We start from the raw sequence: 57,671 nt of genomic DNA on the forward strand, positions 1-57,671 counted from the left end.
AGTTAAAAGTAACCCTTTTGACATTTTACATTTTTTATCATTATCAAAAAATACGCAACGCAAAATGGTTCAAAATTTATGGTGGGGAGCTGGCTATAACATTCTAGCTATCCCACTAGCAGCAGGTGTCGCAGCTGGTATTGGCATTATTTTAAGTCCAGCAGTTGGAGCAATTTTGATGTCATTTAGTACGGTGATTGTGGCCATTAATGCCATGTTACTTAGAATTAAAGAATAATTTTAAGAAAAACCCCATTAATCCCTAAATCTAAACAAGAGGGTGGGTCAAAAGTCGTTTTGCTCTGAGCAACTGGAGGCAAAAACGAACAATCGATCTTTTTGATTGATCGTTTTTGGTGAAGTTGTCGTAAGAGTAGACTTTTTATCCCCTGACTATTAAAAAAAATTCATATAAATAAAAATGAGACTGACATTTAGGTCATTCTCATTTTTATTTATTTATATTATCGGTTGATCACTAATGCCTCTTCCAACCCAAGTTTTAAGAACGTCGATGGAAGGAAACATGACTTGACTGGCAAATGAATCACGTAATAACATTTCAATTGGTCCTTGTTTATTGTAAGCATGACCACCACCAACTCGCATTGCTAGACGAGCCGCTTCAATCGCATTTTCAGAAGCAATAATACGAGCGGTCATGATTTTAATCAGACCATCAGTTTCTTCATTCATTAAAGAGTCAACGGCATTATCCAAACTTGACTTGGCGCTCAACATACTAGCGTAAATATTAGCTAGATGGATTTGAACTGTCTCGATATTGGCTAAATTTTTGTCCGGATAATTACGAGAGAGAGCATGCTCAACTGTAGCCTCTAAAATCGTTTGAGTCATCCCAGAATAGACACCTGCTAACCCAGTCATAAAATAAATCACATCAATATTGACAGGATATTTTTGATTGGCCTTCTCACGGTCTATGTAAACGGCAAATTGATTATCAAGCCTCATATTCTCCATTACCATTGGACAAGAGATATTGCCTCGCATGCCAAGACCATTCCAATCATTCTCTTTAAAACTTAAACCTTCCGTTTCATAAGGAACTAACCAGTTAACAGCACGATTTTGATCATCATTTGGTACAGAAATCAGGTAATAATCAGCATAGTTAGCTGAAGTAATCATACTTTTAGTGCCATTAATAATGGAATGATCTTCAAAATTTTGAACACTAGTTTCCGATTTAAAGACATGAACGCCAGTACCAAATTCACTTCTAGCAAGGGAAAGCATTTTGTTATTTTCAACAACTTCTGTCGTGATAAAGTCTTTCAACTCGGGACTTCCAAAAGTTAAAATAAACTTAAGAGCAACATTGTGCATGGTATAGCATAAACCAACAGTGGCAGAACCTTCACCAAAAGCTTGACTAACATAAGCTTGGGCATCAATTCCAGCACCGTCTCCACCGTGTTCTTTTGGAATGATTAATTTTAAAAAGCCATTTTCAGCAATTAAATCCATAATTTCTCTTGGAAAAACACCTTCAGCATCAATTTTTTGAGCGAAAGGGGCAATGTGTTGATTAGAAAATTCTTTTGCTTTGATATAATATTGATTCATAAAAAAACTCCTTTATGTTTTAAATGGAAACAGATTTGTTATTCATTAAACTATCTTCATATTATCTTAGGTAAGATTAGTTTGCAATTGTTTTCACATGAATAATTAGTTAGGAATTAGTAAGTAATAAGAGGAGTTGCTTCATGGGTTTGTAAGAAAAAGAAAGGGAGAATAAACTGGTTTTTTAGTCTAAATGGTAGTAGTATATAACTTCAAGCAAAAATAGGAGCGTGTGTCCATGACAATTCAAGCATTAGAACAGGAACAATTAGCATTTACGTATAAAAAGTTACTACTAGCACAACAAGAATGTGATGTTTTACTTCAAAAAGAATTAGAGCAAGGTAAACGTGATCTTGACGTAAGTGGCGATGATATCAGAATGAGTAATGATAACTGGGGTGATCGTTTAGATTCTTTTGCAGTAATTGAAATGAAGAATAGAGAAATGGATCAGCGTCGTTTTTCAATTCAAATGGCAGAAAAAAAATTAAATCAGATTAATCGTTTATTGGTTTCACCTTATTTTGGAAAGATTGACATTCTCTTCGATGAGGATGAGGAAATTGAGCCTTTTTATATCGGTATTAATGGATTTACTGATGAAAATCATACAAATTTAATTTACGATTGGCGTTCACCCATCGCTGAATTATTTTATAATAATGAGCTAGGGGATTCTTCTTACGAAGTCAATAATAATGAAATTCCTGTGAGTATTGAAAATAGGAGACAATTGGTCACTGAAAGAGATGAGCTGAAATTTGTTTTTGATACAGCTGTTTCGATTGATGATGAAGTGCTGTTGTCGGTTTTAGAAAAAGATGCCACAAGTGCGATGCAAGATATCACCGCCTCTATCCAAAAAGAACAAAACTTAATTATTAGAGATGAAAAATATCCAATTATTTTAGTAAATGGTGTGGCAGGAAGTGGAAAAACTTCGGTTATTATGCAGCGAATTGCTTATTTATTATATCGAAATAGACAAGATATTAATGAAAATGATGTCTTGATTTTATCACCGAATGAAAGTTTTATTAAATATGTCTCAGAAGTTTTACCATCACTAGGTGAAAAAAACCCACTTAATTTAACCTTTAGAGGGTTACTATCTCAGTTCACATTAGAGGAAACGGAAACAGAAGAAGATTATTTCAACCGTGTGACTCAAGCAGAAGTGACAGAACAAACAGAAATTTTGCGTAGTCATGATTTTATTAAGTTCTTGAAAGAAAAAGGTAACGAGGTGTTGTTAACTTCGGAATTACCTGTCCACTCAATTAAACTACAGGATGAAGTTATTATTGATAAAGAAAAAATTCTGGATTACTTTAAAAATACACCTAAATCAGCTTCATTTTTAGAATGTGTTCAGGGCGTAAAAATGCATTTAGACAGTCTGTGGGAAGAAACAATCGCAAAAGAATCACTAGAATCAAAAAACCAAGATCAACTTCAATTACTCTCAGAACAAGAACAACGCCAATTGTTTGGCAAGTTAATTCCAGATACAGAAGAACAAATTATGCGCTACACGAAAAAAATGCTTAGAAAAAAATATCGTTCTATCCCAGAAAAAATTAAAGAATTAGACTGGTTAGATACTCAAAAATTAATGGAGATACTATACCAAGAATATACAGGTAAAACGTATCAAACCGAAGTGGAAAACGTGGATTCGGAAGTTATTTATCTCTTAACACAACATTTATTTGTTGAAAAATTATTTGTTCCTAGATTGAAATTTTTATTTATTGATGAAGTGCAAGACTATACACCAGCCCAAATCTGCTTTATCAAAGAACTATTTCCAAAAGCCAAAATAACCATGGTGGGAGATGAAGATCAAGGGATTTTTAACTCGGTGATTGATTTCTCACAAATCGAAACAATCATGGAGAGCTATCAAGGAGAGCCACAAACATATAATTTACAAAAAAGTTATCGTTCAAGTGGCTTGATTACTCAAACTTTCAATCAACTAAGAGGAAAAAGAGCGGAAGAAATTATTCCAATCCAACCACTAGGAGAAGCACCTATTTTTGTATCACTTCCTGAAATTGGAAGCTTTAAACAGTTGATTGAAACCAATGATTTAACCAGTGCAATGATTATTACTAAAACGATCGAACAAGAAAAGCAATTAGTTAACGAACTAGGTGATGATTATTTAAGAAGTCGAAAATTAACAGTGACACCAGTCAGTTTAGCTAAAGGTTTGGAGTTTGATCATGTGATACTTTATGATGTTTCTAAAGAAAATTATCAGACAGCACAAGACAAACGGTTACTTTATACGGCTGTTTCAAGAGCCATGAAAACCTTAATGATTACGTATCAAAATGATTTAGTAGATTGGTTGAAGTAAAAAATAGATTGAGGATGACTCAGAAAGTCATCTTCAATCTATTTTTTCTTTTTATTCTTTAAATATTTCTCGCGTAGAGCTTGTAATTCTTGTTTTTTATCTGCTTTTTCAGGTAGATTCTTTTCGTGATATTTTGTCACAGAAGCTTGTCCTTTTGTATCTAATTGATATTTTCCCATTGTGTTCACCTACTTATCTTACCAATATAATATACCTTATTTTGGCAAGATAAAACACTAAAAACCATAATCTTCTTCAGTTTCTTGCCAAATTTTTTGATAAGAAGTAGCTAAAACAACCGTATTTTCAATCAAATTATCCATTCTAAAAAGAACTTCATCATTCACAATTTTTTGTTGGATGACATCGGTATCTTTAACGAAAACATAGTTTGGTACAATATTTGCTTTCATATAGCCGAGAATAGGCTTTAACTGAATTTCAGCAACTAGGAAGTGCTTATCAGATCCAGCTGTCATGACAATTCCTACTGTTTTCTTTTCTAATGCTTTTTGAGGAAGTAAATCAAAAATATTCTTCAATGTAGCAGGAATAGAGGCTTGAAAAGTGGGGGATCCGATAAAAATAATATCAGCCATCATAATTTCTCTGACGACAAATCCTGTATCACCATCATAATCTAAGTAGTTACGACCATCACTAAAATCAATCGATAATTCTTTTAAATCAATAAAAGTCGTTTCATGATCAGGATATTTTTCATGATATTTACCTTGAATTTCTTTTAAACTGACTAACGTTTTACTACCTACTTTGGAACCTTGTAAAAAGACTGTTTTCATTAGTTATTCTCCTTTGGTGTAGTATATTTTCTAACGGCAGGGAGAACTTTGTTTCCAAGCACATCGATATTTTCCATGATTTTTTCAAAAGGTACACCTCCAAAGTCTAATTGTGCCATATAGCGTTGATGGCCGAACTCCTCATGTTGATAAATGATTTTCTCGATTACTTGATTCACTTCTCCGATATTCATGACACTTTTAGGATCTCTTGCATGGGCAAATGCTTGCTTTGGAAATCCTTGCCCATTGGATTTAAAAATACCGTGATTCACATGAGGGTAAAATTCTCTTAAAGCAGTATCCATATCTTTGGCAATATAAAATAGGCCACCAGCAGCAACAGGTAGTTCATTTTCATCGAATCCGGCCATTCGTGCAGATTCTCTGTAAACATCAATCGTTCGTTTAAAACTACTAACAGGTCCACCTAGCATCGCAATGTTCATAGGAACGCCAGCATGACCAGCTTTTACAGCGCTACTTTCACCACCACCAACGGCACGCCAAATAGGTAAATGATTATTGATAGGTCGGGGTAAAATCAATGCATCCTCTAAAGGCGCTCTAAAATTACCTTGCCAAGTAATTCGTTCTTGACGGTTTAATTGTAAAAGTAAATCAAATTTCTCCTCAAAAAGTTCTTCGTAATTATTCAAGTCAAATCCTAGTAATTTAAATAAACCTATTCTAGAAGCACGTCCGCCAACGATTTCAATTCGACCATTCGATAATAAGTCGAGTGTCGAAAAATTTTCAAAGACACGAACAGGATCAGAGGTACTCATAATCGTTGCCCCACTGGATATTTTTATTTTTTTAGTTGCCTCAGCTATCGCGCCTAAAATAACCGCATGGGCTTGAGAAACAAATCCTTCTTGGTGACTTTCACCTAACATAAAGACATCAAGTCCAGCTTGTTCAGATAAAACAGCCATTTCTTTAATTTGATTAATTCGCTCTTGAGCTGTCAAGATATCATTTGTATGAGGATTGAGTAAATGTTCACCAAGAGAATAAACACCAAATTCTAATCCTTTTTTTTGATCAAAAATGGGTAATGTATTAGGAATTTTTTTGTAAGTTTTAGTTGTCATAAAATAAGCCTTCTTTCAAAATTGTTTTAGTAAATGTATTATAAATGAATAACTTACAAAAAGTAAGTTATCTGCTTATTAAAAAATAATTTAGATAGAAATGTTATAATAGTAGGAATCAAGAGCTTTTTAAAAGGAGAAATAACATGGAATTTATCGCATTACTACGAGGAGTGACACCTGTGGGGAAAAATAGAATACCTAAAATGTCTTACTTAGCAGAAATTTTAGAAACAGCAGAAATGAAACAAGTGAGAACTTATATTCAAAGCGGCAATGTTTTGTTAACGACAGAGATGAGTAAACAAGAAACAAGAAAAAAAATACATGATATTATCAAAGAAAAAATTGGGGCTGATTTATCAGTTATCATTAAAACAAAGTCAGAGTTAGAAGTTGCAATTACTGAAAATCCTTTTGATGAAACTTATGATTACTCGAGAATTCATTTAGTTTTTACAAATGATGAAATGAACCAAGAAAAGATAGCTATCATAAAAAATATGACCTTTCAAATGGAAGAGTTTTATCAAGGAAGCCAGTGTTTATATATTTACTTGCCCCGTGAAGCACCTAAAAAGAAATTGAATACTAATTTTTTGGAGAAAAAATTAGGAATAGTTGCGACGATGAGGAAGATGAGTGTGGTGGAGAAGTTGAGTGGGATGGTGGGGGAGTGAGGATTAGATTGTTTTAGTAAACTTAATAAAATAGGGTGAGATTGTAGAAAATGGTCGAATACCCATTAAAGATTTAGTGCCATCATTGCTAGCTTTATCAGAAGCATTGCATAATTCAAAAGAAATAATCAATCCCACTGCTGATTCTATATCACTAGACATTAATACAACAGAAAAAGGTTCGTTTGTCATGGACTTGATTTTAGCTAACGGCACTGATTTATTGACGAAAATACTTGATTTACTTGCAGGAAAAGAATCAGATGATATCCAGTTTAGTTCGACCGATGTTTTAAAAGTAGAGCTAGAAATTTCTCAGTTTTTAAATAAAGAAGGCACTTTAAAGAGTGAATATATTGATGAACTACTATACTTGTAAATAGAATATCATGGTTATTTTTTAGGTGTAAATTTGGTGTTTTTAAGTTTAAAAATAAAACCTACTGAAATTCTAGGTATGAGATTATCTAATCTAAATATTGAATTGGAAATACTTTTCTATACAAAATTTATAAGGTATTTATTTTATTTCCAATCACTTCCAAACAAAAAAACGTAAGGTTTCTCTTACGTTTTTTAGATAGCTTATTAATTTTAAACTGCTTTAATTCTTCTAAATGATTGCTCGGCTTTTCCAGTATGTAATTGCCATGTATGCCAAAATACGAATGGTAATGCAATAACTGCATTGGCAATTCCCCAGTATTTCATTACATCTGGGTTAAACCAAGTACTTGAATTCATAATTTTAGGGAACAATTCTGGTACAATTGCACGAATTAAAAGGTGTGTTGCTAGTGTGTAAACTCGGGCAATCACATATAATTCTGGACGTCCTTTGATAATTGGATACACTTCTGCGGCTAGTAAAATGCAGATTGAACTTGCGAAGAATGTAGCACCTTCTGCGTAAACAAAAGCCATATTCCATGTTGTATACAAGAAGTTCCACATAATTGTTGTATAAACTAAAAGGTCACCATTGTTTTTATTTTCAATATTCCAATATTTTGGTGCATATGGAATAGTAATGCATAAGATAATCCCCGCCAAAGCATTATAAAAATTACCCATTTGTAAGTCTTTGATGGTTGCTTCAGTAATATTGAGGAATAAAATGCCATATAAAAACCACAACATCCAATTCTTTCTTAAGAAACTCCAAATGCCACCTATTTTATTATCAGCATTCGCAACTCTACCAAAACCAAGGACAATTGTTGGCAAGATAACGCTTAATATTTTTACCCATCTAAACCAACCCGATACGCCACCTGTCATAATCCATAATGGAAAAGTTAGCAACGTCGCTGCCCAAAACCAACTAGAAAAACGATACTTCTTTCTCATGATGTCTACAATTAACATTAAAATACTAATGTAAACAAGCATTGATACCCCATACTTCAAAACTAATCCCATTTTATCTCTCCTTAATAATCGATAATAAAAAAAATGTGTTTTAATACATCCTTGATTATAGCAGAAGTTTTCAAATATTAAATGAGACCCTCATCAAAAATTATGATAGTTTTATTAGAAAAATACTCTTATTTCTTATGTTTTAGCAACGCCGTCAATTGTTTTTTACTGATAGTTATTCAGTCAGTATCATCTAAATTTTCTAAGAATAAGAACGATCTCTCTATCTAGTTGTATTTGAATTTTCATTATTCTTCATTTCTAAAATAAATTGGTTGGGAACCAATTTTTATTTTGTCTTTTAGTATCTAGATATTAAAAAAGGAATGCTATAAAATCAGCATTCCCATTCCTTATCATATATATATTTTATTCCCACTCGATGTAATTAATTCTTTATAAAGGCTATCAAATCAACCATCTTTTTGGAAAAAACTCCATTTGGCAGGGAATTGGCAGGGCTATAATTTTACAGCTTGGTTCCCGTTAAATTTCATTTTTGACTCTGTTGAATAGTTAAATTTAATGTTTCCAGTCATTTGTTCAGCAATACCTTCATCGTTTCTTCCCCATAAATGAGCGTAGTGCTTTAAAGTTATTTCAGGACTAGAATGACCTAATCTCTTTGAAACAACTAGAATATCCGCGTTAAACTCGTTTATAAGGTAGCTTACATGTGAATGTCTAAGTCCTTTACCTTGAACGACAGGTACGTTAGATATCTTTGCGTATCGCTGTATAATTCTTTGTACTGTAGAGCGGTACAAGGGAAGGTCAGTGTAGCTAAAAATGAATGTATGAACACTATGCTCTTTTTGGATTTGTTGCCATCTCTTTAAAATAGTAACAGTGTCATCATCAAGAGAGATAATCCTCATACCACTTGCAGTCTTCGTATAAGGTTTTTGTTGAAAGTTACTCTGATTCTTCATCTCTAAAGTATGATGAATTCTCATTTTTTTCTTTTTAAAGTCAATATCAGACCAAGTTAATGCTAAACCTTCACTAACTCTGATACCTGTCATATAGTATACCCATAGCATAACGAACGACATGTGTTCATAAAAATCATCAATACAAATACTAGATAATACACATTGGAAATCTTCCTTTGTCCAATAAGCAGTGATGGATTTTCCTTTTGAAATAGCTTTGGTTCTTTTTGAAATATTAATATCGATGATTTGCAGAGTGACAGCGTAGTCTAACGTCTTACGAAACATTCCATATAAGAGAGAAGAGTAGCCTTGAGAATAGCCACTATCATTTAATAACCACATACGGTATTTTTCACAGTCAGTGACACTAATATCCCTTATTTTGGTATTGCCAAACCATTCTTTGATTTGATGGAGACCATGCTGTCTAGAATCCCATGTGCTATTTTCAACATGAGATTTATAATAAGGGATATAAGTGTTTGACATAAATAAATCATAAGTTAGGTCATAGTTAGCAAACCCATTTGACAAAAGGTAATCATTTTTAATTCTTGTAAGTTCTTTATATGCATCATGAGCAGAAGAGAAAGGTTTACCAAATTGATCTTTTCTTGATTTTGTTTGAATTCTTTTTCCTGTAGTTTTATCTAAACCTAGTTCCGCTTGATAAAAAAATTTACCATTTTTATCGGAATAAACTCCAACATACTTTGTTTTAGCCATTAATAATGTCTCCTTCAAGAGAAACACCTATTATTTCTTCTACAACATTTTTGGGAACATGACCAAGTCTTTTATTATTGTAAAACGGATAACCTCTTTGTACCATAACTTGCTTTGCTTGTCTAATGATAGTAGAAGCAGTGTGAGGAAGATATCCTAGTTGTTCAAGATTTCTTTTAGTAACAATGTTTGAATTTACCAAAATCTCACTTCCTTATTATTTATTGATATGAGATAATGGACATGTAAAATTTTTAAGAAATGATGTCAAAGCTTGCAGGCTCGTTGGCATCTTTTTTTTGTCCAAAATCAGATATATTGTCGTAGAATTCTGTTATATATGTAATTTCTCCAATAGGCATTTTATGAGTTGATTTAGTAGAAAAATCAGCTTCTTTGTTTTCAATTTGATATTTTTTTAGAACAATATCCTTTTTAGCTGTTATTGTCTCAGGATGTTTGATTTTACGACTTTTACGATAAATTCTTATTCCTTTTGGATAAAGATGTAATCTAGCACCTTTGATAATTGATTTATTTGTTTCATCTAAATCTGAGTCAATTTCGTTGAAATCTAAATTTGTTAAGTACGCAGTTAAATAATTCCCTAATTTATCAGAAGATTTGATTCTTTTAGTCCTAGTAAAGCCTTTCTTCCATATTTTTGCGATATACTCGTTTTCAATAAAGATGGGAGCATCATTTTTTAACAAAACATGATAGTGCCAACTACCTCTAGCTTGTGGCTCGATGACCGAAATGTATAAAATATTAGGATATTTTCTTCGTAAAGTTTTCATGAACGCTCCGAAATCTTCATAAGCAGTTTCAGGATTAGTCATATTTTCTCGATAAGTTAAAGTAACCCATAATTCCGTACTTCCACCAAAAAAATTATTTCCTACTAATCTACGAAGTTTTACAAAGGTTCTCTTAACTGCTTTTAAATTGTCACTTCGATTTACGGCTTGTTTATTATAAAGTCTAATTTCTCCAGTTCGCAAATCTAAAAATTCATCAGAATTAAGTTTTCTGATAGGATTACTATGCTTACCATTTGACGTGGTCATTTCTACTGTGTCTCCGTATCTATAGGCTTTAACCTGTGTATCTCTAAAAATAAATGGTTTGTCTTTCAATGTAATTTCTCCTTCCAAAATGGTTCTCTTGTGTGACGCTTATCAAGTAAAAGAAGCTTCTGAAAATTTAAAACAATAAAAGTGATAACTATGTTATCTTTTCAACGATCATCACAAAAAATTCTTTTTTGTTCTTCACTAATAGAAAAGACAACATAGATTTTCACTTAACTTTAATTAATTTTCAAAATCTTGCTCTAAATCCTCAACATTTTCAATTTTGTTGAGAATGCTCCAATAAAGCTGTCCTTGCTCTGAGATGTAAACAGGATTACCATACGTCTCTAGCAAAAAATGAAATGCATCGACAATAGCATCATTAGAAAAGTACATTTTCTTCTCTTTCGCTTCTTGCTTCATTTGACTCAGAATATCAAGAACTGTTACTAAATTAGGGTTATCATCGTATAAAGATCTAAGCATTTAGATTACCTCCTTTGTGTTAATCACAACTTTTTTTTGAGTATTATTTTCTTCTCTTTGAATAGAATCACAACTTAAAATAAGCTGATTTTTAAACTCACCAAACACCACACCTGAGGGATTTATTAATATTACAGGTTCAAACATTTCAAAATGTTCTTCTTTTTGACTTTTATCAACTTTTACATCAATAGATTCTCCTTGATTGATTGCGACTATTTCTTTTCTATTTGAGTCCAATCCATACTGAGTTCTATCTGATTTGATTAGAACTTTATATTTAATTCCCAAAAACTCTTTTGTGTCAAAATCTGTCCAATCCGTCTTACTAATAAATACCAGTTCTTTTTCTTTTAAAAAATTTGAAGTGTTGAATTCTAAAAATGATGATAATTTTTTCATTATTTTTTCTCCTGACTTTATTAAAAATATTTTTTTATTGATGGCCATCAATTAAGTTTATAATACATAATTTTTTTTTTTTAAAAGACTTTATCTAACATTGTTATGTATTAGTAATATTGATATAACAATGTTTTATTATAATTATAATTATAAATTATAATTTTTGTTATTTAATTTCAGTGATAGCAACAAAAAAACACTCAAAAATGATGAGTGTTTTCTATTTTTTATATTACAAAAAGATTACAGAGTATCTTATTTTTCTTTTAGAACTACTTTACAATCAATAAATCCTGTTGAACTTGACATAGCTATGAATGATCCCCACTCACCAGTTAAACTTTCATCATCATTTATTGTTAAATTATATAAATTTTTACCAATTCCATTCTTTCCAATTCCTCTACTTAGTAGTATAGTATCGTCGATAACAGTGTAGTTGAAACTATCATTAACTTGTTCTTCTCTTTGAGATAAACCACCTTTTTCATCTGTTAGGTCATCAAATTTTTCAGTAGCTTTTTTTATACCACTACTACTAGTGTTATAAAAATACTTTCCATTATCAGAAAAATGAATTATACCATATTCATTATTTGCAGTTTTTCCATTATTATCAATTAATTGAAAAGTAAATGTTTTATTTGAGATATACTCTGTAAGAGTTTTTGGCCGTTCTTTTAAGGAACACCCTCCAATCAGTAGTACATAAAACATTGAAAATAACATAACTATTTTTTTCTTAGCAATCATATTAACTCCTCCTAAAATATACTATAATATATTTATATCGCTGAAGTGAACCTTGTTCAAGTGTATATATCATTATTTGCAACTTACTATTTATACTTAACAAACCTACGATTGAGATAATACAATTATCGAGGTGAGTTTATGGTTGATCTAAACAGTGAAGTAATAAAAAAGATAAAAAAACTTAGAATTGAACAAGGATTAAGTCAAGAAAGGCTTTCAGAGTTGGCGGGATTAGACCCTAAATATATAAATAAATTAGAGAATGGAAGGTTTAATTTAACTGTTCCTACTTTAGAGAGAGTACTAAATGCATTAGAAATAAATGTAGGGTTCTTTTTTAGTGATTTTATTGAAAGTGAGATAAGTATAATAAATGAATTTTTACAATATCTTGATGAATATTCTCCAACAAAGAAAGAAGAAGTAGTAAGAAAATTATTATTGTTTTTGAGAGAAGTTAAAGAATAAGGACGGATTATAAGTGGATGATGCTGAAAAAATGACAAGACTGTTTTTATTTGATTTTATGAATAGAAGAAATGTTAATAATGAAACTTTAGCTAAATTGTATCAAATTAACTATCAACTACTTGTTGGAATCGAAGAAGTATTTAGTGATAATTTGTTTATTTATCCTAAGTACGAAGATAGTGAAATAATCTTTACATTTGAAAAAAGTTTAACAAAAGTGAAAGAAGAATATAAAGATTTTGATTTCTCGAATTTAGAAAAAAATTATTCGAAAATGAGAGGAGAAGAAATAAAAATTAGTAATAAGTATTTTTTTAATAAACTATTAAAAATAATAATTTCGTGGTCGAATATACAATTTAATAAATTACAGATAAATATTAATGATGGTCTTAGTGAGACAAATGAACCCAAAAGGGGGATGACTCAAATATTCTTATCATATAGCTATGATGATTATTTATATACATATGCGTTATTTCAATATTTTTATAGTAATAATTTGTACTTGTATATGGATTGGATGCATAATAATAAAATTAATGACGGAAGATATTTAAAGAGTCTGCTAAGAACTGAATTGGATAATAGTGAACAATTATTATTTTTACCAAGTTTAAATAGAGATTTAAGAACACAGGGGTATCAAGGGGTAAGACCGTGGTGTGCATGGGAGTTAGGATGTTTTTATAGTCATAGAGAAAAATATATTATTCAAGTGTATAATGAAGATAGAGTCAACAATAATAATTTATTGCTAAGTAGTTTGGAAAGAATGATTGGAATTGATGAAAGTAGCAATAGAATAATAGGAAGGTGGTAAAAAATGATAAATAAAAAAGAATATTCGCGTGACATACAGAAATTTATTGAAGATTATAGTAAATCGTTGAGAAATGGAAACGCTGCAATTTTTGCTGGTGCAGGGCTATCCATTCCTTCTGGTGCAATGGGATGGCCAGATTTACTTAAAGATGTAGCGGAAAATTTAGGTTTATCTAATGATAAATATGTTGATCTGATTACTTTAGCACAGTATTACGTTAACCAAGAAGATTCAAGGACAGAGTTATCAGAATTAATAATGGAGAGTTTTTCTCCTAGAGCAGGATTAGAAATTAATGAAACTCAAAAAATACTTAGTAAATTACCTATAGATACTATATGGACAACAAATTACGATAACTTAATAGAAAAGGCCTTTAAATTAGAATATAAGAATGTGTTAGTAAAAAAAAGCCCTGAAGATTTTTCGTTGAACTCATCTAGATATAAAACAGATGTAATATTATATAAAATGCATGGGGATAAAGATACGCCCGAGAAAGCTATTATAACTAAAGATGATTATGAAACTTATAATGATACTCATTTAGTTTATACAACGGCTTTGAAAGGTGATTTAGTAGAAAAAAAATTTTTATTTATTGGATTTAGTTTTGAGGATCCGAATTTAGAATATATACTTGCTAGAATAAGATCTTTAATTGGTCAAAATAAACCGAAGCATTATTTTTTTATTGAAAAAGTTATAAGAAAAGAAAATGAATCAGTTGAGTCATTTGAGTTAAGGAAGACGAAGCAGAAATTAAAGATTAAAGATTTAAAAAGGTATAGAATATATGCAGTTGAAATTAATTCATATAATAAAGATATACCTAATATTTTGCAAATAATAAAATCGAAAGTGAATATGAATAACATATTTATTTCAGGAGCAAGCATTGAAGAAAATGAAAAAAAATGTTCCGACCTAGTGAATACTATAGTTCCTAGGCTAATTGATGATAGTAAAAATAAGATTATTTCAGGATATGGTTTAGGAATTGGATCTCTAATAATTAATAACGTATTAGATAAAGTCACGGAAAATAGGTGGTTGAAATTTGATGATACTTTGAAGTTATACCCTTTTCCACAAGGAGAATATTCTGCTAAAAATTGGACAATTTATAGAAAGAAAATGATAGCTGATGCTGGAATCGCAATTTTTATTTTTGGAACAAAAAAAGATAAAAATGGTGTTGAGGTTGAGTCAAAAGGAATGCTTGAAGAATTTGAAATAGCCCATGAGTTAGGTTGTAAAATTGTACCAGTTGGTTGTTCGGGTGGAGTGAGTAAAAAAATATATGAAACGATGAAAAGTAATATCAATGAGTATCATGGTAATCAAAGAGTAATAGAAATGATTGATAAATTAGATCAATGTGAAATTTCAGACAATGAAATAATTGGGAATTTAATTGAATCGATTATATTAGAACTAAAAAAATAGAAAGTAGGTAAGAGGATGGCAAGAAGAACATTTATTTCTTATAAATATTCAGAATCAAGATGGACTAGAGATGAAATAATTAAAAGATTGGGAAAAGATGCTACTTATTACCACGGAGAAACAGCTGATAGTCCGGATATGGGAACTTTAAAAGTAGAGACGATAAAGGGGAATTTGGCCGATATGATCTTCCCTACGTCTGTTATGATTGTTATTATTAGTCCTAACGTTACATTAAGTTCTTGGGTAAAGTGGGAGATTAAGTATGCAACAAAAAGGCAAACAAGAAATGGAAAACAATCTCAACCGAATGGTATTGTAATGGCAATTGATGATTCATTGATTGTAGATAACAAGTATTCGCCTAATGAGGTCACAGAACTTATTATGAATAACTCAAATCCATATGTTACAAGTGTGAGTAATTTACTTTCTAATCCTAACCATGCAATAGAAGAAGCGTATAAGAAATTGAGGTAGACTTAGATATGGAGAAAACAGAACATCCAAAAGTATTTATTTCATATAGTCACCAAGGGGAAGAATATGAAAGGAGAATATTGCAATTTGCTAATAAATTGAGGAATCAAGGCATTGATGCTAATATTGATCTCTATGAAGAATCTCCCGTAGAAGGATGGCCAAGATGGATGGAGAATGAGATAAAAAAATCTGATTTTATTTTGGTTGTAAATGACCAATCGTATTATAAAAAAATTTATGATGAGAATGAATTAGGAAATGGGATAAATTGGGAAGTAAATATACTGTATCAGCATTTGTACGATCAAAACTCAAAAAATGATAAAATAATTCCAGTTTTTTTATCAGAGAGTGATAAAGAATTTGTTTTAACTCCATTAAAACCATTTACATTTTACAATGTCAGTGACGGATTAGATTTTGATAAATTGTATTGGCGATTACGAGGAGTTAAAAAAAATAAAAAACCATCTTTAGGTGAATTGAGACCTTTGGAAGAAAAAGAACAAAAATTCATGTTTTTTTCTAGTCCAATAGACATGGAAAAATGGGATAAGGCGGAATGGAAGGGAATAGTTTATTTATTTCCGAAAGACAGTAATGATGCTATAATGGGATTGTTTTTTAATGATTATAAAGAAGGACAAGAGATATTTAAGTCTTGGAAAGAAAACGTTATAGGACAGAGCTCTGATGATTATATAACTGTGGATTTCATTGAACCACCATTTCCTAAAGATAGCTGGATATATAAAGATTCAGATGTAAACAATGGGAATGGATACTTTGTTCATATAGGTCCTAATGTAGATAAAGCATTGGAGAGATCCGAAACCGCTAATTTAAATCTAGAGCAAGTTTTGCTAGCAACAATTTCAAGATATAGATGGATGCCAGAAATTAATAACTCAATTAATAGAAGAGAATTTATGAGAAGGTTTAAAATTTCGAAAGAATGTTGGATTATGCCAATGTCTGTAATTACGGGGAAAGAAATGAGTATGGAAAATATTATATTTGATCAAAATCTTTCTATCCGTATGAGTAATGTTAATTTTAAACAAGGAGATAAGTTGACTACTCAAGATTTAAGTAGGACAGTATTAAATAATCCAGTGAACTAAAAAAGTAAACCCTGCTAAGAATTTTCTTGGTAGGGTTTTGTTGAAAAATTATATTAAATTAATTCTTTATTACCACAAAACTTCACCGAAATAGATACTAAGAAATTGTTTGTTAACATATGTAAGGAATGAGAGAGAAATAATAGATTGATTTGTTATTAAAAAATGTTAGGAGAATAATAAATGCCTGGAAAAACACAAAGAAAATATGTCGGAGAGACAATGCGAATACAGAAAGAAATGACACAACAATTAAAACAAATAGCAAAGGTCTTGCCTTATGAATACAATAGAAACTTGTTGTTGGAATACTATAAAGAATTTTATCCTACAGAATGGAATAAAATTATTCAAAGAGATAGTCAACACAGAGCAAAGGATGATTTTTTAAAATCAAATGGCAAAAAGAAGAGATATAAATCAGTTGAACCTGAGCAATTTTTTTTTAGTCATGCTAAGGTTAAAAATATAATAAGTAAAGGAGCCAAAGAAAAGCATAAGTCTAATTTTAATCAAGAAGAGAGAGATAGAAATTATCAATCTTTAAAAAATAAAAGATTAAATAAAATAAAAAATCAAAAAGACAAACTTGATAAATATAATGAGTTAACTCAAGAAGTGACTCCTGATTTTATTGAAATATTAATAGCATCTTATCATCAAAAAGGTATTAGTACAGAAGAAAAGATTGAAATTGTAAATGAAATGAAAAAATACAATTGTCCGCGTTCATTGGAATTTTTTTATAAATTGAATGATTCTGAGAAAAATGATCAAGTGAGGAATATTGCATTCAAACATCTTCAAGATAGTGGTAATTATGTGAAACTAAGAAAAAAATTTAAAGGAAAACAAAAAGACTATATGACTGAAGTAAGTGAATTTAATATGAAGCCTGAAGACTTGGTTAAAAGGTTAGAAGATGGAACGGTTCAGAGTAAAAAAAAGTTTGATATCTTTATTTCTCATAGTTATAAAGATAAAGAGGTTGTGAAAAAAGTTGTAAGTATCTTAAATAGAAAAGGTTATTCTTGTTATTTTGATTGGTCAAGTGATAGCGATTTTTTAAAGAGAAAATACGTTAGTGATTTCACTAAAGAAGTATTAAAATATAGACTTAGACAATCAAAAGAATTATTGTTTATTAGAAGTGAAAACTCTATGAAAAAAGATAGAATCAAATCATCGTGGATTAAATTTGAATTGGATTACTGTGTAGAAAGTGCTAAAAAAATTATGTACATGGATTTATTGAATGACGATTTTGAGTTGCCTTATAACAAGGTAAATTGTGATATTATTAATGATGAAATAGACCTAATTAATAAAGATAAGCAAGTGTGATTTACGGAAGATAAGAAATGATACTAGGTATTATAAATTGTATGGCAAATAATTCTTTTTTGCTGAAAGATTGATCAGTTACATTAGTTATTGGGTTATTTGCTTTAGCATTTACAGATTCTAGTAATATTTTCTTTTTGATTGCGTAGATTCTAATAATTTTGTTTTGGTTTTTAGATTCGTATTTTTTAATGTCTGAATGAGGATTTAGACAATCTTATAAGATGAAACCAAATCTAAAAGATAAAATAGATTTTTATATAATTCGTTTATCATAAAAAAGAAGGAAAAACTAGATATCTACAATATTTATTTTCAATTATAGAGATCGCTTTTTTATTCCATTAGCTGTTTTAGTTACTAGTGTAATGGTTTTAAAAAGAATTTATGTAAAAGTAAAACCCTGCTAAGAATTTTCTTGGCAGGGTTTTTGGCAGGGAACCATATTAAACTAAGTCATTTTTGCCCGTTTTACATGCCCATAAATGCTGTTAAATAGGCATTCCCCATTCATATTATATTAGCTCTTTATTCCCACTCAACAGTAGCAGGTGGTTTACTCGTAATGTCATACACGATACGATTAACATGATCCACTTCATTTACAATACGAACTGAGATTTTTTGTAATAAGTCCCAATCAATACGAGCAAAGTCAGCAGTCATCCCATCAATTGATGTAATGGCACGTAGACCAACAGTGTAATCATACGTACGACTATCTCCCATAACACCAACAGAACGCATACCAGGAAGAACAGTGAAGTATTGCCAAATATCGCGGTCAAGACCAGCGTTAGCGATCTCTTCACGTAAGATAGCGTCACTTTCGCGAACAATTTCTAATTTTTCTTCAGTAATTTCACCAAGAACACGGATACCTAATCCAGGTCCTGGGAATGGTTGACGCCATACTAATGCTTCTGGCATACCAAGTTCAATCCCTAATTCACGCACTTCATCTTTGAATAACGTATTTAAAGGTTCGATTAACTTAAAGGCCATATCCTCAGGGAGTCCGCCTACGTTATGATGTGATTTGATCACTTCAGCAGTGTCAGTACCACTTTCGATAACATCAGTATAAAGAGTACCTTGAGCTAAGAATTTGATGCCGTCTAATTTAGCGGCTTCATCATCGAATAAATAGATAAATTCGTTACCGATAATTTTACGTTTTTGTTCAGGATCAGAAACACCCGCCAATTTATCTAAGAAACGTTTTTTAGCATTTACACGAATAATGTTTAAGCCAAATTTACCACTAAGGCTATCCATTACTTGATCGCCCTCATCTTTACGTAGTAAACCGTGATCAACGAAGATACATGTTAATTGATCACCAATTGCTTTTTGTAAAAGAACGCCAACAACACTAGAATCCACACCACCAGAAAGGGCAAGTAAGACTTTTTTATCCCCAACTTGTTCGCGGATTTTTTTGATTTCTACATCAATGAAGTTTTCCATTGACCAATTACCTGTAGCACCACAAATATCAAAAGCAAAGTGGCGTAACACATCGTTACCATGTTCAGAATGACGAACTTCTGGATGGAACTGAACAGCGTAAAGACCTTTTTCTTGATTTTCCATAGCAGAAATAGGGCAGCTTGCGCTTGTTGCGACAACTTCAAAACCTTTTGGAACTTCAGTAACTAAATCACCGTGGCTCATCCATACTTGATGATGCTCAGGTAAATCTTTGAATAATTTAGTAGATGAATTTGTAATATCTAACATGGCTTTTCCGTATTCAGGAGCGCCAGCACTTTTAACAACACCACCTAATTTGTGAGTCATTAGTTGCATACCATAACAGATACCTAAAATAGGAATACCTAAATCAAAGATAGCAGGGTCGATTGAAAAACTACTTTCATCATAAACGCTGTTTGGTCCACCTGAAAAGATGATTCCTTTAGGAGCGATTTCCTTAATTTCTTCAATTGTGATTTTATGGCTCATTAATTCAGAGAAAACTCCAAACTCTCTAATTCGGCGTGTAATTAACTGATTGTATTGACTACCAAAATCCAAAACAATGATTTTTTCCATGTCTTTAAAATCGGACGTGTTTGTCACTTGCTTCACCCTATCTTTCTTTTTATTTGTTTTTCTAATCTAGAATTTCCTCAAGGAGATTTTATCAATGGTATGATTGTCTGACTTATGCAAGACAACATCTGCTCGACTTCGTGTGGGTAAGATAAAGTCTTCCAAGTTTTTTTGGTTAACATCTTGCCACACTTGTTTAGCAAAATTAATAGCCTCTTCTCTAGGTCCATTCGCATATTCATAATAATAATTAGTTTTGTCATCTTTTGCAAGGTTTAATAATGCCTCAAAGCGTTCTAAGTACCAAGATTCGATTAATTTACTATCAGCATCTACATAAATTGAGAAATCGAAAAAGTCACTAATGTAGATTTGTTGATTGGCAGGAAGTTGTAACACGTTAATTCCTTCAACAATTAAGATATCTGGCTGTGTAATCGTTTCGAATTCATCAGGAATAATATCGTAAACTTCATGAGAATACATAGGTATTTGTAGATTATCCTCACCGTTTTTAACAGCATTTAAAAAGGTAAGTAAGCGTTCCATATCGTAACTTTCAGGGAACCCTTTTTTATCTAAAATCCCTCGTTTTTTTAATTCATCAGTAGGGTATAGAAAACCATCAGTCGTAATAAGTTGAACGTTACGTCGTTTAAACGTTCTTGAGAGCATCATTTGTAAAAGACGGGCAGTGGTACTTTTACCAACAGCTACACTTCCAGCCACGCCAATGATAAAAGGGGTGGAAGGGACAAATTCTTGCATAAACAAGCCTTTACTCAAATGAAGAGACTCATATTCTTTCATATAGATATGAATCAAATGTGTTAAAGGAATATAGATATCAAGAACATCTTGTAGTGATATTTGATCGTTAAAACTTTTGATTTGTTGTAATTCTTCATCAGTCAATGGGGCAATACCATTTCGATAAAAGCCTTGCCACTCTTGTCTGGTTAGTTGATAGTAGTTTGTTATGTCATCCATAGCTATTCTCCTATATTAACCTCGTCCATCCAAGGGTTAGTCAGAGAGATATGATTGGCTAAATCCTTACTATGCTCTAGTTCCTTCATACGTAGTTCTCTTCTTTTTTCATATCCTTGATGGATCATTTTTTCTTCATTTGTTTCGGGAATTACTGTCGGAACGCCTTGAAAATTGTATTCTGATTCTACAATGACAAAAGTCATAAAACAAGTAGCAGCTAAGTAACGCTCACCAGTTGCTAGGTCTTCACCTAAAACTTTGGTAAAGATTTCCATCGATTTTTTTCCTGTTCCTGAAACGTAAGCTTCAACACAGACTGAGTGGTTCTCATAGATTGGATGTAAAAAATCTAATTTATCTGTTGAAGCAGTCATCGTTGGTCGTCTACAGTGTCTAGAGGCAGCTATCGAGGTTGTGTCATCGATAAAAGACATCAGTTTTCCACCGTATAACGCACCAAAAGAATTCAAATCATTTGGAAAAACACGATGGGTTTGAATCACTCTAGATTCACGACATTTTTTTGTTTTTGGTAATTCAATAAACATATTTACAACTCCTTAATTCATGCTATGATGTTAAAGTCTTAATGATTATATCATAAATGCTTCCATAGATAGAAACGGTGAGGGTTGAAACATGAAAAAAATCATATTATTAGGTGATAGTATCACAGCAGGCTATGAAGATGGCGTAACGGATTTCAGGTTAAATGAGCGTATAGAAGCTGATTTTAAGGGATATGACGTAATAAATGCGGGTATTCCAGGAGATACGACAAGGGGCGCTTTAATTAGGTTAGAAGATCATGTATTAAAATATTCACCAGAAGTAGTGGTTGTATTTTTTGGTGCCAATGATGTGTCTAATGTGATAGGTGTCTCAATAGAAGAATATATAGCTAATTTAATTTTAATTATAGAAAGAATTGGTTCTGAAAAGATTATATTATTGGGTGCACCATTCTGTAACCAGACAATGTATCAGTCAGAACGAGCGCTAGATCAGTTGGAGTTGTACAATCGGGCAGCAAAAGAATTGGCGGCAAATTATAAGATACCATTCATTGAATTACTTTATACTATGCAAGAAGGGACAGCTGATTTTCTGCAAAAAGATGGCTTACATTTTTCAAAATCAGGGTATGACTTACTTGGTAGATTAATTAATCAAGAATTAAAAATAAAAGAAGAGGTGAAAAGGGATGAATAATCATTACTATACAAACCAACCAGAAGTTGCGCATAATCGCAAACAATGGACTTTTCCGCTGAAAGGTAAAACATATACTTTTATGACAGATAGTAATGTTTTCTCAAAAGGGACGGTTGATTTTGGTTCACGTGTCCTAATCGAGACGTTTACAGCAGATAACTTGCCCGAGGGAGCTATTCTTGACGTTGGTTGCGGTTATGGGCCAATCGGGTTGTCTTTAGCATCTGATACAGGCAGAGCAGTGGAGATGGTTGATGTCAATGAGCGAGCAGTTGAACTTGCTAAAGAAAATGCTGAGTTAAACAAAATTGATCATGTGACAATTTATACGTCGTTTATTTACGAGAGTGTTGAAAATAATCAATTTGCAGCTATCGTAAGTAATCCGCCTATTAGAGCTGGGAAAGAAGTAGTTCATACAATTATTTCGGGATCTCACGAAAAATTAGTTAAGGGTGGGACATTAACGATTGTTATCCAGAAAAAACAAGGGGCACCAAGTGCTAAAGCAAAAATGGAAGAAGTGTTTGGTAACGCAGAAATTGTTAAAAAAGAAAAAGGCTATTTCATTATAGTTAGTGAAAAAGAATAAAAGAATGAGATTATCTATTGTGAAGTATAAATTTACAATAGATGTCTTTTTTTACCTTTTAGAGAAAAGTTGTCCATAATGGCTTATTTTCGGTTACTTTGCACATAATAAAAGCTTTATTAAAAAATGATAAAATAAAAAATATTTGTGATACGTAATACAAAGGTTGATTTTGAATTAACATAATTTCACAAACGTGTTTTTTGTCTATAGATTAAAACATATTTTTTTGAAAACGCTAATAAATTAAAACAGTTTAATTAACATTTTGTAATAAATTAAAACAGAATTTGTCTATTAAAAAAGATGACCCAGATTGTGAACTTCGTTATTTAATTATTGTGAAAAATGTTTAATTAAAACGATGTATCCAAAAAATACTTATGGATAAGTAAAAAGTGGTAACAATTTGAGAGACTATACTATATAATAATAAGTGCAGTTCCGATTAAGTGTTTTATATTATGGAAATTTTTTGTCTTTTAAGATTTTGTTTAAAAGATTTTCTTTCAAAATGTGTTATTTGTAAAATATTTTTTAAAGAGTTTTAAACAATCGGTATGGGGATGTTAACGCATATAAGGGACGATGTTTTTAACGGTGTTCTTTAATTATTATATAAATATCATTTTCTAAGAAATTTCCTGAGATAAGAAGGTTTTCTTGTCTAGTTAGCAGGAAGTATTAATTACTTTAAGATAAAACTAGGAACTATAGTCCTGTCATTTAAAGAGTCGGGCTCTTTAAATGGATGTCACGTTGAAATGAGAGTTGATACGAAGGCAAGGATTAATGGGGAGGAAGCCAGATGGGGATCTGGCTTTTTTTTGTTGACAAAAGAAGTGTAAGGCGTTAAAATGATTAGTTGCAGAAGGTTTTATGTTTACAAATAAAAAGGGAAATGAAATATTGTCCATAACCCTTTATTAATAGGAAAACAAAGATAGAACGACCATATAACAATATGCTCAAGGTCTATTTTTGGTTTTTTTTTACTTAAAAACACTTTATTACGATAGATGTAATAAAACTTTAATATTTGTAACATAAAACTATTTTTGAAGCAAACTCAGAAGGGGTGACTTAATTTGGTTGGACACGTAGTGAAATACGGAAAACACCGAGAAAGACGCAGTTATTCAAGAATTAGTGAAGTATTGGAACTGCCAAACTTAATTGAAATTCAGACAGATTCTTACAAATGGTTCTTAGATGAAGGTTTAAGAGAAATGTTTGAAGATATTATGCCAATTACAGATTTTAGTGATAAATTGTCATTAGAATTTGTAGATTATGAAATGAAAACACCGAAATACACCGTTGAAGAAGCTCGTGCACATGACGCAAACTTTTCAGCACCAATTCATGTCACATTAAGATTAGATAACCAAGTAACAGGGGAAATCAAATCTCAAGAAGTATTCTTTGGCGATTTCCCGCTTATGACTGAAATGGGAACATTCATCATTAACGGAGCAGAAAGAGTAGTTGTTTCTCAATTAGTCCGTTCACCCGGAGTTTACTTTAATGGAAAAACAGAAAAAAATGGTCAACAAGGATTTGGCACAACAGTTATTCCTAACCGTGGCGCTTGGTTAGAATTAGAAACGGATGCTAAAAACCTATCATACGCTCGTATCGACCGTACAAGAAAAATTCCATTTACAATTGTTGTTCGTGCCTTAGGTTTTGGTTCTGATTCAACGATTATGGAAATTTTTGGTGAAAGCGAAAGTTTACAAGCTACTATAGAAAAAGATATTCATAAAAATTCAGGAGACTCTCGTACAGAGGAAGCACTGAAGGATGTTTATGAAAGACTACGTCCAGGTGAGCCTAAGACAGCAGAAAGTTCAAGAAACTTATTAAATGCTCGTTTCTTCGATCCAAAACGTTATGATTTAGCAGCTGTTGGTCGTTACAAAGTCAACAAAAAATTAAACTTAAAAACACGTTTATTAAACCAAACGTTAGCTGAAACGTTAGTTGATCCAGAAACTGGAGAAATTATTGTTGAAAAAGGAACAGTCGTTTCTCGCCAAGTGATGGACACGTTAGAAGAACATTTAGATGCTGGTATTAATAGTGTGACTTATTACCCAAGTGAAGATGGTGTTGTAACAGAACCGATGACGATTCAAGTTATTAAAGTTCTTTCACCTAAAGATCCTGAACGTGTTGTTAATGTGATTGGTAATGCTAACTTAGGCGATAAAGTAAAAACAGTTCGTCCAGCAGATATCATCTCAACAATGAGCTATTTCTTGAACTTACAAGAAGGCATTGGACAAGTAGATGACATCGACCATTTAGGTAACCGTCGTATTCGTTCAGTTGGTGAGTTGTTACAAAACCAATTCCGTATCGGTTTGTCACGTATGGAACGTGTGGTTCGTGAGAGAATGTCTATCCAAGACACTGAAACATTGACACCACAACAACTGATTAATATCAGACCTGTTGTCGCTTCAATGAAAGAATTCTTTGGTTCTTCTCAATTATCACAATTCATGGATCAAACCAATCCATTAAGTGAGTTAACTCATAAACGTCGTCTATCAGCCTTAGGACCTGGTGGTTTAACACGTGACCGTGCCGGATATGAAGTACGTGACGTGCATTATTCTCATTATGGTCGTATGTGTCCGATTGAAACGCCTGAGGGACCCAATATCGGGTTGATCAACAGTTTGTCAAGTTATGCTAAAGTAAATAAATATGGTTTCATTGAAACGCCATATCGTCGTGTGAATCGTGCAACAGGTGAGGTAACTAAGCATATTGATTACTTAACTGCTGACGAGGAAGATCATTACATGGTAGCTCAAGCGAATTCTCCATTAAATGAAGATGGTTCATTCAAAGAAGAATTAGTTATGGCTCGTATTCAAAGTGAAAACTTAGAGGTTAATGTTGATAAAGTAGATTACATGGATGTTTCTCCTAAACAAGTAGTAGCTGTTGCGACATCTTGTATTCCTTTCTTGGAAAACGATGATTCCAACCGTGCGCTTATGGGAGCAAACATGCAACGTCAAGCAGTTCCATTAATCCAACCACGTTCTCCAATCGTTGGTACAGGTATGGAGTATAAAGCTGCTCATGACTCGGGTGCTGCTTTATTATGTAAACATGATGGTGTTGTTGAATACGTGGATGCTAGAGAAATACGCGTTCGTCGTAGCAATGGTGCTTTAGATAAATACACAGTCATTAAATTCCACCGTTCAAATGCTGGAACAAGTTACAATCAACGCTCAATTGTTAAATTAGGCGAGATTGTTGAAGCAGGAGACACACTAGCAGACGGTTCTTCTATGGAAGAAGGAGAAATGGCTTTAGGACAAAACGTTTTAGTGGCATTCATGACGTGGGAAGGTTACAACTACGAAGATGCTATTATCATGAGTCGTCGTTTAGTTAAAGATGATGTTTATACTTCTATCCATATTGAAGAATATGAATCAGAAGCACGTGATACTAAATTAGGACCTGAAGAAATTACTCGCGAATTACCAAACGTAGGGGACGACGCGCTTAAAGATTTAGATGAAATGGGTATTATCCGCATTGGTGCTGAAGTTAAAGATGGTGATTTATTAGTAGGTAAAGTAACGCCTAAAGGGGTAACTGAATTATCTGCTGAAGAACGATTATTACATGCTATCTTTGGTGAAAAAGCCCGTGAAGTTCGTGATACATCATTACGTGTTCCTCATGGTGGTGGCGGTATCGTTCATGACGTGAAGATCTTTACTCGTGAAGCAGGAGACGAATTATCACCAGGTGTTAATATGTTAGTTCGTGTTTATATCGTTCAAAAACGTAAAATTCATGAAGGGGATAAGATGGCCGGTCGTCATGGTAATAAAGGGGTAGTTTCTCGTATTATGCCAGAAGAAGATATGCCATTCCTTCCAGACGGAACACCAGTTGATATCATGTTAAACCCTCTTGGGGTACCATCACGTATGAACATTGGGCAAGTACTTGAGTTACATTTAGGTATGGCTGCTCGTTCACTTAATATTCATGTTGCTACACCAGTATTTGATGGGGCAGATGAGGATGACGTATGGTCAACAGTAGCAGAAGCTAACCTAGCTCGTGATGCTAAAACTGTTCTTTATGATGGACGTACAGGTGAACCGTTTGATAATCGTATTTCAGTTGGTGTGATGTATATGCTTAAATTAGCTCACATGGTTGATGATAAATTACATGCTAGATCAATTGGACCGTACTCATTAGTAACGCAACAACCACTTGGAGGTAAAGCTCAATTTGGTGGACAACGTTTTGGTGAGATGGAAGTTTGGGCACTTGAAGCTTACGGTGCTGCTTACACATTACAAGAAATTTTAACGTATAAATCAGATGATGTTGTTGGTCGTGTGAAGACTTATGAATCAATCGTTAAAGGTGAACCAATTCAAAAACCTGGTGTGCCAGAATCATTCCGCGTACTTGTTAAAGAATTACAAGCCCTAGGTTTAAATATGCGCGTACTGGATGCTGAAGACGAAGAAATTGAATTGCGTGATATGGATGATGAAGATGATGATTTAATTACAGTGGATGCTTTAGCTAAATATGCCAAAGAACAAGCTGAAAAACAAGAAGTAGAAAAATCATTAAAAGATGCACAAGAAAACAAGGAATAGTAAAAAACTAGACCAATAGTTATTTCTGATAGATAAAGAAATGGAGGGACATCTTTTGATCGATGTAAATAAATTCGAAAGTATGCAAATCGGCCTAGCTTCTTCTGAAAAAATAAGAAGCTGGTCATACGGTGAAGTGAAAAAACCAGAAACAATCAATTACCGTACTTTAAAACCAGAACGTGACGGTCTTTTCTGTGAACGCATTTTCGGTCCTACTAAGGACTGGGAGTGTGCTTGTGGAAAATACAAACGTATCCGTTACAAAGGTATTGTCTGTGACCGATGTGGAGTTGAGGTAACTCGCTCTAAAGTTCGTCGTGAACGTATGGCTCATATCGAGCTAGCAGCACCAGTAACACATATCTGGTACTTCAAAGGAATACCAAGTCGTATGGGTCTTGTTTTAGATATGAGCCCACGTGCGTTAGAAGAAATTATCTATTTTGCATCATATGTAGTAACTGATGCTGGAGATACTTCACTTGAAGTAAAACAACTATTAACAGAACGTGAATATCGTGAGAAACGTCAACAATACGGTCAAGGTTTTCAAGCAGGAATGGGTGCTGAAGCAATCAAACGCTTGTTAGAAAATGTTGATGCAGAAAAAGAAGTTGTTGAGTTAAAAGAAGATTTAAAAACAGCTCAAGGTCAAAAAAGAACACGTGCGATTCGTCGTTTAGATATTTTAGAAGCTTTCAGAACTTCTGGAAATGATCCAAGTTGGATGGTTATGGACGTTGTACCAATCATCCCACCAGATATCCGTCCAATGGTTCAATTAGAAGGTGGACGTTTTGCAACAAGTGATTTGAACGATTTATATCGTCGTGTGATTAACCGTAATAACCGTTTGAAACGTTTATTAGACTTAAATGCACCAGGAATCATTGTTCAAAATGAGAAACGTATGTTACAAGAAGCTGTGGATGCTTTGATTGATAATGGTCGTCGTGGCCGTCCGGTAACTGGACCAGGTAACCGCCCACTTAAATCATTATCACACATGCTTAAAGGTAAACAAGGTCGTTTCCGTCAAAACTTACTTGGAAAACGTGTTGACTATTCTGGTCGTTCGGTAATCGTTGTTGGGCCATTCCTAAAAATGTACCAATGTGGTTTACCAAAAGAAATGGCAATTGAATTATTCAAACCATTTGTGATGCACGAATTAGTTAAACGTGAAATTGCAAGTAACATTAAAAATGCAAAACGCCAAATCGAGCGTCAAGAAGATGCTGTTTGGGATGTATTAGAAGATGTTATTCGCGAACATCCAGTTTTACTTAACCGAGCACCTACGCTACATAGACTTGGTATCCAAGCCTTCGAACCTGTTTTAGTTGAAGGTCGTGCGATTCGTCTTCACCCATTAGTATGTGAGGCTTATAATGCCGATTTCGATGGGGATCAAATGGCGGTTCATGTTCCTTTAAGTGAAGAAGCACAAGCAGAAGCTCGTTTGCTGATGTTAGCAGCTCAAAACATCCTTAACCCTAAAGATGGTAAACCAGTTGTTACACCATCTCAAGATATGGTTCTTGGTAACTACTATTTAACAATGGAAGAACCGGGACATATTGGTGAAGGAATGATCTTTAGAAACTTAGATGAAGTTGTTATCGCATGGAGAAATGGCTACGTCCACTTACATTCTCGTATTGGTTTACAAACAAACTCAATGCCTGAAAAACCATTTACTGAATGGCAACGTGATCGTATCTTAATTACAACTGCTGGTAAAGTTATCTTTAACGAAATTATGCCACCAGAATTCCCATACTTAAACGAACCAACGGATTATAACTTAACGGTTCAAACACCTGATAAATACTTTGTAGAAGCTGGAACAAATATTCCAGAACATATTAAAGTACAAGAGAAAATTGGACCATTCAAGAAGAAAAATTTAGGTAATATTATTGCTGAAGTCTTTAAACGTTTCAAGATTACCGAAACTTCTAAAATGTTAGATAGAATGAAAGATTTAGGTTATAAGCACTCAACTTATGCTGGTATGACTGTAGGGATTGCGGATATCGTAGTCTTACATGAAAAACAAAGCATGATTGAAGAAGCTCATAAACAAGTGGATGCTGTAACAAAACAATTCCGTCGTGGTTTAATCACTGATGATGAACGTTACGAAAGAGTCATTGCTATTTGGAACGCAACGAAAGATGCTATTCAAGTTAAGTTAATGGAGAGTTTAGACGATCGTAACCCAATCTTCATGATGAGTGACTCTGGTGCCCGTGGTAACATTTCCAACTTTACTCAGCTTGCTGGTATGCGTGGACTTATGGCTGCACCGAATGGTCGAATCATGGAATTACCAATCGTATCTAACTTCCGTGAAGGTTTAACGGTCTTAGAAATGTTTATCTCTACCCATGGTGCTCGTAAAGGTATGACGGATACGGCTCTTAAAACAGCCGATTCAGGTTACTTAACACGTCGTTTAGTAGACGTGGCCCAAGATGTTATCATTCGTGAAACAGATTGTGGTACGGATCGTGGATTAGATATTAAAGCAGTTAAAGAGGGTAATGAAGTCATTGAAACCTTAGAAGAGCGTATGTTAGGACGTTACACTCGTAAATCAGTGAAACATCCAGAAACAGGCGCAATTATTGTTGCAGCTGGCGATATCATTACTGAAGACATTAGTAAAGAAATTATTGAAGCTGGAATTGAAGAAATTTCAATCCGTTCAGTCTTTACTTGTAATACAAAACATGGTGTATGTAAACACTGTTATGGCCGTAACTTGGCAACAGGTTCTGAAGTTGAAGTTGGGGAAGCAGTTGGTACAATTGCCGCTCAATCAATCGGTGAGCCTGGTACTCAGTTAACAATGCGTACTTTCCATACGGGTGGGGTTGCCGGAGATGATATTACTCAAGGTTTACCTCGTATCCAAGAGATCTTTGAAGCACGTAATCCTAAAGGGGTTGCCATCGTTTCTGAAGTAGCTGGAGAAGTTATTGAAATTTCTGAAGATGCAACGGATCGTACGAAAGAAGTTATTGTTAAAGGTATAACAGATACAAGAACATACAACGTTCCTTATACATCTCGTATGAAAGTTGCTGAAGGTGACATTATCGAGCGTGGAACACCATTAACAGAAGGTTCAATTGAACCAAAACACTTATTAACAATTACTGATGTGTTAACTGTGGAAAACTACCTACTTAAAGAAGTACAAAAAGTGTACCGTATGCAAGGGGTAGAAATCGGCGATAAACATATCGAGGTAATGGTTCGTCAAATGTTACGTAAAGTTCGTATCATGGATCCAGGCGATTCTGATATCTTACCAGGTACATTGATTGATATTAATGAGTTTAAAGAACGTAACTACAATACTTTAGTAGCCGGTGGCACACCTGCAACAGGTCGTCCAGTGTTATTAGGTATTACTAAAGCGTCTCTTGAAACAAACAGCTTCTTATCAGCGGCTTCATTCCAAGAAACAACACGTGTGTTAACGGATGCTGCAATTCGAGGTAAGAAAGACCACTTACTTGGACTTAAAGAAAATGTTATCATCGGTAAGATTATTCCTGCCGGTACTGGTATGCCTAAATACCGTAACATGGAACCAAAAGAAGTGGGCGTTGCTAGCGAAAATGTTTACAGTATTAGTGACATTGAAGCACAAATGGCAGCAGCAGATGCATTAAAATCACAAGACTAATCAGAGTGGATAAAAAATTGTTTTGCTCTGAGTAACTGGAAAAGACCTCAAACAATCCGCTTTTTGGATTGCTTGAGGTCTTTGAAGTTGTCGCAGGAGTTGCTATTTGAACCTGATTATTAAAAGTTATTCGAATGAATAAGGCATATGAATAAGGCATAGACTGAGAAGAAACATTCATGTTTCTTCTCAGTCTTTTTTTGTTCTAAAAAATAAGAGTAGCTATAATGAATCCAAAGGTTAGGAACGGGACAAAGGGTAGCTTTTGAATCGGTTTATGAAAGATATATTGGGATAGAAAAATAAAGATGATTCCAAGTGATGAAGCAAGTAAGATTATAACTAAGCAAGTTGTTAAATTTAAAAATAATGACCAAATGATGAGTAATTTGATATCCCCCCCACCGATACCATCAGGCATAAACTTGGTTAATATGAGGAAAAAAAATAAAATAAAAAAAGGTGTGGATAAGTTGTGGATAGAAAAAGAATGATTCAAATGAAAAAATAGATAAGCAATAAAAGACAAGGGATAAAGTATTTTAGGTTCAACAATCATATAGAGAAAATCTGTTAAACTAAGTGTGAGGCTCATGACGCACAGTAAAAAAAGATAAATCGTTGTCAATTTAAAGCCAATAGTGAGATTAAATATTAAAACAAAACTTCCAGTTAATATTTCGAATAGACTATGGTAGATAGGGATACTTTTGGTACAATGACGGCACTTATTTTTATTAAAGATTAGCACATAAAATGGAATTAAGTCCAAAGCACTGAGTTTAACATGACAATGATCACATTCTGAGCGAGAGTAAATAAAATCTTGATGAATAGGTATTCTTTTAGCGAGAACACCTAAAAAAGAACCTAATATGATGCCACTGAAAAAATAAAGTATCATTATTCTTCCTCCTTTAAAATATAATTTACGCTAAAAAGCACTTTTTCTTTTAAAAATCATAATATATTCAAAATATTGTGCTACATTGTATTTAATGGGAAATTAGGAGAGAAAAAAATGAAAAAGAAGAGTATGTTACTTATTCCTTTTTTGATGGTGCTATTTTTAGTGACGGGTTGTGGGAAAAAAGGGTTAGATGGAGATGAAATCTCTAAAGTATTTATTGAAAATTTTATTTACGAAAAAGAAGCAGATAAATTTAAAGAAAATTTTGTAGACGGGGATATATTAAGTAAGCAGCTTAGTATTATGACGGATGGTTTTCAAGAAAGTTTTTCTGAAGTTTTTGATCCAGTCGCAGGTCCTTTATCGGCTAAAGAAAAAGAAGAAATTTCTTCAGGGTTGATGAAAGAAGTAAGAGAAAAAAGTGATTATAATTATACTATAAAAGAAGAATCAAAAAATAATATTATGGTTACTTATAAAATAAAAGGATTTAATTATTCTAGTTTAGTGGAAACAACATTGAAAGGTGTTTCTACTGAAATAAAAATAAATAATAGTACAGATCCTAAACAAACAAAAAGAATGATATTGTCCGCCTTTTCAGATGCTTTAGATAAAGGAAAAGTAATGGAAAAAGAAACAAAAGTAACTATGAAATTTAAAAAAGAAAAAAAGAAATGGGTGCTAGCTGAAAATCAGGATGAGACTTTAGAAGTCCTGTTACTCTCCTTTATTACAGGTTATAACGATAAGAAAGAGTATAGTAAAGAAATGACGCATACAGTTCAACGATCAGTAACTCAGGCTAAAAGTAGTCTTTAAATCATTTCATTGTCCATCACATTTAAAAAGTGGTAGACTGAATATATAAATAAAATCATGTGAGGAGAGTTTTAATTATGAGTAATGTAAAAACAAAAGAAGTACTGAACCAAACTGTTGCAGATTTGAGTCAATTTTCGGCTGTTATTCATCAAACACACTGGTATATGCGTGGAACTTCATTTTTAACGCTACACCCTAAAATGGATGAGTTCATGGACGAAGTTAATGGCTATTTAGATGTGGTTGCAGAAAGATTAATTACAATTGGTGGCAGCCCTTATTCAACATTAAAAGAATTTTCTGATCACACTAAAATTAAGGATGAAACTGGTTCTTATGATAAAGATATGTCGGAACGCTTATCTATTATATTAGATGGTTTCCACTATTTAAGAAATTTATGTTCAGAAGGCATTCGCATTACTGAAGAAGAACAAGATCATGTGTCACAAGATATCTTTATTGATATTAAAGGAAATGTAGAAAAAACAATTTGGATGCTTCATGCAGAATTAGGCACTGCGCCTGAATTATAAAAAATAATATAAACAAGGCTGACTAAAAAAGTCAGTCTTTTTTTTATTTATACGAATAATTTTTAATAGTCAGGGGATAAAAAATCTACTCTCACGACAACTGGAAGCGAAACGACTTTTGACCACCTTCTTTTTTTGTAAATATTTTTTAAGAAATAAAAATATACTCCACTCACAACTTTACTGAATTCCTTATTTGGTAAAGATAAACATGTTGATTAGAATTTCTTTTTTTAATAATTTAAATTGTAATTAAGTGTACGAAAACCACGTTTATCTTTATTAATTTATCCTAAAAAATACCGATATAAGTAATGATGTTAATAATTAAGGGTGGGGGATTTAAGATGTCAAAGTTCAAGAAAGTTATTTCAGTTCTGTTAGTCATTATCGGTATTACAGGTTTTGTAGTAGAGGCGAAAATGGTAAGTTCGAATAAGAAGAAAAAAGAAGTTCCGATGGTCACAAAAGTTACAAAAGAATACGATGTCCAATCGTCTTCTAAAATAGAAGAAACAAAAAGTTCAAAAAAAGTAGAGATTACAAAAGAAACGACATCTGCTGAAGAAGTAAAAGAAACAGAAACAAAAGAAACAACATTTGAAGAAGAAGCTATTGCTCCAGTTGAAGAAGTTAGGACTGTAACAAATATTGTTGAGCCAGTTCCAGAAGAAAAAATTGAAGAAGTTGTGGAAGAAAAATTAATTGAGGTGAAAAGCCAGCGACATGTGCCGAATAGTATTGGTATAAATGGGATTTTTAGAAATTATTTGCCTATTGGTCGTGGAAATAGTGTCGATGTGGTGGAGTATTATATTGATGGTGGTAATATAATTACAACTGTGGGCTCTTATAATCCTCATGAGAATCAAACAACATATTTTGGTGGCCATAATCCAGGTATTATGGATTATATGGAACAAAATTTATCGGTTGGCTCTACAGTAACCGTAACTGATAGTAATGGAAACCCATTTGATTATCGAGCAGTTGATTATACGATTGTTGATATATATGGAGAGGGTATCCTAGGTTCGATTGGAATGAGTGCGATTGATTTATATGTCTATGGAAGTAATCAAAGATCATTGGCTATTCAATACTGTTTATCCAATAGTGATTTAATGATTATGTGGTATTTATTGCCATTATTTTAAATAAAAAATACAGATTGAAGTTGACTTTAACGTCATTTTCAATCTGTATTTTTTTATTTTTTTCGTTTCGAAAGGAAATAATAATAACCACTAAAAGAACCGATTCCAAGAATAAAGAGCAAGCTACCTGAAATAATGCCAGGTGGTAAGAAAGAAAGTTCAATACTATGTTTTCCTTTTGGTACATTAAAAGTGAGGAAAGCATCTTTAAAATCTTTTGTTTTCACTTTTTTTCCGTCAATTTTAGCAGTCCATCCTTTGTCATAAGGAATGGTTGTCATTAAAACTTGGTCTTCAGGATTTTCAATAGTTGCTTTTGCTTTTCTACCAGATACTTTGAAATCAATCCCATGATTATTAATCTCTTTCATCGCACTTTGGTATTTATTAGTGTCCATTAGAACGACAGGAGGATCAATCAAGTCGACATCTTTTGTTCCGTACAATTCTAAGCTAAAACGAAGTGTGGAATCTTTTTCGAAATATCCTAAATTATAATATTGTCCTGTGATATTTATTTGACTCTTATAACTGGTGCCTTGTGATCGGATAGTAGCGCTTGAACTTTCAATTTGACCAAAATCACTAGGAAATAAACTTAGATAAGCTTGATTACCAGCAGGGATGAAAATATCATAGTCGATAGTTTTAGCGATATTAGGTTTAAGTTCTGTGAAAGAAACGCGATTATTCTCTTTATAAACAATATTGGTATTTTTGCTATCGACAAGGGTTGGCTTAGAAAAACTGAAATAGGTATCATTATAATTAGACAGCTGATTAATTAAGGCTGTTTGAGCACCTAGATTATCATTTTTAGGGAACTTGGTTTTATATAAACTTTGCCCTGTTAAAACACCAAGTGGCATCGCATAATCATTTTCATAAAGTTGATATTTACCGGCCTTACCAGTTGAGTTAAAGCCAAATTTATTAATCGGTTGATCGCTGATATTATGTTTAATACCAACTAAACTATCCATAAATAAAGTGTTATTTTGATATCTTGTATTTAAGCTAGTTCCTCTTGAACGATACCCAAGATCATTCAAGAAAGTCGATGAATGACGATTTCTGATAGAAGAAAACATACTGACACCACTAAATCCATAGTTAAAGCTATCATTTGAAGAAATAGGGGCAAGTGATTCTAATCGGTAAAAATCATCCTTATTAGCGTCGTCAGCTTTATCAACTAGCTTTTTATAGTTGGGATAAGGTTCTGAATAAAGACTTCTTGAAGCGTAATTCCAATCTTTTAAAATGCCATTTAGCATATAAGATGTATTAAGAAATGCTTCACCTGATACCATTAATAATAATAAAATTGTTAATTTTTTTCCGGATAATTTTTTTAATTGGAAAAAGATAATGGCTGTTAAGTAGAGTAAGACAAACAAAATAGTAACAAGTAGCTGAGTGAGTGACGCAAACTCATAGCTTCCTTTTGGTGCTGTTAATTTTGCTAGGGTAAACAAAATAGGCAGAATAAGAGCGATACTAACAAGTGCGCCATTATCATCTTTAGAGAACTTCTCCCAGCCATAGCCGGCTAACATTACGACTAAAAACGAGAATAAAAAACTGAATCTAAAAAGAAACATATTAGGTGCATGCATCCCATGCCAAAACAAGTTGAGGGGCTCTAAGTAGAAACTTGCGATTAACAAAATAAACAGTAGACCATAGGCAATTTTATTTTTTAGGTTAATTTTTTTAGTAACAAAGTAGAACACACAGAACATAAGTGGTAAAAGTCCGACATAGATAAAAGGAATGGAACCATATTTGGTTGTATCGAATACACCAACCATATTTTTAATGATGATATCCCAAAATGCAGTTGCTTCTGTTTTTAATTTTGACATTTCTGTTAAAGTTTCACCGTTTGTTTTTAAATCAAGAAAAGCAGGTAAAATCATAATCATGGAACTAATACCGGCTAGAATTGATGTGATGAAATAAGGCACGATTGCTTTTTTGTATTGTTTTGGTTTTGTTGCTAACCTAGCAACAAAATAACAAACTGAAAAAATACCAATCATAAAACCAAAGTAAAAATTAGAAATAAATAATAGTAGATAACTAACAAAAAGTAAAATTGATTTACCTTTATCCATAACACGATTAATTCCTAAAATGATTAATGGAAGATACATGAAGATATCTAACCACATGATTAATTCAGAATGTGCGGTAATAAAAGACATAAGTGCATAAGAAATACTGAGCGTTACATGTGACCATTGTGGGATTTTGTAAGTATTTTTAGCGTAGTACCAAAAAGAAAAACCTGCACTCCCGATTTTAATAAGTGTTAACAGATAAAGAGCATCAGGGATGTTTTCATTTTTAAAAAAGAAAACAATTGGCGTGAAAACACCACCTAAATAATAGGAAATTAATGACCAGTAATTTAATCCCAGTGAAGCATTCCACGTATAAAAGATACTCTGATCGCCGTGTAGAACATTATTAAAGCTAGCATGAAAATTTGAAAATTGGGAAAAGGCATCACTAGCTAAGACGCTTCGATCACTTCCCCAGTAAATCCCGATACTGAGATAAACAAACATCATAATGAGAAACGGAATAGCAAAAGCTGCTAGCCCATATTTTCCTTCTCGTTTAAAATAATTTTTTATTTGATTAAAATTCAATTGAGTATTCCTCCAATTTGTGGTGAATTAACTTCTCCATTTTAGCATATTTGAAAAGAATATTGTTTTACATAATTATTTCCATTTATTTCATTTTTTATAAAGGATGACTCATCAGATAAAATATTAAAAAAAATAGATAGTAATTGAAAAAATAAAATGAAAATAGGTCAGTAATTTAAACTGATTATCTGTATATATGGTAGGGATAAGAGTAAAAATAACAATTGTTTTTAAGTTGTTTAAAATAATGAAAAAAAGTGATTGACTTTTAAAGGAAAGAGCATATAATTCATCTTGTTTATATTTTTTAAGAAAAAGTAAAATGTTTTGTTGAAAGTGAGGAATAGAAGAAGTGAGTCAGAAGTTGACCCGGGAAAATATTGATACCTTTAAAGTAGGTGGAGCCTTAATTGCTATGGGAGTTGTTTACGGAGATATCGGAACAAGTCCTTTATATGTAATGAAGGCTATTATTGAAGGTAATGGTGGTTTAGCCAATGTTTCTACAGATTTTATTTTAGGATCTGTATCATTGATATTTTGGACGTTAACCTTATTAACAAGTGTTAAATATGTCATGATTGCTTTAAATGCAGATAATCATGGTGAGGGTGGTATATTTTCGCTCTACACATTAGTTAAAAAATCTGGAAAATATTTGTTGTTTCCAGCTATGATTGGTGGCGCTACCTTATTAGCGGATGGTGTTTTAACACCAGCTGTTACGGTAACGACTGCTATTGAAGGTTTACGTGGTATTCCAACGTTTTATGATGCGTTTGGAGATAATCAGCATGTTATTGTTGTGATAACGATGATTATCATTTTTGGGTTATTTATGATTCAACGCCTAGGGACACAAAAAGTTGGAACAGCGTTTGGCCCTATTATGTTAGGGTGGTTTACTTTCTTGGCAGTTATGGGAATTATTAATTTTGCTGGCAACTTAAGTGTTTTAAGAGCACTTAATCCTTATTATGCTTTTCATCTATTATTATCAGATGAAAATAAGGCAGGTATTTTTATCTTAGGTAGCGTATTCTTAGCAACAACTGGAGCTGAAGCTTTATATTCTGACTTAGGTCATGCAGGGCGTAAAAATATTCGTGTTAGTTGGCCGTATATTAAAATCTGCTTAACTTTGAATTATTTTGGTCAAGCTGCTTGGTTGATAAGTGTAAAAGACAATCCAGTTTATCAAGACATGAAATTATTAAATCCATTTTTTAGAATGATGCCACAATCGATGGCTGTTGTAGGGGTACTTTTTGCTACATTAGCTGCAATTATTGCTTCTCAATCCCTAATTTCTGGTTCTTATACATTAGTATCAGAAGCAATAAAATTAAGATTGTTACCAAGAATGAAGATTATTTATCCAACAGATCAAAAAGGTCAATTGTATATTCCAGCTGTGAATACATTGTTGATGATCGGTTGCTTAATGATTGTTTTAACATTTAGAACATCGGCAAAAATGGAGTCAGCCTACGGGTTAGCTATTACTATTACAATGTTAATGACAACATTTTTATTGTTATTCTATTTGTTGCAACAAGGGATTCCCAAAGTACTTGCCTATGTGACCTTTACTTTTTTTGCTTTGATTGAGAGCATTTTCTTTATATCCAGTGCGACTAAATTCTTACATGGTGGTTATGTAGCAGTTTTAATGGCAGTAATTATTCTTTGTATCATGTTGATTTGGCACCGAGGTAACGTTATTACAGAGCGTGAATCTGATCGTGTCTCCTTGTGTGATTATACAGAACAATTGAAGGAACTTAGTCAGGATCCGAGTTTACCTCAATACCAAACTAATATTGTCTTTTTAACAACCAAAATTAAAGGGCATCAAGTAGGGCGAGAAATTGTGTATTCAATTCTAGATAAACGTCCTAAGAAAGCTAAAGTATATTGGTTTGTAAATGTTTTTGTCACAGATGAACCTTATACTAATGAATATTATGTAGACATGATGGGGACAGATTATATCGTTAACGTTCAGCTTAGACTTGGTTTTAGAATGAATCAGGAAGTAAATGTTTACTTGCGTCAAATAGTGAGTGACTTAATGAAAGAAGGCAAATTGCCGAAACAACCACAAAAATACTCAATTATTAAAGATCGTGAAGTGGGAGATTTTGCCTTTGTATTAATCAGAGAAGAATTAACTCGTGTAACATCATTAAGTGCCATAGATACCCTTGTTATGCAACTTAAGTTAGGTATTAAGAAGATAGCTTTTGATCCAGCAAGATGGTTCGGATTAGAGTATAGTGATGTGATCGTCGAGCATGTCCCTCTAGTCATAGGAAATAAAAAACATGTTACTGGTTTAAAACAAGTTCAAGTTGATGATTTTGATGAAGATGATGATTAATTAGAGTGAATAAAAAATCGTTTTGCCCCAAGCAACTGGAAAAATATCAAACAATCCATTTTTAGGATTGATTGTTATTCCTGAAGTTACTAAAGGGGCAGATTTTTTATTCCGGACTACAACAGAGTGGAAATTTTTTTCTTTAAATATTTAGAAATAGAAACTAACTATTACTTTTTTGATGGTTAGTTCCTATTTTTTTTGAGCCATAGACCATAATGAATATTAGTAAAAAAGAATTTATAAACCATTTCCTCCTTAAGCCCCTTTTTATTTCCTCTCGTATCATGTAGGATAGAACAGATAAAGAAAGTAAAGGATGATTGAAGTGTCAAAAATTAGAGGTTTTGAGAAAGTATCAACATTTAAAGAAATTAATTTACCTAATCGTGCCACAAAACATGCTGCTGGTTATGATTTTGAAGCTGCTGAGGAAGTGGTAATCCCTTCAATTTGGAAATCAGGAATAGCAACAGCTTTAAAAGCTGCTTTTAGTAAAGAAGAGCTATTTATGGATGAAAAAGTATTAAAACAAGTTAAACCAGTTTTAGTTTCGACAGGGATTAAAGCTTATATGGGAAAAGAAGAATTTCTGCAATTATGTAATCGTTCAAGCAATCCTTTAAAAAATTATTTGTTATTAGGTAATGGTGTAGGTATTATCGATAGTGATTACTATGATAATGAAGCTAATGAAGGACATATTATGTTTCAGTTTTTAAATTTCGGTTTAAAAGATTTAACGATTAAAAAGGGAGAACGCATAGGTCAAGGAATTTTCTTGCCGTTTTTAAAAGCAGATAATGATCATTCTGAGATGGATAGAACAGGTGGTTTTGGTTCATCGGGTAAATAAAAGAAAAGTTCTTAAAAAAGTCATCCTTTTTTTTAAAGGATGACTTAATTGTATGCTAGAATGTGAGTAGACTTGTTAATAAACAAGATTAATCCATAAAGATAAATAACACAGATGGGGGATATTATGGTGGCGAAAAAAAAGAAAAATGAATTTGTTTGTCAAGAATGTGGTTATGTTTCGCCAAAATATTTAGGGCGCTGTCCTAACTGTGGTAATTGGAACTCATTAGTAGAAGAAATTGTTCAAGAAAAACCAACACGCCATAGTCGTGTTAGCTTGTCGGGAACAACAACTAAACCAGAAAGATTAGATGCTGTTGTTTTCCAAAAAGAGCAGCGTGTTAAAACGGAATTAGAAGAATTAAACCGAGTATTAGGCGGTGGTGTTGTTCCAGGGTCAATGGTTTTGATTGGTGGCGATCCGGGTATTGGAAAGTCGACGCTATTATTACAAGTATCTCAGCAACTTAGTAAATTAGATGATAATGTCTTATATGTTTCTGGTGAAGAGAGCGCACAACAAATTAAGATGCGTGGAGAAAGATTAAGTGCGACAGATAATCATTTTTACGTTTATGGTGAAACGGACATGGGGTTGATCAGACAAACGATTGAACAGTTAAAGCCGAATTATGTGGTGATTGATTCTATTCAAACAATGATTCACCCAGAGATTGCTAGCGCTGCTGGTAGTGTTAGTCAGGTAAGAGAAACGACAGCAGAGTTAATGCAGATTGCTAAAACAAATCAGATTACTATTTTTATTGTTGGACATGTTACTAAAGAAGGGTCTCTTGCAGGACCAAGAATGTTAGAGCATATGGTTGATACAGTTCTTTATTTCGAAGGGGAAAGACACCATACCTTTAGAATTTTAAGAGCAGTGAAAAATCGCTTTGGTTCAACAAATGAAATTGGGATATTTGAGATGAAACAAGAAGGTTTGGTTGAAGTAAGTAATCCATCGGAAGCTTTTCTAGAAGAAAGATTAGCAGATGCGACAGGTTCTGCGATTGTTTGTTCTATGGAAGGAACCCGACCGATTTTAGCAGAGGTCCAAGCGTTAATTACACCGTCAGTTTTCGGAAACGCTCAACGAACAGCAGCTGGTTTAGATCGACATCGCGTCTCTTTGATTATGGCAGTCTTAGAAAAAAGAGCAGGCTTAATGTTACAAAATCAAGATGCGTATTTAAAAGCAGCTGGTGGTGTTAAGTTAGACGAACCTGCGATAGATTTAGCAATTGCAGTGAGTATTGCTTCAAGTTATAAAGACAAAGGAACCTCTCCCTATGAGTGCTTTATTGGTGAAATTGGTTTGACAGGCGAAGTCAGACGAGTGAACCGAATGGATCAACGCGTATCAGAAGCTAAAAAACTTGGCTTTAAAAAAATATATGTTCCTAAGAATAATTTGCAAGGTTGGAAAGCACCAAAAGGAATTGAGATTATCGGTGTATCAACTGTTTCAGAAACATTAAGGCAAGTGTTCAAGTAGGAAAGGAGGAAAAGAAAGATGCAAAAAAAGATATTTTATGTCGTAATGGCAGTCATTGGTTTCAGTCTAGGAATGACGATTGTGCCATCTGTCTGGGTATTATTTGATTTAGAATTTAATCAGTGGTTAAACAATGGTGTAACGAATGGCTTGATTGGTGCAATTATTTTTATTATTATTTCTATGTTTACCTTTCGTTATGTGGGTCGAGCTCTTAAAAAAGCTGAAAAATTTATTAGTGAACAAAGCTTACAAGATTTAGTTTTCGGAAGTTTAGGGGTAATCATTGGGTTATTATTAGGCGCACTGGTGTCTATTCCTCTGTATTCTCTAAAAATTGCTTTTTTACATATTTTATTACCAACTTTAATCATGTTAATTCTAGGATATTTTGGTTTTAGAGTTGGGACAACAAAGACAGATGAATGGCGTAAATTATTTGCACCAAAACCTAAAAAAGGTTCAGAGGATATTTTAGAAAGAAAAGTAACAGATAATTTCAATAAATATAAAATATTAGACACAAGTGTGATTATCGATGGCCGAATTTATGATGTAGCCAAAACTGGGTTCATTGAAGGAACGCTACTTATTCCAAATTTTGTATTATATGAGCTTCAATACATTGCTGATTCTGGGGATAGTTTAAAACGAGTACGTGGTCGTCGTGGTTTAGATATTTTAAATGCACTTCAAAAAGAAGATGGTATTTCTGTAGAAATGTATGAAGGAGATTTTGACGATATTCAAGAAGTTGATAGTAAGTTAATAAAATTAGCTAAACAATTGGATGGTATCGTAGTAACAAATGATTACAACTTAAATAAAGTGAGTGAGTTTCAAAATGTTCCGGTTTTTAATATTAATGCTTTGGCTAATGCTATTAAACCAGTTGTTATTCCAGGAGAAACAATGGATGTTTTAGTGATGAAAGATGGGACTGAAAGACAGCAGGGGGTAGCCTATCTAGATGATGGAACAATGGTGGTTGTTGAAGATGGTAAACACTTTATGCACCAAAGGATTAACGTTATCGTAACTAGTGCCCTCCAAACAGCAGCAGGTAGAATGATTTTTGCAAAACCGTCTCATTCTCAAACAACAATAAATAATGAAACAAAAGGCAATAACTAATGGATTGTACCTTTACTAATTGACCAAATGAGGGTAAAATTTGGGTATAGTAGAAAAGTACTGAAATAGATGATAAGGAAGGTAATTTCATGACAAAAAAAGTACGTGTGAGATACGCACCAAGCCCAACAGGACATTTACACATCGGTAATGCCAGAACAGCATTATTCAATTATTTATATGCAAGACACCATGATGGTGATTTCGTTATTCGTATCGAGGATACAGATCAAAAACGTAACATTGAAGGCGGCGAAAAAAGCCAATTAGATAACTTAGCATGGTTAAACATTGATTGGGATGAATCACCAGAAAAGCCTGGTAAATATGGACCTTATCGTCAATCAGAGAGAGCAGATATTTATTTACCGTTAATCGATCAATTATTAGCAAGTAATCTAGCCTATAAATGTTACTGTACAGAAGAAGAACTAGAAACAGAGCGTGAATCTCAAAAAGCACGTGGTGAAATTCCTCGTTACAACGGGAAATGTGCTAGTTTATCAGTTGAAGAGCAAATGACAAAAGAGGCAGAAGGTATTACACCTGTTGTAAGATTCCGTGTACCTAAAAATAAATCATACAGTTTTGATGACATGGTAAAAGGACATATTACATTTGAATCTGACAGTGTGGGTGGCGACTTTGTTATCTTGAAACGCGACGGTATGCCAACATACAACTTCGCTGTAGCTGTGGATGATTATATGATGAAAATTTCTCATGTATTACGTGGGGATGATCATATTGCTAATACACCTAAACAATTAATGATTTATGAAGCCTTTGGATGGGAAGCACCAGAATTTGGTCACATGACTTTAATTATTAACAGTGAAACAGGTAAAAAACTAAGTAAACGTGATGAAACAATATTACAATTTATCGAACAATATCGTGATTTGGGTTACTTGCCAGAAGCAATGTTTAACTTTATCAGTTTATTAGGTTGGTCACCAGTTGGGGAAGAAGAAATTTTCTCACAAGAAGAATTTATCAAAATGTTTGACGAAGCTCGTTTAGGTAAATCACCTGCAGCCTTTGATAATAAAAAACTTGAGTGGATCAGCAATCAATACATGAAAAAATTAGACCGTGCTGATGTTGCTAAAATGGCTTTACCATACTTAGTGGAAGCTAAATTAGTAGAAGAAAATCCAACAGCTGAAAAATTAGCATGGGTAGAAGAATTAGTTTCTTTATACCAACCACAAATGAGCTACGCAGCTGAAATCGTTGAGTTGTCCTCTTTATTCTTTAATGAGACATTAACGTTGGATGAAGAAGCTAAAGAAGTCTTAGCTGGAGAAACAGTACCTCAAGTATTAGAAGCTTTTTCTAAAGAAATAGCAGAATTAGATCAATTTGATGCAGTAAGTATCAAAGCATCAATCAAAGCGGTTCAAAAAGAAACAGGTGTCAAAGGTAAAAATTTATTTATGCCAATTCGTGTCGCTGTCAGTGGTCAAATGCATGGACCTGAATTAGCTGAAACAATTATGCTTTTAGGTAAAGAAAAAGTTTTAGATCATATTAAACAATCAAGTAAATAAATACATTGAAAAGAAAAGTAGGTCAGTTGATTGATTTAGAGAGCTCGTGATTGGTGAAAACGAGAGAATTAACTGATTGAAGTGCCTCTTTGAGTAGTTTTGGTGAATCAAGTAGCTAAAAACGAGTGATAATCGTTACCTTATCAAAAGGTAGAAAGAAAGTAAGTTTCTTTTTACGAATAAAAGTGGAACCACGTGAAAACGTCTTTTAGTTGAGTAGACTAAAGGACGTTTTTTTATGTAAAAAAATGAAGGAGCTAACGATTATGAAAATATACAACACATTAACTCGTTCTAAAGAAGAGTTTACAACCATTGAGCCAGGAAAAGTTCGTATGTACTTGTGTGGCCCAACGGTTTACAACTATATCCATGTTGGAAATGCTAGAAGTACAGTGGCGTTTGATACCGTTCGTCGTTACCTTGAATACAAAGGCTATGAAGTGAATTATGTTTCTAACTTTACGGATGTGGATGACAAAATTATTAACCGTGCCCATGAAGAAGGTGTGACAACAAGAGAGATTGCTGATAAATACATTGATGCTTTTACCGAAGATACTGGCAAGTTAAATGTCAAACCAGCTTGTATTCATCCTCGTGTTGTTGATCATATTGATGAGATTATCGAATTTGTTGCAGCTTTAATTGAAAAAGGGTATGCTTATGAATCTCAAGGGGATGTATACTACCGTGCGCGCAAGTTTAAAAATTACGGACAATTAAGTAATAAGAGCTTAGATGAATTAGAAGTGGGAGCAAGTCAACGAACAGGGGATGAACAAGATAAAAAAGAAGATCCTTTAGATTTTGCTTTATGGAAATCAGCCAAAGAAGGAGAAGTTTCTTGGAAATCGCCTTGGGGAGAAGGTCGTCCAGGCTGGCATATTGAGTGTTCAGTAATGGCCTCAAAACACTTAGGTGAGACGATTGATATTCATGCTGGGGGACAAGATTTAGAGTTTCCACACCATGAAAACGAAATTGCTCAAAGTGAGGCGAAAACAGGACAAACATTTGCTAATTATTGGATGCACAATGCGTATTTAACAGTGGGTGAAACAGGGGAGAAAATGAGTAAATCATTGAAAAACTTTGTAACAGCTCACGAATTAATGGAAGAAGTTGACCCAGAAGTGGTACGTTTTGCTTTAGCGACAACGCATTATAGACGGCCTATGCCCTTTAATGATATTATCTTGAAAGAAGCAGAAACAAATCTCTCTAAGATTAAAGCAAGTTATAATAACGGTAATTTCCGCTTAGAAGTCTCTCAAGAGACAACTGAAGATGATGCTGTTTATTTGAAAGAACTTACGTTAATTAAACAGCAATTTGAAGAGGGCATGGATGATGATTTCAATACAGCCAATGGGATCACAGCTGTCTATAACTTAGTTAAATGGTTAAACGCTTATTTTGAAAAAAATACTGTGTCAAAAGTTGTGATTGAAGAGGCACAAAGTTTACTAGTTGAATTAATGGCTGTTTTTGGGCTTGAATTAGGACAAAAAGAAGTGCTAGATAGTGAAATCGAAGCGTTGATTGAAGAACGTATTGAAGCTAGAGCAAACAAAGATTTTAAACGAAGCGATGAAATTCGTGACATGTTGAAAGCACAAGGAATTATATTAGAAGATACCGCTCATGGCGGAAGATGGAGTAGAATTTAATGAGTGAAAAGAAAGATTATTCTCTTTTAAGTGGTTTAACGCTAGCTTATGTAGGAGATGCGATTTATGAAATATATATTCGTGATTTTTTAATTAGATCAGGCCAAACTAAACCAAATCAAATGCACCGCATGGCGACGCAATATGTGTCAGCTAAAGCCCAACATTATTTGATAGAAGAAATGATAAAAGAAAATATTCTGACGGAAAATGAAATAACTGTGTATAAAAGAGGACGGAATGCCAAAAGTCACACGAGTGCTAAAAACACTTCTGTATTCGTCTATAGAGCGTCTACAGGGTTCGAAGCCTTAATGGGGTATCTTCATTTGACAGATCAAAAAGAACGGTTAGAAGAGTTAATTAAGTGGTCAATTAAAAGAATAGGGGAAAAGAATGAAAAATAAACATGAACAAAAGCCAAAAGAAGTTGAGCTAGTATCATTAGAGGATGTGGTCTTTGGACGACACGCCACGGTTGAAGCGCTTCAAGCAAGAAGAGGAAATAAATTATTTATTCAAGAGGATTTAAAAAGTAATAAAATTGAAGAATTGAAAAATTTAGCAAAAGAATTTTCAGTTCCTATTATTTGGGCACCAAAATCTAAATTAGATGATATGACGAATAAAGAAAATCATCAAGGAATTGTCATGAAAATAACACCTTATGAATATCTTTCTTTAGACGACTTATTATCAAAAAGTAAAGAAAAAGAAAATCGTTTCTTTTTAATCCTGGATGGTATTGTTGATCCACATAATCTAGGTTCAATCATGAGAACAGCTGATGCGGTCAATGTGGATGGTATTATCATTCCTAAACATCGTGCTGTAGGAATAACACCAGTTGTTGTTAAAACCTCAACTGGTGCCGTAGAACACGTTCCAGTGGCAAGAGTAACAAACTTAAGTCAAACGATAAAAAAATTAAAAGAAGATAATGTATGGATTTTTGGAACAGATATGGAAGGAACGGACTATACAAACTGGAATGTTTCTGGAGATATCGCACTTGTTATTGGAAATGAAGGCAAAGGAATGGGAGCAGCTCTAAAAAAAGAGATGGATGAAATGATTACTATTCCCATTGAAGGTCACGTTCAAAGTTTAAATGCAGGTGTTGCTGCTGGTCTGTTAATGTACGAAGTTTTTAGAAAACGTAGAAACTAAGGAATGGAGATAACTAAGTGAAACGTCAGGTACTATTTGTAGATGGTTATAATATGATCGGTGCTTGGCCGTTTCTTGATAAGCTAAAAAAACAAGATAAGCTCGCTGATGCAAGAGATCAACTTTTATTTATGCTATCAAACTATGCCAAATACGAAGGTATTGAAATTATTGTTGTCTTTGACGCACAGTTTGTACCAGGAATCCAACAAGTATATGATGAATATGGAGTTACGGTTATTTTCACGAAAGAAGAAGAAACGGCTGATACTTACATTGAACGAGAGGCTGGAGAGAAAATAAATCCATTGACACATGTTCGTGTCGCAACAAGCGATATGGCAGAACAATGGATTATTTTTTCAAGAGGAGCTTTAAGGGTTTCAGCAAGAGAATTATACAAAGCAATTAAGTCCTCAGAAAAAAAAATCCAGACAGATACTGAAGATTATAAATTTCAAAATTTTAGACGAAATAGTCCGTGGTCAGGAGATCAATTAGAAACCCTAAAGAAAATATTTGATGAGTTAGATAATTAGTTAACTAAGAAAGAGAATGTTAGTTCTCTTTCTTAGTTTATTATTTAATGGTACGATTTGTATACAGAAGAGGGAAGCGGTTTCTTTTTTAAGGGGCGTATAGGTTTGGAAGAGAAAGAAGTCATATTAAATAGAGCGAAATTAGGTTGTAATGATTCGTTTGAAGTGGTTTTTAATCAATATATACCTGTAGTTTTAAAACAACGAAACTTGTATTATTTGAGAGATTTAGATTTAGATGATTGGCTTCAAGAAGGCCGTTTAGTTTGTTATCAATCATTACTAAAATATGATAGTAGTAAAAATGTAACATTTGGTTTATTTTTTAAGATGAATTTTAATCGCCATATTATTAGTTTGTTAAGGCATCAAGAAGCTCAAAAAAGACGTATATATCGATACACAGATTCTTTAGATTCTAAAATGAATTCATTTGGTGAATGTATTAGTCGAGGGACTGAAGATTATCGTGCAGATACAAGTATAAAATATATTTATGTCAGAGAGTCATTAGAAAAATTACCTGAGCAATTATCAAAATTTGAACAAAAAGTTTATCATTATACTTTATCAGGAATGAGTATTGAGGAAATATCAGATATCACAGATATTTCACAGAGAAAAATTTTATTTGGCTATAATCGTTTAAAAGTAAAATTAAAAAAACAAATATTATAAGAAAAGGACAACTCTCTCTTCTATTATCAAAATTAATAAGATCAATTTAAAAATAAGTAAATAATTAAAATTAGCTGAATCTATTGCTAAAGTATGTGTATTATGATAAAATTTGAAGTTTTTTATAAAATATGTTACAATGTTATTCGAGGTGAGTTGGATGGCAGCGAGTATTTTAACAATCAAAAAAGAGCTAGAAAACAAAATAGGTAGTCGAATTACCTTAGTCGCACAGACAGGTAGAAAGCGACAAACTGAACGTAGTGGTATATTATCAGAAACATATCCTTCTGTATTTATTGTTGATTTAGATCAGGATGAGAACGCATTTGAAAGAGTATCATATAGCTATACTGATATTTTAACTCGTGCAGTAGAGGTCCAATTTGCAGATGGTGTGCAAGAAGAAATTATAGGTTAATAACTAAATATGATGAGTTGGCTAATATCGGATGATAGGTTGTAGCTCGTCACATATAAAATAAAAAAGATAACTACTTAATTAAGAAGTTGATCTTTTTTTATTTTTTTAGAAAGGTGATTGATATGGTAAAAGTATTATTTGTCTGTTTAGGTAATATCTGTCGTTCTACTATGGCAGAAGCAGTATTTCGGGACAAAGTGATAAAAGAAAACTTAGATGCTGAGATTCATGTCTCGTCAGCTGCTACAAGTAGTTGGAATTTAGGGGATTCACCGTATAAAGGGACAAGAGAAATATTGGATAGAGAAAATATTAGTTATGAGGGGATTTACTCTTCTAAAATTACACCAACAGAATTTGAAACATATGATTACATTATTGGTATGGATGAGAGCAATATAGATAATTTACTCGAATTAAATCCATCTCCCAAAAATAAGGAAAAGATTCATTTATTTTTATCAGAGAGTATTAAAGAAGTCAGAAAAGTAGTACCAGATCCATATTATACTGGAGATTTTGAATTAACCTATAAGTTGGTCAATTTAGGAACAGATAAATGGCTCGAAAAAATTAAACAACAAATAAACGGCTAGGAATTTTTCCTAACCGTTTATTTTAATTATTTAGTTGATTCAGTTGTTTCTTCTTTTTTTTCAGATTTTTTGTCATCTTTTTTGTCTGATTTTTTATCTTCTTTTTCTTCTTTTTTAGGTAAGTAAGGATCTAAGATTTTCTTGAATTGATCATCAGTAATTTTAACGTTAGCTTTTTCTAATTCTTTACCAAGAACTTCTTGCGTGAAGGCTGGATCAGCCATTTTTGTTTCTTCAGTAATTTTTTTCAAGTCTTTTTCATATTTCTTGTAGTCGTTACCTTTTTTCTGGTTTTTAACCATTTTTACAATGTAGAAAGAGTCTGCTCCAGTTTGCATATTTTGAGATTCAACAATCCCAGAAACTTTATCATCTTCTAATTTGTAAGCTTCTTGTTTTACTTGCTCAGGAACTAAAATACCTTCTGGTTTGGTAACCATAGTAGAATCGAAAGTTACTTTTCCACCGTCTTTTTTAGAAGCTTCATCTAAAGAAACTTCTTTTGCTACAGCTGTAAAATCTTTGCCATCATTAACATCTTTTAATGCTTTTTCAGCATCTTCTTTTTTATCAAATGCCATTATTTGAGCATCTACGCTAGGATGGAAAGTAGACCATGTTTCTTTTAAGTCAGCATCAGTAATTTTTAAGTGTGATTTTAACATTTCTTTAAATGCTAATGTACTCTTAATATTTTCTTTGTACGTTTTAATATCTAAGTTATTTTGTTTTAATAAATCTTCAAATGCTTTTTTACCACCATTTTGTTCTTGAACTTTATCAAATTCTTTATCGATTGCTTTTTGATCCACTTTATCACCATAAGCTGCATCGGTTACTTTATTAACGATCATTCCTGTTAATACTTGGCTTGATTCTGGAGATTTTTTAAGTTCAGAATATAATTCGTCCTCAGAGATTTTGCCACCTTTCATAGTAGCGATATCTTTACCACCTGAACATCCAGCAAGTGTAAGAACTCCTAAAAGAGCTACAGCTGCTAATTTTAATGATTGTTTCTTCATAATTATTTGCACGTCCTATTCTTCTTAATTTTTAATTTGAATTACTATAATTGCATCACGACTAATACTATATCATATAATTCTTTTGAAAAATACGGAATTCAAAAAAATTTCATATAATAAACACAAGTTAACAATAATAGAACAATTAATACTATATTGTTCTATTATTTTATGCTATTACTAAAATCAGTTATTTCTGTCTCGATTTTTGCAATCTGTTTTTTCATGTCTTCTAATCGGAATTTTGTTTTGAAATCAAATCTATCCAAACTCTTTTGAGTTCCTTCAATAAATTCAGGAATCATTGTTTCTGTTAATTCTTGAAGGTGAGACGCGTGAAATCGGACGTCATCAGAGCTTGTTTTAATATCTTTTAATAACTGAAAGGTATCATCAAGTTCCTCTTGAATTTTTTTTCTAGTTTCTTTACCAGATCTTGGCGCAAGCAACAAGGCAGCAGAGCCACCAATAATTCCTCCAATCAAAAGTCCTTTAGCGAATTTTTTTCCAGAAAATTTTTTCTTAGTCATTTGTAATTGTCTCCTCTATTAATTTAGCCATAGCAACCATATCTTCAGTTGAATATTTATCACCATTATTAGAAAAAGTAATAGAAAAATCATCTTTTTCACTATAACGAGGGATCAGATGAATGTGTGAATGAAAAACAGATTGATAAGCAAGCTCTTTATTATTATTGATTAAGTTAAGACCTTTCATCTCAGGGAAAGATTTTTCTAATCCACGAGAAATTTTAGGGACTTTAGAGAATAAAAGGCTAGCGATTTCTTCATCGTATTCAAAAATGTCAGTCACATGTTTTTTTGGAATAACAAGGGTGTGACCTTTCGTTGTTTGAGTAATATCTAGAAAAGCATAGACATCATCATCTTCATATACGGTGTAGCTTGGTATTTCGCGATTAATGATTTTACAAAAAATACAGTCTGTCATCAAAAAGACCTCCTTTAATTATAAAATAACCTTACCACAAATAGATTTAAAAATGAATGCAATAATAGACAAAAATAGGAATACCTAATAAAAAGGTATGCTATAATTTATAATAGAATATTATGGAGGATAAGATATGAGCTTAAAAATAGAACATGTTACAGGAGGCTACGGTCATATTCCTGTGTTAAAAGATATTAATTTTGAAGTTAATGCTGGTGAAATAGTAGGATTAATCGGCTTAAATGGTGCGGGTAAGAGTACAACAATCAAACATATTATTGGTTTATTGACTGAACAAAAAGGATCAATTATGGTAGATGGTAAAACGCTAAAAGAAAATCCTGAGGACTACCGAAAAACAATTGGCTACATTCCAGAAACACCTATTCTTTATGATGAATTAACATTGAGGGAGCATATTGAAATTACAGCAATGGCTTATGATATTCCAATGGATGAAGCGATGAAACGCGCGGAGTCATTACTTAAAACCTTTAGATTAGAAAATAAGTTAGACTGGTTTCCAGCTCACTTTTCTAAAGGAATGAAGCAAAAAGTCATGGTGATGTGTGCTTTTCTAACAAAACCTAGTCTTTTTATTATTGATGAACCTTTTTTAGGTTTAGATCCCTTAGCAATTAACGCCTTACTAGAATTAATGAAACAAATGAGAGATGAAGGTGCCGCTATTTTGATGTCAACGCATATTTTAGCGACAGCGGAAAAATATTGCGATCGCTTTGTCGTCCTTCATGATGGGGAAGTTCGAGCAATTGGTTCGATGAATGAGTTAAGGCAAGAGTTCCAATTACCTGATTCTTCTTTAGATGATATTTACATCTCATTAACGAAAGAAGTGGAGGCTTAAGTATGAACCTCTTTTATAAACAACGGAAAAACATTCACACAAAACATATGATGCGCTATTTGAAGTATGTGTTTAATGATCATTTTTTACTTGTTATGCTGATTGCTATGGGGGGATTTGGGCTTTATTATTCCGAATTTGTTAAAAGTTTAACACCTGAATTTTTTTTAGGGAGACCTTTTGTTATAATCATTTGGAGTATGAGCTTATTAATTGGTAAGATTGCTACATTACTAAAAGAACCAGACATGATTTTTCTTTTGCCTAAAGAACGTCAGATGACAACGTATTTAAAAGAGTCTTTTAAAGGTTCGATAATACTTCCGTTTGGCATGATATTATTAATTTCAGGAATTACAATGCCTCTATTGGTAGCTACAAGTAATATTGAATTCTCTGATTTTTATATGTTAGTTATCAACTTATGGTTACTGAAGTTAGCTCATTTATTGATTCAAATACAAGGACTATACTTAAATACAAAAAAAATAACTAGAATAGAAGAAAGTATTTTATTATTGTTAACAATTGTTAGTTTAATAGTTAATTTGTATGTTGTACCTTGGGCAGGGGCAATTTGTTCTTTTTTATTTGTTATTGTATGCTACCAACAAACAAAAAAATCTTTAAACGAAAATCCTCTAGACTGGGAAAAATCTATTCGCTTAGAGCGTAAAAGATTGAAAAAAATCTATTCTTTTATTAATTTATTTACAGATGTTCCTGGTCTTCAAGCAGATATTAAAAGACGTGCGTATCTAGATGTTTTCTTAAATAAGATAAAAAAAGAACAAAGGCAAACTTATACTTATCTTTATGCGCGAGTGTTTCTACGAGGAACAGAGTACAGTGGTTTAGTAATCAGATTAACAGTAATTGGCGGATTGATTTTATTCTTTAGTGATCAATTGATCTTAAATGCTATTATTAGTGTTTTATTTGTTTATTTAATTGGATTTCAGTTATTACCTATTTATAATGAATTCGATTATATGTTAATGACCCAGCTGTATCCGATAAAAAAAGAACAAAAATTAAACGCTGTCGAAAATTTAATTAGAAAAATTTTAATGGGTGTAATTACTATATTTAGTGTTGTAATACTGATTAAGTTACAAGATAAAGTGGGTGGCTTATTAATTATTGGTTTAATGATAATTGAAGGTATCGTTTTCACAAAACTCTATGCACCAAGACGTTTAAAAAAATTAGATAAATCATTGATTTGAAAGGAAAGTCGTGTAAGAATGTGATATACTATTCTTCGACTTCTGAAAAAAATGAAGTGTTTGAAAGTAGTCATAACTAGTTGGATTAAAAGGAGAAGCTAATGTTTAAATTTGATAATTCATGGAATCTCCAACCAATTAAGGGAGATACCGGTAAAGCATATAAAGGAATCAGAGATAGTGAATCAGTTTTTATAAAAAGAAATTCAACCCCGTTTTTAGCTGCTTTGTCACGAGAAGGGTTGACACCTAAATTACTTTGGACCAAAAGAACAAGTGATGGGGACGTTTTGACTGCCCAGGAATGGTTAGATGGAAGACAACTAACACCAGAAGAGATGAGTAAGAGTGGTGAAGTTATCCGGATTCTTCAACATTTACACCAATCAGATTCTTTAAAGTCTATGTTACAAAGAATGGATGGTCGTGAAAAATCCGCTTTTGATTTTTTGAGTGATTACGCCTTGGATTTACCAGATGATTTGAAAAAAAATCTTTATTTAATGCGTGTTTTTAGATATTTAGAGGATCACTTACCATCGTTCCATCCAGTCTACTACACTGCTTGCCATGGCGATCCAATGCATAATAATTGGTTATTATCAACAGAAGATACCGTATTTTTAGTCGATTGGGACTATTCAGTTTTAGCTGATCCCGCTTTAGATATTGGCACAATTTTAGGTCAGTATATTGATATTAAGTATTGGGATTATTGGGTAGCAGAGTACGGTGCAACAGGTGAAGAAAATATAATGGACCGTGTGTATTGGTATGCGGGCATTAATTTATTACTTCAAATTAAAAGAAGTTATTTACATTATGAACGTGAGCAGATGAATGCTTATATTGCTCAATTAAAAAAGATATACAAATATTAAACATTATTTGGAAAAATCAAGGGAGGCTGACAATTTTAGTCAGCCTCTTTTTTAAAAAAGGAGTTTAACATGAGATTACGTAACAAACCAGGAGCAAAAGAAACAATCCTAAGTCATCCACAATATATATTAACAGATGGTAGCCAGTGGTTAGGAAAATGGCAAGAACGATTTGGAAAATCACAGCCGATTCATATTGAAGTAGGCAGTGGTAAAGGGCAATTTATCGTAGAGATGGCAAAAGCACATCCAGAAATTAATTATATAGGAATTGAGCTTCAAACAAATGCGATTATCGCCATTTTAGAAAAACAAATAGAAGAAAAGTTACCAAATTTACAATTATTGTTAGTAAATGGTGCTGACTTAACCGATTATTTTGCTGAAAATGAAGTAGATCTAGTTTATTTAAATTTTTCAGATCCATGGCCAAAAACAAAACATGAAAAGCGTCGTTTAACGTATCATACTTTTTTAAAAACATATGAAACAATTGCTAAGCCAGAAGCTGAACTTCATTTTAAGACAGATAATCAAGGGTTATTTGAATATTCTTTGGCTAGTGTGACATGGTACGGAATGACAATCAAAAAAGTTTGGTTAGATTTACACACAAGCGATTACGAGGGAAATATTATGACAGAGTATGAAGAAAAGTTCTCTGGGCGTGGAGAAAGAATTTACCGATTAGAAGCTGTATTTAACGGGAAATAAAGTGTCAATAGAAATAGCTTCTAAATTTCTTGAAGCTCCTTTCTATTAACACTTTTTATTTTTCAGTTATTCCAGTCGCTTGGAGCTAATCACTTTTTTTACCACCCTGATGTAGTTAGGGTTCAAAAAGCAACTCCTACGGCAACTTCACAATTTATAATCAATTCCAAAAGCGTGAATTGTTTATAAATTCTTCCAGTCGCTTGGAGTTAATCGCTTTTTTCACCACCCTGATTATATTTACGAATGATGGGTGGTTCGTAATTTTCGATAAATAGTTTGATTTCATCTAGGGAATCAGAGAAAAGTATTTTATCTCGGTCGATTTGAGTTAAGAAATTATTTGTCACCATGGTATTAAAAAATTCTGCTAACAGATCATAATAACCATCTATGTTATAAAAAATACAGGGGTTTTGATGTTCACCAATACGTCCCCATGAGATTACTTCGGAAATTTCTTCTAACGTTCCAGGGCCACTTGGGAGAGCAATGTAGATATCTGCTAGTTCGATCATTTTTCTTTTTCTTTCATGCATATCTTGAACAATGATTAACTCGTCAAGCCCTTGATGAGATAGCTCCCGTTCGGCTAAAAAAGTTGGCATCACGCCGATTGTTTTTCCATTTCCTTTAATGATGGTATCAGCGATAATTCCCATCAGTCCAACAGCACCACCACCGTAAACTAAGTCGTATTGATTAGTTAACATCCAATGACCGAATTCTTTAGTTTTTTCTTGATAGATTAATTTATCACCAGTGCTTGCACCACAATATATAGCGATTTTTTTCATTTTTATCCTCCTGACACTCAATATATGATACCATAGGATAAATCGAAAAAGGAGATAAAATAAGATGACATTGCAAAAATATCAAAAATGGGTCAGTTTTTTTTATAAAAAAAGAGGCTGGTATGATTTAAATCCATTTATTCGGGCAAATTTTTTGGCTGAGGAAACTGGGGAAGTATCTCGTGCAATAAGAGCGATTGAAATTGGACGTGACAGACCAGATGAACGACAGAAAAATGAAAAAGAACTAATCGATGATTTGAAGGAAGAACTTGGAGATGTTTTGGATAATGTGTTCATTTTAGCGGATAAATACGATATTCAAATCGAAGATATTTTAGAGAGCCATCAAAGGAAATTGGAAAAAAGATTTGGTGAGAAATAATTTTTTCAATAAAAGCAAATTGTTTCGTCATAAAAAATTCATAATTAGTGGTTATGATATATGTATACCAACAAAACAACCCTAATAAACTTTTTCATTTTATTTACTCCTCCAAAGTAAATAAAACAACTCCTTTTTGAGACTAGCTGATGAGCTAGTCTCTTTTTTTTAATCTTTTAGATAATTGTTAACTTCTTTTCTGGATTTCAAGATGACTATATTTTTTTCTCTATAAACGTTATTTAATTTTTTTATCAACGCCACTCGCTGAGTATTTTTGAAATGCCATGTCCATTTTAAAAAGTCCCAATCCACTTTTTCAGGGCAACCTTCATTCATATCTGGACGAGGGCTATTTTTATACATCTTATTTCGTTTTAAGACTTGATAAAGACAAACAGTTCTCGGAGGATCAATAAAAATAATCGTGTCACAAGCAGTAATTCTTAAATCCAAAGTATCACCATAATTTCCATCAATTATCCATTGTTCTTTTTCTATCAACTTCTTTTGAATAGTTATTTGTTCTTCTTTAGATGATAAAATCCAACCAGGTTTCCAAAATAATTTATCTAAATGAAAAAGGGGTAAATTAGTTTTTTCTTGTAGTTGAATGGCAAATGTTGATTTTCCAGCACCAGAAGAGCCGACAATGATTACTTTATTCATGAATAAACCTCCTCATATTAGTTAAAAACAAGTAAAAAAAAGAGGTTGACTGTATTCAACGGTCAATCTCTTTTTACTTAATACTAAACATATAATTACAGACGGTAAATATCAACGATACTACCAGTGTAAGCATCTGCGACAAACTCGTATTGAGCTAATTCACCATCTTCAATACGTGAAACCCCACCAGTGTAAACTTTTGATTTAATGGCGAATTTTTGTAATGGTTCTTTTTTAAAGTGAATCCATGAGCCTTCAATAGGACCTT

56 protein-coding genes and 1 other annotated feature (2 of these 57 only partly in view) are annotated in these 57,671 nt (G+C 32.7%); of the genes, 34 read left to right on the forward strand and 22 right to left on the reverse strand.

What is annotated here, in order from left to right:
- Nucleotides 1-238, forward strand: the 3' end of a protein-coding gene (locus tag FM121_RS03540) for a heavy metal translocating P-type ATPase (protein ID WP_086950775.1). It extends 1,859 nt beyond the left edge of the window; the window shows 238 of its 2,097 coding nt (coding positions 1,860-2,097); the start codon falls outside the window, past its left edge; the stop codon is at nt 236-238.
- 221 nt (nt 239-459) lie between these two features.
- On the opposite strand, the gene FM121_RS03545 is transcribed toward FM121_RS03540, so the two are convergent.
- A complete protein-coding gene (locus FM121_RS03545; protein ID WP_086950776.1) occupies nt 460-1,590 on the reverse strand; it encodes an acyl-CoA dehydrogenase family protein in 1,131 nt (376 codons plus the stop codon).
- Nucleotides 1,591-1,828: 238 nt separating this feature from the next.
- Here FM121_RS03545 and FM121_RS03550 point away from each other — a divergent pair, with 238 nt between their 5' ends.
- The gene (locus FM121_RS03550; RefSeq protein ID WP_086950777.1) at nt 1,829-3,961 is read left to right on the forward strand and encodes a HelD family protein; all 2,133 of its coding nucleotides are present in this window, start codon (nt 1,829-1,831) and stop codon (nt 3,959-3,961) included.
- A 38-nt stretch (nt 3,962-3,999) separates the two neighbouring features.
- Here FM121_RS03550 and FM121_RS14420 read toward each other — a convergent pair whose 3' ends face one another.
- The 3 genes from FM121_RS14420 to FM121_RS03565 are packed head-to-tail and all read right to left on the reverse strand — an operon-like array spanning nt 4,000 to nt 5,861.
- Entirely contained in the window at nt 4,000-4,140 is a 141-nt protein-coding gene (locus FM121_RS14420) for a hypothetical protein (protein WP_086950778.1), read from the reverse strand.
- Nucleotides 4,141-4,197: 57 nt separating this feature from the next.
- Nucleotides 4,198-4,764: an NADPH-dependent FMN reductase gene (locus FM121_RS03560; RefSeq protein WP_086950779.1), complete on the reverse strand. Its 567-nt coding sequence runs from the start codon at nt 4,762-4,764 to the stop codon at nt 4,198-4,200.
- Entirely contained in the window at nt 4,764-5,861 is a 1,098-nt protein-coding gene (locus FM121_RS03565) for an LLM class flavin-dependent oxidoreductase (RefSeq protein WP_086950780.1), read from the reverse strand. Before FM121_RS03565 ends, FM121_RS03560 begins: the two co-directional genes overlap by 1 nt.
- 146 nt (nt 5,862-6,007) lie before the next feature.
- On the opposite strand from FM121_RS03565, the gene FM121_RS03570 reads away from it, so the two are divergent.
- A complete protein-coding gene (locus FM121_RS03570; RefSeq protein ID WP_086950781.1) occupies nt 6,008-6,541 on the forward strand; it encodes a DUF1697 domain-containing protein in 534 nt (177 codons plus the stop codon).
- 76 nt (nt 6,542-6,617) lie between these two features.
- Nucleotides 6,618-6,920, forward strand: a complete 303-nt coding sequence (locus FM121_RS03575; protein ID WP_143597057.1) for a hypothetical protein — start codon at nt 6,618-6,620, stop codon at nt 6,918-6,920.
- Between the two features lie 215 nt (nt 6,921-7,135).
- On the opposite strand, the gene FM121_RS03580 is transcribed toward FM121_RS03575, so the two are convergent.
- From FM121_RS03580 to FM121_RS03610, 7 genes are all read right to left on the reverse strand, one after another.
- Nucleotides 7,136-7,963, reverse strand: coding sequence for a hypothetical protein (locus FM121_RS03580; protein ID WP_086950783.1), 828 nt, complete (start codon nt 7,961-7,963; stop codon nt 7,136-7,138).
- A 461-nt stretch (nt 7,964-8,424) separates the two neighbouring features.
- The gene (locus tag FM121_RS03585; RefSeq protein WP_086950784.1) at nt 8,425-9,627 is read right to left on the reverse strand and encodes a tyrosine-type recombinase/integrase; all 1,203 of its coding nucleotides are present in this window, start codon (nt 9,625-9,627) and stop codon (nt 8,425-8,427) included.
- Nucleotides 9,620-9,829: a DUF3173 domain-containing protein gene (locus FM121_RS03590; protein WP_086950785.1), complete on the reverse strand. Its 210-nt coding sequence runs from the start codon at nt 9,827-9,829 to the stop codon at nt 9,620-9,622. Before FM121_RS03590 ends, FM121_RS03585 begins: the two co-directional genes overlap by 8 nt.
- Before the next feature lie 52 nt (nt 9,830-9,881).
- Nucleotides 9,882-10,766, reverse strand: coding sequence for a rolling circle replication-associated protein (locus FM121_RS03595; RefSeq protein WP_256958402.1), 885 nt, complete (start codon nt 10,764-10,766; stop codon nt 9,882-9,884).
- Between the two features lie 177 nt (nt 10,767-10,943).
- Nucleotides 10,944-11,189, reverse strand: a complete 246-nt coding sequence (locus FM121_RS03600) for a hypothetical protein (RefSeq protein WP_086950786.1) — start codon at nt 11,187-11,189, stop codon at nt 10,944-10,946.
- Nucleotides 11,190-11,591 carry a hypothetical protein gene (locus FM121_RS03605; protein ID WP_086950787.1) on the reverse strand — a complete coding sequence of 134 codons (402 nt, stop codon included), beginning with the start codon at nt 11,589-11,591 and terminating at the stop codon, nt 11,190-11,192.
- Between the two features lie 258 nt (nt 11,592-11,849).
- Entirely contained in the window at nt 11,850-12,347 is a 498-nt protein-coding gene (locus FM121_RS03610) for a hypothetical protein (protein WP_086950788.1), read from the reverse strand.
- A 141-nt stretch (nt 12,348-12,488) separates the two neighbouring features.
- Between FM121_RS03610 and FM121_RS03615 the strand changes: the two genes are divergently transcribed.
- The 6 genes from FM121_RS03615 to FM121_RS03640 all read left to right on the forward strand — a co-directional run bounded on the left by FM121_RS03615 (nt 12,489) and on the right by FM121_RS03640 (nt 18,047).
- Complete coding sequence (locus FM121_RS03615) at nt 12,489-12,818, forward strand: helix-turn-helix domain-containing protein (RefSeq protein ID WP_086950789.1); 330 nt, start codon at nt 12,489-12,491, stop codon at nt 12,816-12,818.
- A 13-nt stretch (nt 12,819-12,831) separates the two neighbouring features.
- Nucleotides 12,832-13,644 (forward strand): hypothetical protein, encoded by an 813-nt coding sequence (locus FM121_RS03620; protein ID WP_086950790.1) that lies wholly within the window; start codon nt 12,832-12,834, stop codon nt 13,642-13,644.
- 3 nt (nt 13,645-13,647) lie between these two features.
- The gene (locus FM121_RS03625) at nt 13,648-15,096 is read left to right on the forward strand and encodes an SIR2 family protein (protein ID WP_086950791.1); all 1,449 of its coding nucleotides are present in this window, start codon (nt 13,648-13,650) and stop codon (nt 15,094-15,096) included.
- A 15-nt stretch (nt 15,097-15,111) separates the two neighbouring features.
- Nucleotides 15,112-15,576, forward strand: coding sequence for a TIR domain-containing protein (locus FM121_RS03630; RefSeq protein WP_086950792.1), 465 nt, complete (start codon nt 15,112-15,114; stop codon nt 15,574-15,576).
- A gap of 8 nt (nt 15,577-15,584) precedes the next feature.
- Nucleotides 15,585-16,703, forward strand: a complete 1,119-nt coding sequence (locus FM121_RS03635; protein ID WP_086950793.1) for an SEFIR domain-containing protein — start codon at nt 15,585-15,587, stop codon at nt 16,701-16,703.
- A gap of 183 nt (nt 16,704-16,886) precedes the next feature.
- A complete protein-coding gene (locus FM121_RS03640; RefSeq protein WP_086950794.1) occupies nt 16,887-18,047 on the forward strand; it encodes a TIR domain-containing protein in 1,161 nt (386 codons plus the stop codon).
- Nucleotides 18,048-18,575: 528 nt separating this feature from the next.
- On the opposite strand, the gene guaA is transcribed toward FM121_RS03640, so the two are convergent.
- The 3 genes from guaA to FM121_RS03655 all read right to left on the reverse strand — a co-directional run bounded on the left by guaA (nt 18,576) and on the right by FM121_RS03655 (nt 21,646).
- Complete coding sequence (gene guaA / locus FM121_RS03645; RefSeq protein WP_373385068.1) at nt 18,576-20,105, reverse strand: glutamine-hydrolyzing GMP synthase; 1,530 nt, start codon at nt 20,103-20,105, stop codon at nt 18,576-18,578.
- A gap of 66 nt (nt 20,106-20,171) precedes the next feature.
- Nucleotides 20,172-21,095 (reverse strand): type I pantothenate kinase, encoded by a 924-nt coding sequence (gene coaA / locus FM121_RS03650; protein WP_086950796.1) that lies wholly within the window; start codon nt 21,093-21,095, stop codon nt 20,172-20,174.
- 2 nt (nt 21,096-21,097) lie between these two features.
- Nucleotides 21,098-21,646: an acyl-CoA thioesterase gene (locus FM121_RS03655; protein WP_086950797.1), complete on the reverse strand. Its 549-nt coding sequence runs from the start codon at nt 21,644-21,646 to the stop codon at nt 21,098-21,100.
- 91 nt (nt 21,647-21,737) lie between these two features.
- Here FM121_RS03655 and FM121_RS03660 point away from each other — a divergent pair, with 91 nt between their 5' ends.
- The 4 genes from FM121_RS03660 (at nt 21,738) to rpoC (ending at nt 31,275) form a co-directional block, all read left to right on the forward strand.
- Complete coding sequence (locus FM121_RS03660; RefSeq protein WP_086950798.1) at nt 21,738-22,310, forward strand: SGNH/GDSL hydrolase family protein; 573 nt, start codon at nt 21,738-21,740, stop codon at nt 22,308-22,310.
- Nucleotides 22,303-22,905, forward strand: coding sequence for a class I SAM-dependent methyltransferase (locus FM121_RS03665; RefSeq protein WP_086950799.1), 603 nt, complete (start codon nt 22,303-22,305; stop codon nt 22,903-22,905). Before FM121_RS03660 ends, FM121_RS03665 begins: the two co-directional genes overlap by 8 nt.
- Before the next feature lie 1,088 nt (nt 22,906-23,993).
- Nucleotides 23,994-27,569: a DNA-directed RNA polymerase subunit beta gene (gene rpoB, locus FM121_RS03670; protein WP_086950800.1), complete on the forward strand. Its 3,576-nt coding sequence runs from the start codon at nt 23,994-23,996 to the stop codon at nt 27,567-27,569.
- Nucleotides 27,570-27,624: 55 nt separating this feature from the next.
- Complete coding sequence (gene rpoC / locus FM121_RS03675; protein ID WP_086950801.1) at nt 27,625-31,275, forward strand: DNA-directed RNA polymerase subunit beta'; 3,651 nt, start codon at nt 27,625-27,627, stop codon at nt 31,273-31,275.
- A gap of 205 nt (nt 31,276-31,480) precedes the next feature.
- On the opposite strand, the gene FM121_RS14750 is transcribed toward rpoC, so the two are convergent.
- Complete coding sequence (locus FM121_RS14750; protein WP_086950802.1) at nt 31,481-32,179, reverse strand: prepilin peptidase; 699 nt, start codon at nt 32,177-32,179, stop codon at nt 31,481-31,483.
- 117 nt (nt 32,180-32,296) lie between these two features.
- On the opposite strand from FM121_RS14750, the gene FM121_RS03685 reads away from it, so the two are divergent.
- The 3 genes from FM121_RS03685 to FM121_RS03695 all read left to right on the forward strand — a co-directional run bounded on the left by FM121_RS03685 (nt 32,297) and on the right by FM121_RS03695 (nt 34,703).
- A complete protein-coding gene (locus FM121_RS03685) occupies nt 32,297-33,007 on the forward strand; it encodes a DUF5105 domain-containing protein (protein ID WP_086950803.1) in 711 nt (236 codons plus the stop codon).
- A gap of 77 nt (nt 33,008-33,084) precedes the next feature.
- A complete protein-coding gene (locus tag FM121_RS03690; protein ID WP_086950804.1) occupies nt 33,085-33,546 on the forward strand; it encodes a Dps family protein in 462 nt (153 codons plus the stop codon).
- 347 nt (nt 33,547-33,893) lie between these two features.
- A complete protein-coding gene (locus FM121_RS03695; protein ID WP_086950805.1) occupies nt 33,894-34,703 on the forward strand; it encodes a hypothetical protein in 810 nt (269 codons plus the stop codon).
- A gap of 53 nt (nt 34,704-34,756) precedes the next feature.
- On the opposite strand, the gene FM121_RS03700 is transcribed toward FM121_RS03695, so the two are convergent.
- A complete protein-coding gene (locus tag FM121_RS03700) occupies nt 34,757-37,363 on the reverse strand; it encodes a YfhO family protein (protein WP_256958404.1) in 2,607 nt (868 codons plus the stop codon).
- 418 nt (nt 37,364-37,781) lie between these two features.
- On the opposite strand from FM121_RS03700, the gene FM121_RS03705 reads away from it, so the two are divergent.
- From FM121_RS03705 to FM121_RS03760, 12 genes are all read left to right on the forward strand, one after another.
- Entirely contained in the window at nt 37,782-39,749 is a 1,968-nt protein-coding gene (locus tag FM121_RS03705; RefSeq protein ID WP_086950873.1) for a KUP/HAK/KT family potassium transporter, read from the forward strand.
- A gap of 319 nt (nt 39,750-40,068) precedes the next feature.
- Nucleotides 40,069-40,605, forward strand: a complete 537-nt coding sequence (locus tag FM121_RS03710; RefSeq protein WP_086950806.1) for a dUTP diphosphatase — start codon at nt 40,069-40,071, stop codon at nt 40,603-40,605.
- A gap of 129 nt (nt 40,606-40,734) precedes the next feature.
- Nucleotides 40,735-42,105, forward strand: a complete 1,371-nt coding sequence (radA, locus tag FM121_RS03715) for a DNA repair protein RadA (protein WP_086950874.1) — start codon at nt 40,735-40,737, stop codon at nt 42,103-42,105.
- 18 nt (nt 42,106-42,123) lie between these two features.
- Nucleotides 42,124-43,239 (forward strand): PIN/TRAM domain-containing protein, encoded by a 1,116-nt coding sequence (locus tag FM121_RS03720; protein ID WP_086950807.1) that lies wholly within the window; start codon nt 42,124-42,126, stop codon nt 43,237-43,239.
- 89 nt (nt 43,240-43,328) lie between these two features.
- The gene (gene gltX / locus FM121_RS03725; protein WP_086950808.1) at nt 43,329-44,792 is read left to right on the forward strand and encodes a glutamate--tRNA ligase; all 1,464 of its coding nucleotides are present in this window, start codon (nt 43,329-43,331) and stop codon (nt 44,790-44,792) included.
- Nucleotides 44,789-45,004, forward strand: a binding site (T-box leader). (Overlaps the previous gene by 4 nt.)
- Nucleotides 45,005-45,055: 51 nt before the next feature.
- Nucleotides 45,056-46,465 (forward strand): cysteine--tRNA ligase, encoded by a 1,410-nt coding sequence (cysS, locus tag FM121_RS03730; protein ID WP_086950875.1) that lies wholly within the window; start codon nt 45,056-45,058, stop codon nt 46,463-46,465.
- The gene (locus FM121_RS03735; RefSeq protein ID WP_086950809.1) at nt 46,465-46,872 is read left to right on the forward strand and encodes a Mini-ribonuclease 3; all 408 of its coding nucleotides are present in this window, start codon (nt 46,465-46,467) and stop codon (nt 46,870-46,872) included. The genes cysS and FM121_RS03735 overlap by 1 nt, the downstream gene beginning before the upstream one ends.
- A complete protein-coding gene (gene rlmB, locus FM121_RS03740) occupies nt 46,862-47,635 on the forward strand; it encodes a 23S rRNA (guanosine(2251)-2'-O)-methyltransferase RlmB (RefSeq protein ID WP_086950810.1) in 774 nt (257 codons plus the stop codon). Before FM121_RS03735 ends, rlmB begins: the two co-directional genes overlap by 11 nt.
- Before the next feature lie 17 nt (nt 47,636-47,652).
- Nucleotides 47,653-48,174 carry an NYN domain-containing protein gene (locus FM121_RS03745; protein WP_086950811.1) on the forward strand — a complete coding sequence of 174 codons (522 nt, stop codon included), beginning with the start codon at nt 47,653-47,655 and terminating at the stop codon, nt 48,172-48,174.
- 105 nt (nt 48,175-48,279) lie between these two features.
- Nucleotides 48,280-48,852 (forward strand): sigma-70 family RNA polymerase sigma factor, encoded by a 573-nt coding sequence (locus FM121_RS03750; RefSeq protein WP_179203785.1) that lies wholly within the window; start codon nt 48,280-48,282, stop codon nt 48,850-48,852.
- Between the two features lie 160 nt (nt 48,853-49,012).
- Complete coding sequence (locus FM121_RS03755; protein WP_086950813.1) at nt 49,013-49,273, forward strand: Veg family protein; 261 nt, start codon at nt 49,013-49,015, stop codon at nt 49,271-49,273.
- A gap of 125 nt (nt 49,274-49,398) precedes the next feature.
- Nucleotides 49,399-49,872 (forward strand): low molecular weight protein-tyrosine-phosphatase, encoded by a 474-nt coding sequence (locus FM121_RS03760; protein ID WP_086950814.1) that lies wholly within the window; start codon nt 49,399-49,401, stop codon nt 49,870-49,872.
- Nucleotides 49,873-49,898: 26 nt separating this feature from the next.
- Here the strand turns inward: FM121_RS03760 and FM121_RS03765 are convergent, their stop codons facing one another.
- From FM121_RS03765 to FM121_RS03775, 3 genes are all read right to left on the reverse strand, one after another.
- Complete coding sequence (locus FM121_RS03765; RefSeq protein ID WP_086950815.1) at nt 49,899-50,897, reverse strand: peptidylprolyl isomerase; 999 nt, start codon at nt 50,895-50,897, stop codon at nt 49,899-49,901.
- A 167-nt stretch (nt 50,898-51,064) separates the two neighbouring features.
- Complete coding sequence (locus tag FM121_RS03770; RefSeq protein WP_086950816.1) at nt 51,065-51,430, reverse strand: YtxH domain-containing protein; 366 nt, start codon at nt 51,428-51,430, stop codon at nt 51,065-51,067.
- The gene (locus tag FM121_RS03775; protein ID WP_086950817.1) at nt 51,423-51,854 is read right to left on the reverse strand and encodes an HIT family protein; all 432 of its coding nucleotides are present in this window, start codon (nt 51,852-51,854) and stop codon (nt 51,423-51,425) included. Before FM121_RS03775 ends, FM121_RS03770 begins: the two co-directional genes overlap by 8 nt.
- A 136-nt stretch (nt 51,855-51,990) precedes the next feature.
- On the opposite strand from FM121_RS03775, the gene FM121_RS03780 reads away from it, so the two are divergent.
- The 4 genes from FM121_RS03780 to trmB all read left to right on the forward strand — a co-directional run bounded on the left by FM121_RS03780 (nt 51,991) and on the right by trmB (nt 55,549).
- Nucleotides 51,991-52,725, forward strand: coding sequence for an ABC transporter ATP-binding protein (locus FM121_RS03780; protein WP_086950818.1), 735 nt, complete (start codon nt 51,991-51,993; stop codon nt 52,723-52,725).
- 2 nt (nt 52,726-52,727) lie between these two features.
- Nucleotides 52,728-53,954: an ABC transporter permease gene (locus tag FM121_RS03785; RefSeq protein ID WP_086950819.1), complete on the forward strand. Its 1,227-nt coding sequence runs from the start codon at nt 52,728-52,730 to the stop codon at nt 53,952-53,954.
- A 101-nt stretch (nt 53,955-54,055) separates the two neighbouring features.
- Nucleotides 54,056-54,835 (forward strand): phosphotransferase family protein, encoded by a 780-nt coding sequence (locus FM121_RS03790; RefSeq protein WP_086950820.1) that lies wholly within the window; start codon nt 54,056-54,058, stop codon nt 54,833-54,835.
- 69 nt (nt 54,836-54,904) lie between these two features.
- Nucleotides 54,905-55,549, forward strand: a complete 645-nt coding sequence (gene trmB, locus FM121_RS03795) for a tRNA (guanosine(46)-N7)-methyltransferase TrmB (RefSeq protein WP_086950821.1) — start codon at nt 54,905-54,907, stop codon at nt 55,547-55,549.
- Between the two features lie 209 nt (nt 55,550-55,758).
- Here trmB and FM121_RS03800 read toward each other — a convergent pair whose 3' ends face one another.
- Complete coding sequence (locus FM121_RS03800; RefSeq protein ID WP_086950822.1) at nt 55,759-56,346, reverse strand: LOG family protein; 588 nt, start codon at nt 56,344-56,346, stop codon at nt 55,759-55,761.
- A 64-nt stretch (nt 56,347-56,410) separates the two neighbouring features.
- On the opposite strand from FM121_RS03800, the gene FM121_RS03805 reads away from it, so the two are divergent.
- The gene (locus FM121_RS03805; RefSeq protein ID WP_086950823.1) at nt 56,411-56,731 is read left to right on the forward strand and encodes a MazG nucleotide pyrophosphohydrolase domain-containing protein; all 321 of its coding nucleotides are present in this window, start codon (nt 56,411-56,413) and stop codon (nt 56,729-56,731) included.
- Between the two features lie 168 nt (nt 56,732-56,899).
- Here FM121_RS03805 and FM121_RS03810 read toward each other — a convergent pair whose 3' ends face one another.
- Both FM121_RS03810 and FM121_RS03815 read right to left on the reverse strand, forming a co-directional pair.
- On the reverse strand, nt 56,900-57,400 hold the full coding sequence (locus FM121_RS03810) for a DNA topology modulation protein (protein WP_086950824.1): 501 nt from the start codon (nt 57,398-57,400) through the stop codon (nt 56,900-56,902).
- 95 nt (nt 57,401-57,495) lie between these two features.
- Nucleotides 57,496-57,671, reverse strand: the 3' end of a protein-coding gene (locus FM121_RS03815; RefSeq protein ID WP_086950825.1) for a PepSY domain-containing protein. 181 nt of this gene lie beyond the right edge of the window; only the last 176 of its 357 coding nucleotides appear in the window; its start codon lies off the right edge, out of view — the gene reads right to left on this strand; the stop codon is at nt 57,496-57,498.

It is taken from the genome of Vagococcus fluvialis bH819, assembly GCF_900163795.1.
In the GTDB taxonomy this organism is placed as follows: domain Bacteria; phylum Bacillota; class Bacilli; order Lactobacillales; family Vagococcaceae; genus Vagococcus; species Vagococcus fluvialis_A.

Bases quoted from the DNA above. Each gene is read 5' to 3' on its own strand.
- FM121_RS03800 (WP_086950822.1), bottom strand. From the start codon at position 56,346: ATGAAAAAAATCGCTATATATTGTGGTGCAAGCACTGGTGATAAATTA.
- FM121_RS14420 (WP_086950778.1), bottom strand. From the start codon at position 4,140: ATGGGAAAATATCAATTAGATACAAAAGGACAAGCTTCTGTGACAAAA.
- FM121_RS14750 (WP_086950802.1), bottom strand. From the start codon at position 32,179: ATGATACTTTATTTTTTCAGTGGCATCATATTAGGTTCTTTTTTAGGT.
- FM121_RS03615 (WP_086950789.1), top strand. From the start codon at position 12,489: ATGGTTGATCTAAACAGTGAAGTAATAAAAAAGATAAAAAAACTTAGA.
- FM121_RS03565 (WP_086950780.1), bottom strand. From the start codon at position 5,861: ATGACAACTAAAACTTACAAAAAAATTCCTAATACATTACCCATTTTT.
- FM121_RS03695 (WP_086950805.1), top strand. From the start codon at position 33,894: ATGTCAAAGTTCAAGAAAGTTATTTCAGTTCTGTTAGTCATTATCGGT.
- FM121_RS03770 (WP_086950816.1), bottom strand. From the start codon at position 51,430: ATGACTAAGAAAAAATTTTCTGGAAAAAAATTCGCTAAAGGACTTTTG.
- FM121_RS03805 (WP_086950823.1), top strand. From the start codon at position 56,411: ATGACATTGCAAAAATATCAAAAATGGGTCAGTTTTTTTTATAAAAAA.
- coaA (WP_086950796.1), bottom strand. From the start codon at position 21,095: ATGGATGACATAACAAACTACTATCAACTAACCAGACAAGAGTGGCAA.
- FM121_RS03560 (WP_086950779.1), bottom strand. From the start codon at position 4,764: ATGAAAACAGTCTTTTTACAAGGTTCCAAAGTAGGTAGTAAAACGTTA.
- FM121_RS03785 (WP_086950819.1), top strand. From the start codon at position 52,728: ATGAACCTCTTTTATAAACAACGGAAAAACATTCACACAAAACATATG.
- trmB (WP_086950821.1), top strand. From the start codon at position 54,905: ATGAGATTACGTAACAAACCAGGAGCAAAAGAAACAATCCTAAGTCAT.
- FM121_RS03640 (WP_086950794.1), top strand. From the start codon at position 16,887: ATGCCTGGAAAAACACAAAGAAAATATGTCGGAGAGACAATGCGAATA.
- FM121_RS03735 (WP_086950809.1), top strand. From the start codon at position 46,465: ATGAGTGAAAAGAAAGATTATTCTCTTTTAAGTGGTTTAACGCTAGCT.
- FM121_RS03710 (WP_086950806.1), top strand. From the start codon at position 40,069: ATGATTGAAGTGTCAAAAATTAGAGGTTTTGAGAAAGTATCAACATTT.
- FM121_RS03625 (WP_086950791.1), top strand. From the start codon at position 13,648: ATGATAAATAAAAAAGAATATTCGCGTGACATACAGAAATTTATTGAA.
- FM121_RS03630 (WP_086950792.1), top strand. From the start codon at position 15,112: ATGGCAAGAAGAACATTTATTTCTTATAAATATTCAGAATCAAGATGG.
- FM121_RS03790 (WP_086950820.1), top strand. From the start codon at position 54,056: ATGTTTAAATTTGATAATTCATGGAATCTCCAACCAATTAAGGGAGAT.
- FM121_RS03585 (WP_086950784.1), bottom strand. From the start codon at position 9,627: ATGGCTAAAACAAAGTATGTTGGAGTTTATTCCGATAAAAATGGTAAA.
- FM121_RS03760 (WP_086950814.1), top strand. From the start codon at position 49,399: ATGGTAAAAGTATTATTTGTCTGTTTAGGTAATATCTGTCGTTCTACT.
- FM121_RS03550 (WP_086950777.1), top strand. From the start codon at position 1,829: ATGACAATTCAAGCATTAGAACAGGAACAATTAGCATTTACGTATAAA.
- FM121_RS03605 (WP_086950787.1), bottom strand. From the start codon at position 11,591: ATGAAAAAATTATCATCATTTTTAGAATTCAACACTTCAAATTTTTTA.
- FM121_RS03755 (WP_086950813.1), top strand. From the start codon at position 49,013: ATGGCAGCGAGTATTTTAACAATCAAAAAAGAGCTAGAAAACAAAATA.
- FM121_RS03570 (WP_086950781.1), top strand. From the start codon at position 6,008: ATGGAATTTATCGCATTACTACGAGGAGTGACACCTGTGGGGAAAAAT.
- FM121_RS03775 (WP_086950817.1), bottom strand. From the start codon at position 51,854: ATGACAGACTGTATTTTTTGTAAAATCATTAATCGCGAAATACCAAGC.
- FM121_RS03635 (WP_086950793.1), top strand. From the start codon at position 15,585: ATGGAGAAAACAGAACATCCAAAAGTATTTATTTCATATAGTCACCAA.
- rlmB (WP_086950810.1), top strand. From the start codon at position 46,862: ATGAAAAATAAACATGAACAAAAGCCAAAAGAAGTTGAGCTAGTATCA.
- FM121_RS03610 (WP_086950788.1), bottom strand. From the start codon at position 12,347: ATGATTGCTAAGAAAAAAATAGTTATGTTATTTTCAATGTTTTATGTA.
- FM121_RS03600 (WP_086950786.1), bottom strand. From the start codon at position 11,189: ATGCTTAGATCTTTATACGATGATAACCCTAATTTAGTAACAGTTCTT.
- gltX (WP_086950808.1), top strand. From the start codon at position 43,329: ATGACAAAAAAAGTACGTGTGAGATACGCACCAAGCCCAACAGGACAT.
- FM121_RS03655 (WP_086950797.1), bottom strand. From the start codon at position 21,646: ATGTTTATTGAATTACCAAAAACAAAAAAATGTCGTGAATCTAGAGTG.
- FM121_RS03810 (WP_086950824.1), bottom strand. From the start codon at position 57,400: ATGAATAAAGTAATCATTGTCGGCTCTTCTGGTGCTGGAAAATCAACA.
- guaA (WP_373385068.1), bottom strand. From the start codon at position 20,105: ATGGAAAAAATCATTGTTTTGGATTTTGGTAGTCAATACAATCAGTTA.
- FM121_RS03545 (WP_086950776.1), bottom strand. From the start codon at position 1,590: ATGAATCAATATTATATCAAAGCAAAAGAATTTTCTAATCAACACATT.
- FM121_RS03685 (WP_086950803.1), top strand. From the start codon at position 32,297: ATGAAAAAGAAGAGTATGTTACTTATTCCTTTTTTGATGGTGCTATTT.
- FM121_RS03690 (WP_086950804.1), top strand. From the start codon at position 33,085: ATGAGTAATGTAAAAACAAAAGAAGTACTGAACCAAACTGTTGCAGAT.
- FM121_RS03580 (WP_086950783.1), bottom strand. From the start codon at position 7,963: ATGGGATTAGTTTTGAAGTATGGGGTATCAATGCTTGTTTACATTAGT.
- FM121_RS03765 (WP_086950815.1), bottom strand. From the start codon at position 50,897: ATGAAGAAACAATCATTAAAATTAGCAGCTGTAGCTCTTTTAGGAGTT.
- FM121_RS03665 (WP_086950799.1), top strand. From the start codon at position 22,303: ATGAATAATCATTACTATACAAACCAACCAGAAGTTGCGCATAATCGC.
- FM121_RS03780 (WP_086950818.1), top strand. From the start codon at position 51,991: ATGAGCTTAAAAATAGAACATGTTACAGGAGGCTACGGTCATATTCCT.
- FM121_RS03720 (WP_086950807.1), top strand. From the start codon at position 42,124: ATGCAAAAAAAGATATTTTATGTCGTAATGGCAGTCATTGGTTTCAGT.
- FM121_RS03660 (WP_086950798.1), top strand. From the start codon at position 21,738: ATGAAAAAAATCATATTATTAGGTGATAGTATCACAGCAGGCTATGAA.
- FM121_RS03705 (WP_086950873.1), top strand. From the start codon at position 37,782: ATGGGAGTTGTTTACGGAGATATCGGAACAAGTCCTTTATATGTAATG.